Below are 56,151 nucleotides of genomic sequence, written 5' to 3'. Positions count from 1 at the left end.
CCGGGCCATCGGCGAGATCACCGCCCTGATCCCCGCAACGAAGGAGGCCGGCCAATGAGCAGCACCCACGAAGACCGGTTCGCGGTCGCCGCCCAGGCCTATTCCGACGCCTGGAACGCCCGCAAGGCGGACCGCAGGGCCTGCAATGGCGACCTGACGCAACTGAAGGCCGTGAACGCCAATCTGGACGGGCTGCACACCCAGATGCTGCGGGCCGCCAACGCCTGGCTGGGCGAGACCGGTCCGGACGTCGAGGCGGCGTTCAAGGCGGCGAAGGACGCCAAGGACACGGTGGACAAGGCGCGTCAGGACGAGGCGGACATCGTCACCCGACTGGGCGCATTCACGGACCTGCTGAGCAGCGTGACCACCCTGATTGACAAGGCGAAGACGGCGACCGAGGCCGCCTGAGCCGTCAGGCGGCGGGGACTTCCACCCGACGGGCCGAGATGATCTTCACCCGGGGCTCCAGCATCTGGCCACGCATGTAGTCGTCGCCCTCGGTCTCGGACTTGGGCGCGGCCAGCATGGCGCGGACCACGTCCATGCCCTCAATGACGCGGCCGAAGACGGCGAACCCCGGATCGTCGGGAGTGGTCTTGCCCGCGTCCAGAGAGGTCAGGTTGCCGACGACGATGAAGAAGTCGGCGGTCGCCGTGCCAGGCTCGCTCTGGGCCATGGAGAGGGCGCCGTCGGTGTGGGTCAGGCCCGTCTGGCTGGTCGGCTCATGGGCGACCGGGGGCAGGACGACGCTGCGCGCGCCGCTGGCCCCGCCCTGCACCAGACCGGCGTCCGGCCCAAGCTGCATGCCCCGGTAGAAGGTCAGGCCGTCGAGGCGGCGCTGATCGACGTAGCGCAGGAAATTGGCCGAAGTCTGGGGCGCGCGGGGATCGGTCTCGACGACGATGGTTCCCAGATCGGTGACGAGGGCGACGCGGACAGGCGCCTCGGCGGCGTCCTGGGCGATGGCGGGGACAGCGCCGAACAGAAGGGTCAGGCCGAGCAGGCAGGACAGCAGGGATCGCCGGATCATGGCTTGCTCCGTCGCGAGGTCAGCGCTTCTCGTATCGGCGCTGGGACCAGTAGCGGAAGCCCTGGTTGTGCACGAGCTTCCAGCCGTCGGCCTTCAGCCGCTTGCCGACCATGTGGTTGAAGTAGCCGTGGGCGAGGACCAGCACGTCCTCACCCGAGGACGCGCGGCCGATGAGCACCTGGGCGGCCTGTTCGGCGCGGGCCTCGGCCTCGACCCGGGTCTCCTGCCCTTCGTGGTGGTTGAAGGCGTGCCACCAGAAGCGGGCGACGGCGCCCCAGTATTTCGGCGGCAGCTTGAACCAGGAGGGGAAGTGCGGCGGCGGCAGCGGCGCCTCGATGAACAGGGCGTCGGTCAGGACCTCCTTGCCCGCGGCGGCGGCGGCGGCGGTTTCCTGCGCGCGCGGACGGGTGGAGGCGTAGATGGCGCCCGCGCCCTCGGCGGCGGCCAGAAGCTCGGGCGGCGGGGTCTGGCCGGCGCGCAGGCCGCCAACCTCATATTTCGCCCACCAGTCGCGGTACTGGTCCGACGTCAGCATGCATTTGCGCGACAGGGCCGGTTCGCCATGCCGCGTCAGGATGATGGCGCCCGGACGCACGGCCACCAGCGTCGCCCGCACGCGTTCAGCGGACGGGGCGGGCTCGGATTGCGCGGACGCGGGGGTGTCGACCAAGGATGAGTCTCTCGCGGCGAAGGGCATGATGTACGGACGTAAGCCTCTGGCGAACTGTCCTTATTCCTCCCCCAAGGCCTGTACATGGGTGACCGCCGAGCGGCCCTGCCCTTTTAGGTCGTAACCGCCCGCGCGCGCCGAGACAACCTTCCCGCAACAGCACGATCACGCGAGCGCGGATTCCGGGCTCCGACGCACTCGCGCCGGACGTCTTCCCCCGCTAAGGCGAAGGCATGACCGACGCCCTGATCCGTCCCGCCCGCGATGCTGATGCGCAAGCGCTTGCCGACCTGGGGCGCGAGACCTTCATAGACACCTTCGTGACCGGGTTCGGGATCCCCTACCCCGAGGCCGATCTGACGGCCTTCCTGGACGCCAGCTTCAACGCCGACACGATCCGCACCAAGCTGGCCGAGCCCGGCGCGGCCTGGTGGGTGGCCGAACGGGACGGCGAACTGCTGGCCTTCGCTAATACCGGGCCGAACACCCTGCCGCATCCCGACGGCAAGGCCAGCCACGCCGAACTGCGGCGGCTGTATGTGTCGAAGGCCGCGCAGGGGCTGGGCCTGGGCACCAAGCTGCTGGCTTTGTCGCTTGAGTGGATGGAGGCCAATACCGACGGCCCGCTGTGGATCGGCGTCTGGAGCGGCAATCTGAAGGCCCAGAAGCTGTACGCCGCCTACGGCTTCGAGAAGGCCGGCGAGTATCAGTATCCGGTCGGAAGCTGGCTGGACGACGAGTTCATTCTGCGACGCGGATAGACGCGGGCCGAACGGCATGGCTTGATCGCCGTTCAACCAAGGGGGATGGCGATGATCCGGATTTTTGCCCTGCTGGCGGCGCTCGCGTTCGCCGCGCCTGTCGCCGCGCAGGATGCGCCCCCCACTGCCGAGCAGATCGCCGCCGCCAAGGCGCATGCGGACGACGTCATCGCACGGAGCGACGCCGGGGCCTTCTTCGTCAACGTGACGACCACCGAAGTTCCGCAGGCCAAGCATACCGGAAGCGGCATGGTCTGCGTGTTCGCGACCGGCGATCAGCGAGACTCGATATCCTTCTACCCCGTCGTCGAGGGCGGGCCGCCGCATGGGGACGACGTCAGTTGCGCCTCGTGGTGGGAGACCACCTTCATCAGCATGTTCGCGACCCGTTACCCGCAGGCCTACCCGGCCGACGATATGATCTCGTCCGCCGTGGCTGACATTCATCGGAGCTGGCAGAATGTGGTCCCCGTCGAAGGGGAGTTCCCGGTTGTTTCGCTGCAGGGCCAGGAAGAGCCGCTGATCGCCGCTTTCGACGCCGAAATTCAGGGACAGACCCGCCGGACCGTGGTGGTCCTGCGCAACATCGACGGTTGGACGTTCAAGGCCCGGGCCACCGGTGACGCCCAGTCTCCCGAGGCGACCAAGATGGGCACACTCGCCTTCGCGGTGTCGATCCCCGGCGGCTGGGAGATCTTCCAGGCCGCGCGCTGACCGCTTTAGTTCGCGCACCTGTTCCCGGACCGGAAGACGGCCTAGTCTGCCCCCATGCTCCTGCCCTTCTTCACAGCTTTGCGCGACGCCAAGGTTCCGGTGTCGATGAAGGAATGGCTCCATCTGATGGAGGCCATGGACAAGGGCGTGGCCTCGGGCCGGGTGGATGATTTCTACCACCTGTCGCGCGCCGTTCTGGTCAAGGACGAGAAGCACTACGACCGGTTCGATCAGGTGTTTGGCAAGGTGTTCGCGGGCATCGAGACGGTGGGCGCGGGCGAGGACCTGACGACCAACCTGCCCGAGGACTGGCTGCGGCTGCTGAATGAGAAATTCCTCAGCGACGAGGAGAAGGCCGCCATCGAGGCCATGGGCGGGTTCGAGAAGCTGATGGAGACGCTGAAAGAGCGTCTGGAGGAACAGAAGGGTCGCCACGAGGGCGGCAGCAAATGGGTCGGGACCGGCGGCACCAGCCCCTTCGGGCATGGCGGCTACAATCCCGAGGGCGTGCGGATCGGCGGGCCGGGGAAGCACGGCCGGGCGGTGAAGGTCTGGGAGAAGCGCGAGTACCGGAACCTGGATGACCAGGTCGAACTGGGCACCCGCAACATCAAGGTGGCCCTGCGCCGCCTGCGCCGCTTCGCCCGGCAGGGAGCGGCGGACGAGCTGGACATGGACGCCACCATCGACGGCACGGCGCGTCAGGGCTGGCTGGACATCCACATGCGGCCCGAGCGGCGCAACACGATCAAGGTGCTGCTGTTCCTCGACATCGGCGGCTCGATGGATGCCCATGTGAAAATGTGCGAGGAGCTGTTCTCGGCGGCCAAGACCGAGTTCAAGCACCTGGAATTCTTCTACTTCCACAACTGCCTCTACGAGGGTGTGTGGAAGGACAACCGGCGTCGGCACACCGAGAAGATCGACACCTGGGACGTGCTGAACAAATACCCCGCCGACTGGCGCGCCATCTTCGTCGGCGACGCCACCATGAGCCCCTATGAGATCACCATGCCCGGCGGTTCGGTCGAGCACTGGAACGAGGAGGCCGGCGCGGTCTGGCTGAAGCGGGCCACGCAGCAGTGGGATAAGGTCGCTTGGCTGAACCCCTCGCCGGAGCGGTACTGGAACTACTCCGCCTCGGTCGGGCTGATCCGCGAGGTGATCGACGAGCGGATGTATCCGCTGACGCTGGAAGGGCTGGAAAAGGCGATGCGGGCGCTGGCCAAGTAGGCTAGCGTGACCGCGACACATCCGGAGGGTTCCCCATGCTGACCGCCGCCGTGCTTTCCGCCCTGATGCTGCAACAGGCCACGACCGGTCAGGTCGTCTGGTCCACGCCGGTGGAGCCCGCGCCGGTCGCCGCACCCGCGGAGGTCCCGACCATCCCCGACTGGGCGAAGACGGATCCGTTCGGCTACGAGCGGTCGGAGTGCAGTCCGCTGATCCGCAACGCCTCGGAATCGATGGACGCCTGCCAGAACCGGGTGCGCTTCGCCCTGGCCGCCAATCTGGGCGACGCCCTGCCCGCAGGCCTGCGGCCGACCGCCTCGGTGGACAACTGCCGCCAGGAGGCGGCGGGCGACCGCTACGGCATGCAGTGCGGCGCCCAGGCGCGCAGCGTGCCCGCCGGGCCAGACCTGCGCGACCGGACCTGCAACACCCGCCCCGTCCGCAATCGCGAGGGCGGCGGCATGACCTATCGCGAAGAGTGCACGGTCGGCGGCCAGGAGGTGCGGGAAGAAGGCCTGCGGATCAATCTGGGCGGCCGCTCGGACTGAGACGCCGTCAGGAGTCGCAAGCCGACACCAGCGTTATTTGAAAGCAGGATGATGGGCGGAGGAACCGCCCATGCTGATGCTGCTGATCGCCCTGCTGACCCAAGACCCGGCGACCGCGCCGACGCAGGCCCCCGCTCCGCCTCAGGGCCGAGTTCCGTTCAATGTGCAGCTGAATGGGTTGACCCGCCCCGCGCCTGCGGCGGTCGATAGTTGGGGCGGAGGAGCCGGGCTGGGCGCTGACCGATCCGGCGCGGTGGGAGCGGCTGCGCCGCGGGGCCAACGGCGACGAGGCCTGCCGCAGGGCGGCGCGCAACCGGTTGGCGGTGGCGCGGGCGTCGATGGCGGAGCGATCCGAGCCCGCCTCTCCGTCCCGGCCACAGGAAAACTGCCGAATGGTGACCCAGAGGTCCGAGAGCGGCTTCGGCCGCTCCTTAACCGGGGTCTTCGGCGACGAGGCCTCCGTCGAGCGGGCGCCGGAGGCCAACCAAGTGAACGGACCGAGCCCCGCGACGAGCCCTGCGACCGACCGATGAGCCATGAGAGGCAGAACCAGTGGATGGGCCGCTGCCGCGTGGCGACGCGCTGATCCTGACATGACGACGCCGCGCTCCCAAGGGAGCGCGGCGCGTGAGATGTGAGGCGAAAAAGGCCTAGTTGCGCTTGTCGCCGCGAAGGGTGTCCTTGAGGCCGCCGACGGCATTCTGGACCTTGCCTTCGACCTGGTCGGCCTTGCCTTCGGCTTTCAGCTTTTCGTCGCCGGTGACCTTGCCGGCGAATTCCTTGGCCTTGCCGCCGAGGTTCTTGGCGGCGCCTTCGATGCGATCCTGATCGGGCATTTCAGTCTCCTTGAGAGGGCGCCGGGGGAAGGCGGCGCTTCGGACAGGAGAACGAGGGCGGGAGACGAGTGTTCCCTTCCGCGTCAATGTGTTCGCGATCGTACGGGCGGTCAGCCCAATAAGTTGGACCGAAGTCTGAGCCCGGCTGGACTGCGTCTGATCGAGCCGATTTCGGTCTAGCGGCGCAGCCAGGCGGCGACCGCCCAGGCGTGGGCGTCGTGGCGCAGCTCGTTCAGGGCCGTGTGCGGATGCAGCCAGACCAGCTCATGATCGGCCTCGACCTTGGCGGAGGGATCTAGCGAGACCTGTTCGGCGATCCAGAAGCCGCCGCTGTTGTTCAGCGGTTCGCCGGTGGACTTGAGGAAATACTGCGAGGCCTCGGCGATGCGGGCGAAGGGGCGGACGGTCATGCCCGTCTCCTCGACGAACTCGCGGATGAGGGCCTGTTCCTCGGTCTCGTCGCCATCCACGGCCCCGCCGGGCAGGTCGTAGTAGCTGCCCTCGCCGCGGTCGACGCGGACGCAGGCCAGCTTGCCGTCATGGAAGACCAGGCCGAAGGCGGTGGGGCGCAGGACATAGTCCAGCCCTGATTGGGCGACGCCGAACTGCAGGGCGTTGGCCATGGTCAGAGGTCGAAGGCCAGACGGGCGCGCACGCCCTTGTGCGCCTGATCGAACTCGACCACCGAGCGCAGGCCCGAGGCCATGGCCGAGATGATCTTTCCGCCCAGACCGGTGCCCTTGGGCGAGCCGTCGCCCATGCCCGGACCGTCGTCCTCGACCGTCAGCAGGGCGCGGCCGTCGCTGTCGGTGCGCAGGATGACGCGGATCTCACCGCCCTGGCCGGGGGCGTAGGCGTACTTGACCGCATTGGTGACCAGTTCGGTGACCACCACGCCCAGGGAGACGGCCTGGTCGGTCGAGACGCGCAGGGGCTCGACCTCCAGCGTCAGGGTGGGCGAGCCCTTGTCCGGGCCCAGCGACTTGGACAGTTCGTCGATCAGGCCGCGCAGATACTCGTCCATCTCGACCGAGGACATGTCGCCCGAGGTGTAGAGGCGGCGGTGCACATGGGCGACGGCCTCGATGCGCGCCTGCGACTCGCGCAGGGCGTCGCGGGCGCCCTCGTCGGCGAGGTGGCGCAGTTGCAGGGACATGAAGCTGGACACCAGCTGCAGCGAGTTGCCCACCCGGTGATTGACCTCGCGCAGCATGGCCTCGGCGCGGTCGCGGGCCAGGCGGACCTGCTCTTGGGCCTCGAGGTGCTCGCGCTGCAGGCGACGACGCTGGATGGCGTCCTCGATGGCGTTGCGCAGCAGGGCGGTGAAGTCCTCGGACACGTCCTTGATGACGTAGTCGGCGGCGCCCGCGCGCAGGGCGGCGACGGCGATGCGGCCCTCCTGCGCCCCGGTGACATAGACCACCGGCGGCGGGTCGTTCAGGGTGATGATGTCCGGCAGCACGTCCAGACCTTCGCGGCCGGGCATGTAGTGATCCAGCGCGACAGCGTCGAAATGGCCCGCCTGGGCGGCGAGGACGTCCAGCCCCGCGTCCCCGTCAGGGGCGCAGGTGACGGCATAGCCGTGACGCCCGAGCTCCTTCTCGACCAACCGCGAAAGCCCGCGGTCGTCATCGATATAGAGCAGGCGGATGACCTCGCCTTCGGTCTTCACTCGATCTCCGGAGCCTGCATCACGGACAGGAACAGTCCGAGCTGGCGGATCGCCCCCGCGAAGCTTTCATAGTCGACCGGCTTGGTGATGTAGACATTACAGCCGAGATCGTAGCAGCGCTGGATTTCGACCTTGTCGTCCGTGGTGGTCAGCACGACCACCGGGGCGCGGCGCAGGCGCTCGTCGCCCTTCACCCGCTCCAGAATGTCCGTACCCGACATATCCGGGAGGTTCAGGTCCAGAAGGATCAGCAGCGGACCATTGGCGCGGACCTCGTCGCTGAACAGGAAGTCCAGGGCGGAGCCGCCGTCGGCGAAGTGCGCGATATCATTGGCGATATTGGCGCGCCGGATGTTCTTCTCGATCAGCTTGGCATGACCGAGGTCGTCCTCGATCATGACGATCTTGACGGAAGTGCTCATCAGAAATCTCCGGCGTCCGCGAGGATCAGGCGTGTGGGGAATTTGAGGATGAATGTCGAGCCCTTTCCGAGCTCTGAATCCACCGTGATGTCTCCGCCGAGGCGGCGAACGCTGTTGCGCACGAAGGCCAGCCCCAGCCCCTCGCCCGCCCGATCCTGACGACCCGAGCGGCGGAACAGCTCGAAGATGCGCTCATGGTCGCGGGGCGCGATGCCACGGCCGTTGTCGGCGATGCGATAGATCACCCAGTCATGGTCCGCCTCACCCGAGACCACGATCCGGCCGGGCCGGTCGTGGTCGAGATATTTGACCGCATTGTCGATAAGGTTGCCGAACACCTGCTCGATGGAGAGGCGGTCGCTGTCCAGACGCGGCAGGGACTCGACCACGATCTCGGCGTTCGCCTCGGCGGTCTGGTGATTCACGCTGTCGGCGATGCCCTGAACCATGGCCGTCATGTCCAGCAGTTCCGGCACCAGCGAGCGGCGGCCTTCGCGGGACAGCTTGAGGATGGCGTTGATCAGCCGGTCCATCTTCTCGGTCGAGGCGCGGATGAAACCGATGGCCTCGGGCATGTCCTCACGGACGGCCGTGACCACATCCGCATCCACCTTGCGATTGCTCTCGGCCTCGGTGATCGCCTTGTCGACCACCCTGCCCGCCTGCTCCAGTTCGGAGGTGTAGCCCATGACATTGACCAGCGGCGCGCGCAGATCGTGGCTGACGATATAGGCGAAGCGCTGGATTTCCTCATTGGCCCGGGTCAGGTCCGAGGTACGCTCGCGGACCTTGGCTTCCAGACTGGCGTTCATTCGGGCGACCGCATCGCGGGCTTCCTGGATTTCCATGACGTAGCGACGGATCAGCCATGCGCTGACGCCCGCAAATCCAAGGATCAGCAGCGCGCCGATAGCATTGGCCAGAACGGTGACCGTGCTGGACCATTCAGACTGACGGGTGCGGAATTGCATCCGCGTCTCCAGGATCTCATCGATGGCCGCCGCCTCGGCGCGGAAGCCGTCCATGGTCGCCTTGCCCTCATTGCTGCGGACGACGCCCAGGGCCTGTCCCAGACGACCGGTGCGGGCCATGTCGATGGTGCGCTGCAGTTCGGTGGCCTTGATCTCGGCCAGTTCGCGCAGATGGGCGACCCTGGGCTCGATGTCGGCGTCGCCGCGCGCGAAGGCCTCCAGATCATCCAGCATCACAGGCAGGTCTCGCGCCGCCTCCTGATTGATCTGCAGATATTCGGGGTTGCCGGTCAGCAGGTAGCCGCGCTGGCCCGTTTCGGTGTCGATCAGCCTGATCAGGACGGTCCGGGTCTGACGGCGCATCTGCTGGGCCGCGGTCACCTCTTCGTTAAAGTCCGCGGTGCGCTGGATCATCACGAAGGTGGCGACGTTGCTGCCTAGCAGCAGCAGGATGGCGAGCGCCAGCAGACCCGCGACGCGGCGACCCAGGGTCGGCGTGCGCAGGAAGTGGCCCAGGGCCTGAAGCGTATCTCGCCACGCCGAACTCATCGCACAGGAGCATTAGCGTCACCTTTCCCCCTGTCCAGTCGCGTCGTGGGAGAAACCCTCGCCGTGCTGAGGATTTAGGGTAAAGATTATCCGGTCTTGATCGGGGGAGAGGGACTCTAATGGTCTGGTGGTGGTGGATTATACCGGCGGTCGTGGGACTGCTCGGGCTGGTGTTGATGGTGAAGGGCCTCGGCGCCCTGTTTCGCGGCAAGGTCTTCGGCGGCCTGCTGGGCGGGGTCGGCGGAGCCGGCTTCATGGCCCTGGCGGCGACCGCGGCCCTTCTGGCGCTGGACGTCCAGACCTATTCCCGCCTGACCTATGAGCGTCCCGTCGCCACCATCACGACCCGCCAGCTCGGCCCGCAGTATTTCGAGGCCACCGTGATCCAGGCCGGCCAAGGCGAAAACCTGCCTGCGGCGACCAATCTCTATCCCCTGCACGGCGACGAGTGGCGGATCGAAGCCCAGGTCCTGAAGTGGAAGCCGTGGGCCAATGTGCTAGGCTTGGACACCCAATACCGGCTGGACCGCCTGTCGGGTCGCTATCAGTCGATCCAGCAGGAAATCAACGCCGAGCGCAGCGTCCATCCGTTGACGGTGACCAACACGGACAACGGCCTGCCCTGGCAGATCAGCACCTGGGACACGGCGCGGAAGTACCGCAAATACGTTGACGCTGTGGACACCCTGTACGGCGGCGCGGCCTATATGCCGATGGCCGACGGGGCGCGGTATGAGGTCTGGATCACCCAATCCGGCCTGATCGCCCGCCCGGTGAACGACGCCGCGCGCAACGCCTCGGCGGGCGGCTGGACCGAGGTCAACTGACCTAGACTGACCCGATGGTCCGCAGGCGGGCCTTGGGGTGGACCTCGTTCTGGCTCATGACGACGGTCTGGCCGCGGAAGCGTTCGATGATCGAGCGGACGTAAGGTCGAACCTGCGGGCCGGTGAGCAGGACCGCCGTCTCGCCCGCCATGGCGGCGCGTTCGAAAACGTCGCGGACAGCGCGGATGAAGTCCTGCAGGCGCGACGGGGCCATGGCCAGTTGCTTGTCCTCGCCGGGGCCGATCAGGCTTTCGGCGAAGGCCTGCTCCCACTCGGGCGACAGGGTCACGATGGGCAGGGCGCCGTCGTCGCCCTTGTGCTGCCAGCACAGCTGACGAGCCAGACGGGCGCGGACGTGTTCGACCAGGGTGGTGACCGAGCTGGTATGCGGCGCGGCCTCGGCCAGACCTTCCAGAATGGCGGCCAGATCGCGGATCGAGACCTTCTCGCGCAGCAGGGATTGGAGCACACGCTGGAGCGTGGTGACGGTGACGACCGAGGGAATCAGTTCGTCGACCAGCTTCTTCTCTTCCGCGCCCAGCTCCTTCAGCAGCTTCTGGACCTCGGCGTAGGAGAGCAGGTCGGCCATGTTCTCCTTGAGAATTTCTGTCAGGTGGGTGGTCAACACCGTCGAGGGGTCAACGATGGTGTAGCCGCGGAAGGTGGCCTCCTCGCGCAGGCTTTCGTCGATCCAGGTGGCGGGCAGGCCGAAGGCGGGCTCGCGCGTGTGCTCGCCGGGCAGCTCGACCTGACGACCGGCGGGGTCCATGGCCATCAACGAGCCCAGACGCACCTCGCCGGCCCCGGCCTCCATCTCCTTGATGCGGATCGCGTAGCCCTGGGTGCCGAGGCGCATGTTGTCGAGGATGCGGACCGACGGCATGACGAAGCCGTACTCCTGGGCCAGCGAACGGCGCAGGGCGCGGACCTGATCGGTCAGACGGCGGCCCTCCAGATCGTTGATCAGCGACAGCAGGGAATAGCCCAGCTCGATCTTGACCTCGTCGATGGTCAGGGCGGTGCCGATGGGCTCCTCGACATCCTCCTTGGGCCCGCTGGTGGTCTCGGCCAGTTCGGCCTCGGTCGGCTGGGGCTTGAGCCGGGCGCGGCCCAGACGCCAGGCCATGAAGCCCGCGCCCGCGGCCAGGGCCATGAAGGGGATGATCGGCATGCCGGGGATCAGGCCGATCAGGGCCGACGAACCGGCGACGACGCCCAGCGACACCGGGTTGGTCGCCAACTGGCTGACGAAGGCCTTGTCGGCAGTGCCCTCGACGCCCGCCTTCGACACCAGGAAGCCGGCGGCGATCGAGATGATGATGGCCGGGACCTGGGTCACCAGACCGTCGCCGATGGTCAGCTGGACATAGGTGTTGGCCGCGTCGCCGACCGGCATGCCGTGCGAAATGACGCCGATCAGGATGCCGCCGATCGCGTTGATGAAGGTGATGATCAGGCCCGCCACGGCGTCGCCGCGCACGAACTTTGACGCACCGTCCATGGCCCCGAAGAAGGTCGATTCCTGCTCCAGCTCCTTGCGGCGCAGCTTGGCCTGGTCCTCGGTGATCAGGCCCGCCGACAGGTCGGCGTCGATGGCCATCTGCTTGCCCGGCATGGAGTCCAGGGTGAAGCGGGCGGACACTTCGGCGATCCGGGTCGAGCCCTTGGTGATGACGACGAAGTTCACCACCAGAATGATGGCGAAGATGATCACCCCGATGATGAAATTGCCGCCCATCATCAGCTCGCCGAAGGCGGCGATGACCTGACCGGCGGAGGCGTGGCCCTCCTGACCATGGGTCAGGATGAGGCGTGTCGAGGCCAGGTTCAGGCCCAGACGGAACAGGGTCGAGACCAGCAGCACCGTCGGGAAGATGGCGAAGTCGAGCGGCCGCTTCATCATCACGGCCGTCATCAGGATCAGCACCGACGACACCAGCGAGAAGGCCAGCAGCAGATCCAGCAGGAATTTCGGGATCGGCAGGATCAGCAGCATGATCACGCCGATCACGCCGACGGCCATCATGACCTCGCCGCGCATCAGCCAGCCGCGCATGTCCATGGCGGTGGGACGGGCGTAGCCGTCCTTCATCATGATCGGGGCATCAGTCATGGCCGAGCGCCTTCAGGGCGAGGCGGGTCGCTTCGGCGACGACCGCCTCGTTCTGCTCCGAGGAGGAAGCGCGGTCAGCGTGATAGTAGACCGCGATCACGACGGGTTCGCCGGACGGCGGGGTCAGGACGCCGATATCATTGGTCGGGCCATAGCCGCCGGTGCCGGTCTTGTGCGCGACGGTCCAGCCGGCGGGAACGCCCGCCTTGATGCGGTTCGGACCGGTGGGCGTGTCGATCATCCAGCGGGTCAGCAGCGCCTTCGACGCCGGGCTCAGCGGCGTGTCGGCGTCCACGAGCAGACGGCGGATATTGGCCACGGACTGGAGCGGCGTGATGGTGTCCTTGTCGCCGTCCAGACGATTCATCTCGGGCTCGAGACGGTCCACGCGGGTGCTGTCGTCGCCGATGCCGCGATAGAAGGCGCGCAGCGCGTCGAGGCCGCCCATCTCGCGGATGAGGATGTTGGCCGCGGGATTGTCGCTGAGCTCGACCGTGCCCTGCATCAATTGCTCGATCGTCAGGGTCGAGCCGACGGCAGGCTCCGTCGTCGGAGCGTGGTTGAGCATGTCGGCGCGAGTGATCGGGACGGCGCGGTCCAGCCGCTCCTGCCCCGCCTGCACGCGCAGCAGGGTGGCGGCGGCGAGATACATCTTGAAGGTTGAGCAGTAGACGAACCGCTCGACGCCGCGCGATGCGAGCGTGCGGCCGGCGGCCGTGTCCAGCGCCGCGAAACCGATGCGACCGCCGTTGGCCGTTTCCAGCGCGGACAGGTCGAGGGCTTCGATCACAGCGGGATCAGACGCCCACGCCGACGGCTTCACCGCCGCTGTTTCAGCGGACGGCTGCGAACAACCCACGACGCCGATGGCGCCGAGGCCGGTCAGGACGCTTCTGCGGTCCGTTACCGTGGTCATGGATCAGGCTGCGTAGCCGGAGGCCGCGACACCCGACTGGGGCGCGGGGATCGACGTGCCCTCGTCGGCGTATTCGTTCAGCTTGTTGCGCAGGGTCCGGATCGAGATGCCCAGGATGTTCGCGGCGTGGGTGCGGTTGCCCAGGCAGTGCGACAGGGTGTCGAGGATCAGGGTCTTTTCCATCTGCGCGACGGTCTGGCCGACGTGCGAGCGGGTGACGACGTCAGCGGCGTGGGCCGCGCGGGCCGCCGGACCGGCGTCCGCCGGGGACGCGCCATAGGCGCCGGCGGTCAGGGGCTGGCCGTCCGGCAGGCGGATGGCCTCGACGTCGATCTTGGGACCGACCGCCAGCAGCACGGCGCGGTGCATGGCGTTTTCCAGCTCGCGGACGTTGCCGTTCCAGCGGTGGCTGGTCAGGGCGCGCTTGGCGTCCAGCGAGATCGGACGCACCGGCACGCCGTTGGCGGCGGCGTATTTCTTGACGAAGTGATCGGCCAGCACGGCGATGTCGCCCGGACGCTCGCGCAGGGCGGGCAGGCGCAGGTTCACGACGTTCAGGCGGTACAGCAGGTCTTCGCGGAAGCTGCCCTCGGCGACCGACTTGGCCAGGTCGCGGTTCGAGGTGGCGATGATGCGGATGTTGACCGGAACCGGCTTGGTCCCGCCGACGCGGTCGATGACCCGCTCTTGGATGGCGCGCAGCAGCTTGGCCTGCAGGCGGACGTCCATCTCGGAGATTTCGTCCAGCAGCAGGGTGCCGCCGTCGGCCTCCTCAAACTTGCCGATGCGGCGGGCCAGGGCGCCGGTGAAGGCCCCCTTCTCGTGACCGAACAGCTCGGACTCCAACAGATTGTCCGGTATGGCCGCGCAGTTGACGCTGATGAACGGACGCTCGGCGCGCTTGGACCCCGAGTGCAGGTAGCGGGCCATGACTTCCTTACCGACGCCGCTTTCGCCGGTGATCAGGATCGAGGCTTCCGAGCGGGCGACCTGGTCGGCCAGCTGGATGACATGCTTCATCGACGGGTCGGCCGAGATCATCGGGCGCTCGTCGTCGGCCACCGCCGACAGGACCGCCGCGATCAGGTCCGCTTCCGGCGGCAGGGGGATGAATTCCTTGGCCCCGGCGCGGATGGCGTTGGCGGCGTCCACCGCGTCGGCGTCGACGCCGCAGGCGACGACCGGGACATGGATCCGCTCGTTCTCATTGGCCGAGATCAGGGCGGCGATGTCGACGCGATAGTCGACCATCAGGAGGTCCGCGCCCTGGCCTCGTCGCAGTTGCTCCGTCGCCTGATCGCCGCGCTCGACGTGCTGGACCTTGGCGCCGTGCGCCATGGCCATCTTCACCGCCGTCGCCAGCTGTCCGCTGAGCCTGCCAACCACCAGAAGCCGCATGGGTCTTCTCCTCTAATCTCTACGCCCGCGTCGCCGATCAGGCGCCGCTGTCTTCCGTCTTGATGATTTCCGTCATGGTCACGCCCAGACGGTCTTCGACGACCACCACCTCGCCGCGGGCGACGAGACGGTTGTTGACGAAGATATCGATGGCCTCGCCGACCTTGCGGTCCAGCTCCAGCACGCTGCCGCGGTTCAGCTTCAGCAGCTGGGCCACGGACATGTGGGCCTTGCCCAGCACGGCGGAGATGTTGACGGGGACGTCGAAGACCGGCGCGAGGTCGTGCGCGGTCTTGTCGGTGTGCTCTTCGTGGGGCGCTAGTGCGGATGAGTCGGGGAACTCTTCCAGCGCCATGGAGTCGGTGGCCATCAGGACCTCCCGTTCAGGGTTTCAGCGTGCCCGGCCTCGGCGGCCAGGGCGGAATTCAGGGCCTCGAGCATGCGGCCGAAAGCGGCTTCGGGTTCGAAGTCGGCGCGCCCATCGGCCCATTCCAGACGGAAGGCGGCGGGCGGCAGGCCCGGCTCGTCGCGGAAGGCCAGCACGCCCGAGAAGCCGGCGTCGGCGGCCATCTGCTGCAGGCGCTCGCGGGTCTCGTCGTTCAGCTCGCCGGTGCGGATGACCAGACGGGGCGAGGCGTCGATCTCCTGCCCCAGAGCCTCCAGCGCGGCCTGCAACGGGGCGTGGGGGAAGCGATCCAGCGCCGCGGCGGAGACCACTCGGGCGGCGGCCATGGCCAGTTCCGCCGACTGCTCGCGGTGCGCCTGGGCGATCTGGGTCAGGGCGGGGGCGGCCGACGCCAAGGCCTGACCGATCGAGGACAGGGCCATGGCCTGGATGCTGGCCACCTCGGCCAGGGCCGTCTCGCGCGCCTCGAGCGCGGCCTGGGCAACGAGCGCCTCGACCTCGACCTGGCTCCACGCCCGTTTGACCGAACGCCACGAGGAATTCTGCACCACCTCGCCACCGGCGTCGAACTCGGTGTCGAAGAAGAAGGCTCTCTTTTCGGGTTGCGCGCTCATGTCAGTAGATCAACTCGTCGTCGCCGCCCTGGCCGACCAGCATGATCTCGCCCTTGGCGGCGAGGTCCTTGGCGACCTGAACCATGGCCATCTGGGCCTGATCGACGTCCTTCAGACGGACCGGCCCCATCGACTCCATGTCTTCGCGCATGATCTTCGACGCGCGCTCGGACATGTTGGAGAAGAACAGTTCGCGCAGGCTCTCGGAGGCGCCCTTCAGGGCCAGGCCCAGCGAGTCCTTCTCGACCGCGCGCAGCAGGGTCTGGATGCCGCCCGGGTCCAGCTTGGCCAGATCCTCGAAGACGAACATCAGGGCGCGGATGCGCTCGGCGGACTCGCGGTTGCGCTCCTCCAGCGCGCCGATGAAGCGGGCCTCGGTCTGACGGTCGAACGAGTTGAAGATGTCCGCCATCATCTCGTGGCTGTCGCGCTTGGACGTGCGGGCCAGGTTCGACATGAACTCGGTGCGCAGGGTCTGCTCGATCTTGTCGAGGATGTCGCGCTGCACCGGCTCCATGCGCAGCATGCGCTGGACGCATTCCAGGGCGAAGTCCTCGGGCAGGCTGGTCAGGACACGCGAGGCGTGGTCCGGCTTGATCTTGGACAGAACCACCGCGACCGTCTGCGGATATTCGTTCTTTAGGTAGTTGGCGAGGACGGCCTCGTTCACATTCCCCAGCTTGTCCCACATGGTCCGACCGGCGGGGCCGCGGATTTCCTCCATCAGGGCGTCGACGCGATCGCCCGGCATGAAGGAGGCCAGCAGTTTCTGGGTCTGCTCGTAGCTGCCCATGACGGCGCCCGAGCTGCTCATGCCCGAGACGAACTCGACCAGCAGCTCCTCGACCACCGAGGCGCTGACGGTGCCGAGCGAGGCCATGGCTTGGGAGATCTCCTTGATCTCCTCCTCGTCGAGCCCTTCCCACAGCTTGGTGTGGTCCTCGCCGAGCGACAGCAGGACGACGGCCGCCTTCTCGGGGCCGGTCAGTTTCCTGGCGTCCTCTACGGCCGGCTTCTTGGTGACCATACGGGCGCCGGACATCAGCCTTCGTGCACCCAGCTACGGATGATCGAGGTCGACTCTTCCGGATGGCGCTCGACGAAGTCGGCGACCTTCTTGACCGAGGAGGCCTTCACCTGACCCTCGATGCGGGCGATGTCGAGGCGCTGCTCCATCTCGGACGGGCCGCTCAGCTGGGCCAGACCGCCCGCGCCGCCGACGATGGTGGTCTGCAGCGAGGTGACCGGCGCGCCGCCCGGGCCCGCCAGCTGGGGCTGACCGGCAGCGGGGGCGCCGCCGCCCGTGGCCGTCTTCAGCAGGGGACGCAGGACAAAGAAGATCAGCAGGACGCCGGTGATCAGGAGCACCAGCAGCTCCACGCCCCGCATCATGTCGTCCTTGGTGAAGTTGAACAGCGAGGCGCCCGCCTCCTCGCCGCCGACGGCCAGCGGGTCGCGGTTGAACTGCACGTTCAGCACTTCGATCTTGTCGCCCCGAGCCTCGTCGATGCCGACGGCGGCGGCGACCAGCGACTTGATCTGGGCGATTTCCTCGGCGGTGCGAGGGGCATAGGTCGGCTCGCCGCCGTTGGCGCCCGGCGTCCACTTGCCGTCGACCGCGACCGAGACGGCCAGCTTCTTGATCTCGCCGGCTTCCTTCACCGTGGTCGTGGTGGTGTTGGAGATTTCGTAGTTGGTGGTCTCGGTGTTCTGGGTGTCGCGCGAGCCCTGCGGGGTCACGGCGGGAGCCTGACCGCCCGGAATGTTGTTGGTCGCCGTGGCGCCGCCGTCAGGCGCGCCTGAGGTGTCGGTGCTTTCCGTGCCGTTGGTCGAGGTCGAGCGGACGACCTGGCCATCCGGATCGAAGCGCTGTTCCTGGGTGGTCGAGCGGGCGTGGTCGATCTCGGCGGTGACCTGCACGCGCGCGCCGCCGACGCCGACGACGCCCTCGACGATGTCCTTGATGCGGGCCTGCAGTTGTCCCTCGGTCTGGCCGCGCGCCTCTTCCGCCGAGGCGGCGCTGAAGCCCTGATCGCTGGTCCCGGCGGCCAGGGTGCGGTTCGAGGTGTCGGTCAGGGTGACCTTCTCGGGCTTCATATTGGGCACCGAGGAGGCGACGACGTTGCGGATGGCCTGGACCTGGGCGCCGGTCAGCTGGCCGCCGGTCACGCCCACGACCACCGAGGCGGTAGGCTCGGCGGCCTGCGACTGGAACAGTTCGCGGCGCGGCAAGGCGATCATGACCCGCGCCGACTGGATGCCGCGCATGGTCTGGATGGTGCGGGCCAGCTCGCCCTCGAGGGCGCGCTTTTCGTTCAGGTTCTGCTGGAACTCGGTCTGGCCCAGCACCGACTGGTTGTCGAAGATCTCGTAGCCCACGCTGCCCGAGCTCACGAGCCCCTTGCCCGCCACCAGCATGCGGGCCTCGCCCACCTGGTCGCGGTTGACGAAGATGGTCGAGCCGTCGCCCTTGGAGGAGTATTTGATCCCGGCGCTGTCCAGCGCCGTGGTGACTTCCGAGGCTTCACGCAGGTCGAGGTTGGAATACAGCAGGGCGTCCGGCGCCTGGCCGATGCGCAGCATGACGGCGATCAGCACCGCCGCGACGCCGGCGGCGACGCCAAGCACCACGGCCAGCCGACCGATCCCGAACTTCTGCAACGCCGCCGTGAAGCCGCCCACGCGTCCCCGCCCCGATACTCACGGGACACTCATTCGACCCGCTGGGCAGAAAATGCCGGGCGCATGGTAAACGCCGCGTTAAGACCCGCGGATATCAGCGCTTCCTGCGCTGCCCCATGACGAAGCCGATGACCTTGGCGGCGGCTTCGAAGTGTTCGCGCGGGATGGTGTCGTCAATCTCGACGGCGGCGTAGAGGGCGCGGGCCAGGGGCACGTTCTCGACGATCGGCACATTGTGCTCGCGCGCGACCTCCCGGATGCGCAGGGCGACCGCGTCCACGCCCTTGGCCACGCAGACCGGGGCGGCGTCGCCCTCGTTCGGCTCATAGCGCAGGGCCACCGAATAGTGGGTCGGGTTGGTGATGACGACCGTGGCCTTGGGCACGTTCTGCATCATCCGCTGGCGGCTGCGCTGGGCGCGGATCTGCTTCAGCTTCGCCTTGACGTGCGGATCACCTTCGGACTGCTTGTAGTCTTCCTTGACCTCTTCCTTGGTCATCATCATCCGCTTGTTGAAGCGGAAGCGCTGCCACAGATAGTCGGCCCCGGCGGTGAAGCTGAGGAAGATCAGGGCCGCCGCCATCAGGGCGATGGCCATGTCGCGGGCCAGCGGCAGGATGGCCGCGGGCGGCATGGCCGCCATGTTCTCGAACTCGCGCACATGCGGCTTCATCACCATCCAGCAGATGAAGCTGACGGCCAGAAGCTTGAGGAAGGTCTTCAGAAACTGGACCAGACCGTCCGGGCCGAAGATGCGCTTGAAGCCCTCCAGCGGGCTGACCCGGTTCCATTGCGGCTTCAGCTTGTCGCCGGTGAACAGGATGCCCGACTGGGCCAGGTTGCCGCCCGCGCCGCCGATGATGGTGGCCAGCATGACCGCGCCTAGGAAGGGCGCGATGGCCCACAGGGCGCGCCCGCCGATCTCGACGCCCGCGCCCGCGTCCAGCCCGCCCAGCATGGCGTGGGGCGAGGCGATGAAGGGCAGCATCTGCTCGGCGATCTGGCTGGCGAACATGCCCCCGGCGGCGAGGATGACGGCGGCGGCGCCCAGCAGGGACAGGGCTGAACCGACGTCCGCCGACTTGGCGACGTCACCCTTCTTTCGCGCGTCCTCAAGTTTTCGGGGTGTCGCCTCTTCTGTTTTCGACTCGGGATCGGAGCCTTCAGCCACCGGCGCCTCCCGCGAAGATCTGGGCGAGGGCGCGGTAGCGGTCGATGAAGACCGTGCCGAGCACGCCGAGGCTTAAGGCGAAGATCGAGAGCCCCAGAATGACGCTGAGCGGGGCGGCGGCGAAGAAGACCTGGAACTGCGGCATGACGCGGCCGACCAGTCCCGAGGCGAGGTTGAAGATCAGGGCGAAGACCAGCAGCGGAGCCGACAGCTGGACCCCCAGCGCGAAGCTGTCGCCCAGCGTCCGGATGGCCAGGGTGGTGAAGTCACCGGTGACCAGCGGGCGGGCCGGAGCGATCAGTTCATACGAGCCGACCAGCCCGGCGATGAACAGGTGATGGGTGTTGGTCGCGAAGATCAGCGTCGTGCCCAGCAGCATCAGGAAAGCCGAGATGGTCGTGCCCGGCTGGGCCTGCATCGGGTTGGCGGTCTGGGCGAAGCTGAGAGTGGTCTGCAGCGAAACAATCTCGCCCGCCGTCGACAGGGCGGTCAGGAAGCTGCGCAGCAGGGCGCCGATCATCAGGCCGACGATGACCTCGCGGATGATCCAGCCGGCCATGCCGCCCAGGGTCGCCGGCAGGGCCGGAAGCGCGCCCGCCACCACCGGCCACAGGGCCAGGGTCACCACCAGGGCGAAGGACAGGCGGATGCGCGGCGGCACATAGCTTTCGCCCACGCCGGGCAGCATCAGCAACACCGCGCCGATCCGGGCGAAGATCAGCGCGCCCTGCCAGACCTGGTCTGATGTGGCGTAGGGCTCCACGCGCCGGTCACATGCCGGCGATGCGCGCGGCGATGGTCCGCATGAAGCCGCCCAGCAGGGCGCCCATCAGCGGCAGGAACAGCAGTAGCGAGACGAAGATGGCGATGATCTTGGGCGCATAGATCAGGGTCTGCTCCTGGATCTGCGTCAGGGCCTGGAACAGGCCGATGACCACGCCGACCACCAGACCGACCAGCAGGATGGGCGTGCACAGCTGGATCGTCAGCCACAGGGCGTCACGACCTACATCCAGAACTTCCGCGCCGTTCATGCCACGCTCCAGAGGCCGCAACACGCGCAGCCGAACTGGGCAAGAAATGCCGGGAGCGTGGTTAACAAGGCGTTAGTGATACGCGATTGGCGAGACGACAGCCGTGCGTGGTAGCTCTGCGGTATGGCAGCCACCCCCGCCCTCTCCGCCTCACTCGCGGCATTGCTCCAGTTATTGGGAGAGGAACTATCGACTGGTCACGCTCGACTTGAGACGGTGAACCGTCTCGTCGAGGAACTTTCGTCCATTCCCCCGGAGAGGATTTCGCGGGTGGCTGAAGCACTTCAGGGCAGCCCCTTCCTGTACGGCTACCTGCCATCGCAAATCATCCAGACTCCCCCGAGCCTGCCAGACAAGGTTTTCCGGTTCCTGAACCCGGCCATACCGGAGCGGAGACCGCGTCGCCGCGCGGAGTCGCTGGACCTCCTGAAACAGACGCCCCGGCTGGAGTACCTCTTCCTGTTCCACAGCGACGGCTATGTGCGCGAGGCGGCGGTCCAGAAGCTGGCGGCGACACCGTCGCCGTTCTTCGCCTCGGCGCTGGCCCTGCGCCTGAATGATTGGGTCCCACAGGTTCGTCGGGCGGCGGGACAGGCCATCGGTCGGATTTTCGGCGACGGCGACGCCCCGGTGCTGGCCGAAGCCGCCCTTTTCCTGCTCGCGCGCACACCGTTCTGGTCCCGCAATCCCGCTGCGGTTTCGGTTCTGTCCGACGCCCTCACCCGGTCTGACGTGGTTGAGGCGCTTCTGCTGCGGCTGGAGACGCGTCGCGACGGCTTGGCGCTGGACGCGCAGCGCGCCGCGATGATGAGCCCGGCCCTCGACGGCCACCTTCTGACTTTGGCGACGAAGGCCAACAATCCGGCCGCCCGGATGATCGCCTTCGACGCCTTGCTGCGGGGCGAAGTCCGGCGCCGGACCGGGTTCCGGCGGCAGTGGATCGACCGCGCGTTCAACCTGTACCGTCGCGTGCCCACCTTCGACCGCCGGAACATAGAGCGCCCTCTGCCCCTACGAGACCTGATCGGTCTGGCCGCGCAGGATCGGTCAGCTGCCGTGAGACGCATCGCGGGCGACGTACTGGTGACCAACCGCCGCGACCTGCCGGACATTGCGCCCTTGCTGGCGCAGTTGCGTCATGACCGTTCCGCCGCCGTCCGGCAGCGCATCGCCTTCATCGACCGTGATCTGGGGCTGGAAACTCTCGCCGCTTCGGGGTCTAAGACCCCATGACCAAGCAGAGCATCACCCAGGCCGACGCCGAAGCCGCTGTCCGCACCCTGATCGAATGGGCCGGGGACAATCCCGACCGCGAGGGCCTGCTGGAAACGCCAGCGCGCGTGGCCCGCAGCTATCGGGAGCTCTACGAGGGCTATGAGATCGATCCGCGCCAGTATCTGGAAAAGACCTTCGAGGAGGTCGGCGGCTACAATCAGATGGTCGTGCTGAAGGACATCCGCTTCGTCAGCGCCTGTGAGCACCACATGCTGCCGGTCGTCGGCGTGGCGCATGTCGGCTACCTGCCCACCGACCGGGTGGTCGGCATCTCCAAGCTGGCCCGGGTGGTGCGCGGCTTCGCGCGGCGCCTGCAGATCCAGGAGAAGATGACCTCCGAGATCGCCCTGGCCATCGAGGAAGTGCTGCGTCCGCAGGGCGTGGGCGTGGTCATCGAGGCCGAGCACAGCTGCATGACCCTGCGCGGGGTCAATGCGCCGGGCGCCAGTCTGACCACCAGCCACCTGAGCGGCGTGATGCGGGACGATCCGCGCACTCGCGAAGAGTTCCTGCGCCTGACCCGGAAATAGTCGAGCGGGAACGGCCCGGTCCTTGCGACTTATTGCTCGAAGGAGGCAGGTCTGATGCCCTGGACAGCGATTTCGACCCGAAATGAGACACTCCCCATCGTTCGGGGCGGGTGGCTCGACGCGTTGCGTTTCATTGTGGCCAGCCTGATCATCCTGCACCACTTCCAGATGTCAGCCCCCGTGCCGCTGGCGGAAGGCGTGCATCCCGTGTTCGAACGGGGCGGCTTCCTGCTGACCAACTTCTTCCTGATCGACAGCGGCTATGTGCTGATGCGGGTCTACGGGGCTTCGGTCGCCAAGGGCTCGATGTCGGCGGGCGACTTCTTCCTGAAGCGCTATCTGCGGGTCGTTCCCGCCCACCTGATCATGGGCCTGTCGCTGGTGGCGCTGGTCGTCGTCGGCGGCGCCTTCGGCTTCGCCCCCCGGGCGCCGGAGTGGTTCCGCTGGGACCAGCTGTGGGCCCAGCTGTCGCTGACCCAGGCCTATGGGGTGCACGGCGGCTACGGCTGGAACGCGCCCAGCTGGTCGATCTCGGCCCTGATCGGCTGCTATCTGGCCTTCCCGTGGATCCTGCGCGGACTGGTCAAGCTCGGGCCGTGGACCGTGCTGGTCACGGGCGTCGGGATGTACCTGGTGGCCAACCAGCTGACCTGGGCGCTGCTGGGCTATCCGGTCTATCAGATGCCGATGGGCTTCGGCTTCTTCCGCGCCCTGCCGCTGTTCTTCCTGGGCATGTCGCTGGCATGGTTCGCCCAGAAGGTCTGGATCGAACCCCGGCTGGCGGGTTGGGCCGGGATCGGTGCCGCCCTGCTGCTGGCCTTCGTCCAGTATTTCGACAAGCACGCCCTGATCTCGCTGGCCTGTATCTCGACCATCATCCTGGCCGCCGGCGCCACGCCGACGCCGCGCCCGTCGAAATTCATCGAGAAGGCCGCCCAGGTCTCGTTCTCGATGTTCATCACCAATGAGGTGGTGCGCATCGCCTGGTTCGGCGTGGCCAATGTGCTGATCGCCAGATACGCCCTGCCCTCGCCGGTGCAGTGGGGTCTGTGGTTCGCGGGCGTGGCGGCGGCCTTCGTCTTCGCCTTCCTGTTCCACAACCTCATCGACACCCCGATCCAGGACCGCATCCGCGGCTGGCTGAAGTCCCGCCGTCGCCCGGCGACCGAGGCCAAGCTGCAGCCGGTCGTCTCGATCGACGGCTGAGCGGGACGCTACATCCCCTCGATCAGGTGCAGGATGTTGCCGTCGGGGTCCTTGAGCCAGACCAGCTTGGCCGGTCCGGCCTCATGGATGTCGCCGTTCAGCGTCAGGCCCATGTCCGGATAGTGTTCGAAGACGACACCCTTTGAGCGCAGGTCGTCGACGACCTCGATCAGATCGCCCTTCATCTCCCAGGTCACCGCATTGGCGCGGTTGGTGCCGGCGAAGTCGGACACATAGACGGTCAGCTGGGTCTGGCCGGTGCGGAAGACCAGCACGCCGGTCTCCGCGCCGGACTCGATCAGGGTCAGGCCCAGCGTGTCCTCATAGAAGACGCGGGCGCGGTTCAGGTCGCTGACGGCGACGATGGCGGATGAGCTGCGGTCCTTGAGCATGGCGACCTCTCTCGTCCGGAAGCAGCGTACGAGGCCGCAAGCCGTTCCGTGTCAGCTGCGTTCAGCCGACAGACAACGTCAGATCGGCATCCGCATGATTTCCTGATAGGCGGAAATCACCTGATCGCGGACGGCCATGACCTGCTCCAGCGACGCCTCGGCGGAGCTGACGGCGGTGACCACGTCGATCAGGCTGCCCTGCCCCTGAACAGCCGAAGCCATCTGGGTTTCGGCGGCGCGCGAGGCTCCGGTCATGTCGCCCATGACGTTGGTCAGCATCTCGGCGAAGCCGGACTGCTGGGGCGCGGCCACGGGGGCGGTGGGCATGGCCCCGCCCTGGATCGCCGAATAAGCCTTGGCCGCCATCAACGGGTTCATGGATCAGCCCTTATTTCTTGATCAGGTCGAGGGTGCGCATCTCCATGGAGCGCGCCGTCTCGATGACGTTCAGGTTGGCTTCGTAGGCCCGCTGGGCCTCGCGCATGTCCATGGCCTCGACCAGGGTGTCGACGTTGGGCCGCAGGACATAGCCCTGAGCGTTCGCCGCCGGGTGCGAGGGATCGTATTCCGAGCGGAAATTGCCCTGGTCAGGCCGAACCTCGGCCAGGGTCACGCCGGTCGCGCCGTCAATCTCGCGCGCCTGGAAAACGGGGATCTGGCGGCGGTAGGGTTCGCCGCCCGGGGTCTGGGCCGTCGACTGCGCGTTGGCGATGTTCTCGGCGATGATGCGCATGCGCGACTGCTGCGCCTTGAGCGCGCTGGCCGCGACGGCCATGGCGCTGTTTCTGGGCGGGACGGGATCAGGCATCGGTCATTCCCCTGTCAGGATCAGCGGCCGGGCGCGCGGGCGGCCATGCGGAGCATCTGCATGGACTTCTGGTAGAAGCCGATGGCGGCATCGTAGGCCATGCGGCTCTCGGCCATCTTCAGCATCTGCTCCTCGACCACCACGGCATTGCCGTCGAGCGTGGTCTCGGAGTCCGGCGCCGACACTGTGTCGAAGCGCGGCTGCTGGCCCGCCGGGGCGATGTGCATGGCGCTGGTGCGGGTCATCTGCAGACCACCGCCGCTGCGCAGGGCGGCCGCGAAGTTCGACGGCTGGTTCAGGTCACGACCGACGTAGCCGGGCGTGTCGGCGTTGGCCACGTTCTGGGCGATGACACGCTGGCGCTCGTCCAGCCATGACAGGCGGCCCTTGATCTGGCCCAGCAGCGGAAGATCGGTGAAGCCCACGGGCGGCGCGTCTCCGGGCGAGGATCGCCCACGGTTCGATGGGCAGAAAATGCCGCCTGCATGGTTAACAAGACCTTATCTCAACACAGCGTTAACCATGATCGCCGAAGTGTTGCGCGTCGGAATCAGTCGCCGGCGGGGCCTGTCGCATGAACTTCCTCGATCTGCTCAGGGCCGTTTTCGCCCTGGCTTTCACCCTCGGCATCATCGGCCTGGCGGCCTGGGCGGCGCGTCGATACGCGCCCCAGCTGCTGGCCAAGCTCAGCGCCGAGCGGGGCGAACGCAGGATGCAGGTGGTCGAGACCCTGGTGCTGGACCCGGCCCGCAGGCTGGTTCTGGTCAAGGTCGACAACGAGGAGCGCCTGCTTCTGCTGGGCGAAGGGCGTGAGCTAATCGAGCCGCGCGGTCCGGAGGCGGGCAAGTGAGCCTACTGAAGAGCGTGTTCGGCCTGCCGACCCGCGCGGAGCTGAAGCGCGCGGCCCTGCTGTCGCTCCTGACCACCCTGCTCTGCCTGTGCTGGCCGCTGGCCGCGCTGGCCCAGGACGTCGCGTCCGGCGGCGCGGCGATCAACGTCGATCTGGGCACCGGCGCGGGCCTGACCGAACGGGTGGTCCAGTTGGTCGGCCTGATGACGGTCCTGTCGCTGGCGCCGTCCATCGTGATCATGACCACCAGCTTCGTGCGAATCGTCGTGGTGCTCTCCCTGCTGCGCACGGCGCTGGGCATGCAGCAGTCGCCGCCCAATGCGGTTCTGGTCTCCCTGGCCCTGTTCCTGAGCGCCATCGTCATGGCTCCGACCTGGCAGGACGCCTATGATTCGGGCATCCGCCCCCTGCTGGACCAGCAGATGGAGCTGCCTCAGGCCTTCGATGCGGCATCAGAACCTGTGAAGACTTTCATGCTGGGTCAGGTCGATCAGGACGACCTCGCCCTGTTCACCCGTCTGTCCAAGATCGAGGCCCCGCAGCAGGCCATCGACCTGCCCCTGCGGGTGGTCACTCCGGCCTTCATGATCAGCGAGCTGAAGCGGGCCTTCGAAATCGGATTTCTCCTTTTTGTTCCGTTCCTTGTGATCGATTTGGTGGTCGCCAGCGTGCTCATGTCCATGGGTATGATGATGCTGCCGCCGGTGGTGATTTCGCTGCCGTTCAAGCTGATCTTTTTCGTGCTCGTGGACGGCTGGAGACTGGTCGCCGGGAGCCTCGTAGAGAGCTTCCAGCGAGGGGCCGGCGGCGGATAAATCCCCACCCTGCGGGGGTTACAGCGCCGATGACGCTTGCCTTGCGGATAAAAAGCGGCGTTGATCCGTCCGTCATCGCCCCTGACTCGCGGGGCGAACTTAATCGGGAAACGACCCACAATGACCACTCAAGCCGAACTCATCGCCGCCGTCGCCAAGGACGCTGGTGTCAGCCAAGCCGACGCCGGCCGCGTCCTGGAAGCGATCGTGAAGAACATTCACAAGTCGCTGGTTGCTGGCGGCGACGTCCGCATCTCGAACCTCGGCGTGTTCGACACCGCTGCCCGCGCTGCCCGCGAAGGCCGCAACCCGGCCACCGGCGCGACCATCAAGATCGCCGCCTCGAAGGCTGTCCGCTTCCGCGTCTCGAAGCCGCTGAAGGACGCCGTCAACGGCTAAGTCATTCGGCGACCTTCGTCGCCGGACTGATCAGGAACGGGCGGGAGTCGCAGGGCGATTCCCGCCCGTTTTCTGTCTGAGCTCGGCCTTCATCTCATTGACCCAGCCGGCGAAGGTGTCGGCCGAGGCGCTGAGGGTGGAGAAGTCGGCGGGCGAGACCGTGCCGCTCGTGCCGTTCAGGCCCTCCAGCGCGATCGACAGAGCGACCTTCGAGCGGGCGGCGGGCACATAGGGGCGATAGTTGCGCGACAGGCGGGCCAGCGCGGCCCCGTCGCTGGCCAGCGAATAGCCGACCCCGGCGCGGATCAGACGCGCTTCCTCATCCTGGGTCAGGGCGCCGCCGTTGCGATAGCGTTCGCCCAGAGCGCCCTCATACAGGGCCGCGGCGCCGCCCCAGTTCTCCTGCTTCCAGAAGATCTCGGCCTTCACCGCCTTGGCGTCCGACGAGGCGTCGGTCCCCAGTACTTCCAGCGCATGGTCATAGCGGCCCAGGTTCATCAGGGCCCGCGCCTCAAGCGCCCGGCGCTCGGCGTTCAGCGCCGTCGGCAGCAGGGTGGTGCGCGAGTTCCACAGCGCCTGCAGCGCCTTCTCGGGCTGGCGATCCATCAGATAGATGGTGGCCAGATCGGTCGCGACCTGGGCCTTGGCGACGCCTTCAAGACGGCTGTCGACCTGGTGCTTCAGCAGTTCGGCGGCCTGATCCAGCAGGTCCACGTCGACCAGGCGGCGGGCCAGACGGCGGACCATCTCGTCGCCGTCGGCGCCGATGGGGGTCAGTTCGCGGAAATCGTAGAACAGGCCCAGCGCCTGCACCGGCTGCAGCCCGTCCGCGCCGCCCTCGAGGAACAGCATGCGGAAGGCGTTGGTCAGGTCCAGCGACAGGTCGGCGGCGCCCGGCAGGCGGCTCATGCGACCGCCCGAGCCCTTCAGGGCCGTCAGCGCCTCGCGGTACAGGCCCTGTGACAGGTACAGCTTGCCCAGTTGGCGGATGACGGCCAGTTCGGTGGCGTCCCCGCGCCAGCGCCAGCGCAGGGCTTCCAGCTCGCGCGCCGCCTCGTCGGGCTTCATCGCGCCGCGTTCCAGCGACAGGCGGATCAGGCCCAGCTTGGCGGGCACCGCGACATTGTCCAGCGGGGCGCGGCCGACGGCGCGGTACACGGCCAGCGCCCGGTCGGTCATGCCGTCCTGCTCGAACAGCCGGGCCTGTACATTGCGGGCGGCCAGTTGGTCGACGGCGGGGGCGTTCTGGCTGAAGGTATAGGCCAGCAGGGCGCGGGCGGCCTCGGGGTCGCCACTCTCCAGGGCGGCCTCGGCATGGGCGGCGCCGAAGCGGGCGCGCCAGATCGGCGGGAAATCATCGACCGCCCCGGCCCCAGCGGAGAAGGCCTGACGGGCGGCGGCCCAGTCGCCCTGTTTCGAGGCGATATAGCCGCGCCAGACGGCGGAGGCCGGATCGCCCGCGACGGCGGAGGAGGCAAAATCGCTCTGGGCCTCGTCGAGACGCCCGATGGAGGCGCGGGCCGCGCCGCGCAGGCCGCGCAGTTCGGGCTCGCCCGCCATGTTGGGGGCCTGAGCGACGATGGCGTTCATCACGCCGATGGCTTCGTAGGACAGGCCGGATCCGACCAGGAAACGGGCCAGGGCCATGCGCGCCTCGATGGGCGCGCGGGGATTGTCTCCGGCGGCCGCGGCCTCGGCGGCGGCGCCGTCCTGCAGTTCGCGATAGCGGGCGGAGAAGGTGGAGTGGCCGGTGCTCTCCCAGCCCTCGACGATCAGGCCGGGGTATTTGGCCTTGCCCGGCGCGCCCGGCTCGGCGCTGGCGCTCTCCAGCGTGGCGGAGGGCGGCGACAGGGTCAGGCCGCCCGGACGGGTCAGGGTGACCAGATCGCCGTCAGCCTTGATCGCGAGGTCGGAGACCAGGGTTTCGACCGCCAGACCGTGGGCGGTCGGCAGCAGGGTCATGTCCAGGCTCTGGCGGCTGTCCGCATAGCCCTTGCCGGGCGCCAGGGCGGTGACGGCGGCGAAGCGGTCGCCGGCCATGGGATCGGTCAGCCAGATGGCCCGGGTGGCGCCGGCCATGCGGGCGACCAGCGCGGGCGCGCCCGTGTCATCGCGATCCACGGTGACGCCGCCCGCCGAGGCGGCGGGGCCGCCGAGGCTGACCGTCCAGGTGGCGCCGTTCGAGACGGCCGAGACCCGCAGCGCGCGCGGGGCGGCGATGCGGACGGCGACGTGATCCGGACCCGCGGTCCAGTGCGCGCCCGTCACCGGGCCCAGCGCCTTGGCGCCGTCCATGTCGAGACGGGCGGGGGTGTCGAACACCACCCAGACCGCGTCGCCCCGGCGGAAGACGGCGGCGCCGACCGACTGGTCCCACTTGAAGTCGAGGCTGACCTTCTCCGGGCTGACGTGCGAGACCACCGGCACGGTGACCGCGCGGGCGGGCGCGACCGGCGTGGCGGGCGCCTCGGGGGCCTGGGCGTAGAGATTGACGAAGACCGCGCCATCGGCGGCGCCGGAGCGCACATCGGCGCCCTCGGCCAGGGTCAGGACCAGTTCGGTGCCCCCGCGCACGGCGCGGGTCTCGACCTTCTCGACGCCCTTGGGCGGATCGACGCGCAGGCGGGAGATGTCAGGAGCGGCGGTCGCGCCGATGCGGACGACGACCGTGCGGCCCTCGCGCCGGACCTGGGAGCGAGCGCCGATGACCCCGGCGAACTCCACCCGGGTGAAGGCCTCGTTGGCGCCGATGCGGATGGTGACGGGATCGAGAACCGCGCCGCCCGCCTCCTGGGCGTACAGCGGCGCCAGCGGGGCGAGCACGACCGCGCCGGCCGCGGCGGCCGCCACGGTCGACTTCAACAGGCGCTGGCTGGAACGGGCCCCGGACATACGCGCGCATACTCGCGCGACGGCTCTTTAAGCAGGGTTAACCGATAGTGACCGGACCCGCTCCCCCTTGGGCAATTTGCCCACCGCGACAAACAGCCCGGGTTGCGAGCATACTGACGCGAGCCGACATGCCGTCCATCAAGGAACCGGACACGCCATGAGCGACCCCGTCTATCCGCCGCTGAGCACCCTGAAGACCGGCCTGCGCTGCCGCTGCCCGCGCTGCGGCGAAGGTCCGCTGCTGCGCGGCTTCCTGAAGATCCGCGACAACTGCCCGAACTGCGGCCTGGACTACAGCTTCGCCGACCCGGCGGACGGCCCGGCCTTCTTCGGCATGAGCCTGGTCGGCATCGTCGGCATGGCCCTGTTCATGTGGTTCGAATTCAGCGTCCACCCGCCCGTCTGGGTCCATTTCGTGGTCACCATGCCCCTGCTGGTCGTGGGCTGTCTGGCCGTGCTGCGCCCGCTGAAGGGCTGGCTGGTCTCCGAGCAGTTCGTGCACAAGGCCGCCCCGCCCGAGTGGGAAAGCGTCGGCAAGCACGGCGACGGATCGAAATGGCGCTAGGCTTTCGGCAGACCGATCTCGAACACCGCCCCGCCCTCTGACGGCACCAGGTCCAGCGTGGCCTGATTGGCGGCCAGCAGAGCGCGGGCGATGGACAGGCCCAGCCCGGCCCCGCCTTCGCTGCGGCGGGTAGTGAAGAAGGGCTCGAAGATGCGTTGACGGTCGGCGGGGGTGATCCCCGGACCGTCATCGGTGATGGACAGGATCACGGTCTCGCCCGCGACCCGGGCGGCGACCCGCGCCGAGGTCGCCCCCGCCTGACGGGCGTTCTCCAGCATGGTCGAAACCACCACCTCCAGCGTCGCCTCGGGCGCGGCGACGGGCGGCAGGTCGTCGGGCAGCTCCAGCGTCACCGCCAGCTCGGGCGATCCGGCGTCGATGGCCTTCAGCAGGGACGGACGCAGGTCGACCGACAGGCCCGCCTCGGGCCGGGCCATGTCGGCGCGGGCGAGGTCCATCAGCCGGGTGACCAACGCCGACAAGCGCCGTCCGTCCGCCGCGATATTGCCGAGGAAGCGGCGACGCTCCTCCGGCTCCATGTCATCGTGATCCTGCAGCAGTTCGACCGCGCCATTGATGCCCGCCAGCGGCGTCTTGAACTCGTGGCTGACAGCGGCGGCGAAGTCGCGCAGGTAGCGGGAGCGGCGGTCGATGGCCTCGGCCATGACGCCGAAGTCCTCGTACAGGGTGCGGATCTCGATGGCGGCGGTCGAAGGCGGCGGCGGCACCTCCCCGCCCCCGGCGGTGACCTCGCGCGTAACCCGGCTGAGCCGCTCGATGGGCTTGGCGATGCCGCGCGAGACCAGCACAGCGAGGAAGGCGATGAAGCCCAGCACCCCGACAATGCCGAGCGCGATCTTGATGCGGTCCTGGTAGACGCCCTTGAACAGGGCGCGGGGCGAGCGTGAGACCAGGACCACCCCCTGGACCTGGCCGTTCACCACCACTGGGCGAGCATGGTGGATGCGCAGGCCCGACGCCCGGCTGACCCACTCCATCGAATAGCGCGGGTGATAGGCGTCGTTACGCCTCAGGACGGTGCCGATCCGCCCGGAGAGCGCCGCGCGGACCTCGGGGATGTCTCTCCAGCTGCCGCCGCGCCCGTAGCCGCTGACCACCACCCCGTTACGGTCGAGGAAGATGATCGAGGCCAGGGTGGTGCGGCTGGTCTCCTGCATGATGGCGTCCAGCCGATTACTGACCGCTACCGCATCCGGATCGGGCGCCCCGGCGGGCTTCACCGGCGGCCGGGCTGGCAGGACCGGGGTCGAGCCCAGATCGATGGTCGCCCCCTCGGGGTGATACCAGCCCGGCGTCTGACGCTGGGCGTCGGTCGGGACGGTCAGGGTCGAACCCGGCCACAGGGCCTCCGCCGTCGCCGTGAGGGCCGAAGTCTGGGCCATCAGTTCCGCCTCGGTCTGGCGAACGAGGGTGTTCTCATAGACACGCAGGAAGATGCCCGCGAAGCCCGGCAGCAGGGCCGCGAACAGCAGCACCGACAGCAGGATCGTGCGCAGCCGCAGGGCGGGCCAGTGACGCCGCACGAACAGGCGGAAGCGGCCGGGCTCGCCCGTCACGCCGCCGCGCCGAGGCAGGGTCCCAGCTGGTAGCCGAGGCCGGGGCGCGTCTCGACCACATCCCCGCCGCCCACCGCCGCGAACTTGCCGCGCAGGTTGCGGACGTGGCTGTCGATGGTCCGGTCGGTCATGGCGAAGCCGGGGCCGTGGACACGGTCGATGATGGCGTCACGGGTGAAGACCATGCGCGGCTGGGCGGCCAGCACCCGCACGATGGCGAACTCGGTCACCGTCAGCGGCACCTCGGCTCCGGCCCAGGCCGCGCGCCAGCCCTCGGCGTCCAGCGACAGCTTGCCGTGGGTCACCGCCCCGGCGGGCAGGGGCGCGGGCGTCCGCGCCGTGCGCCGCAGGATGGCGGCCACCCGGGCCACCACCTCACGCGGGCTGAACGGCTTGGTGACATAGTCGTCGGCGCCCAGTTCGATGCCCAGGATGCGGTCGAACTCGTCGTCGCGCGAGGACAGGAACAGCACCGGAGTGTCGCCCTTGGCCCTCAGGCGACGGCAGGCCTCGATCCCGTCCATGCGCGGCATGTTGATGTCCAGCACCACGAGATCGGAGGGATGGGCCTCCAGATCGGCGAGGGCCGCCTCCCCGTCCCCCGCCTCGCGCGTGGCCAGTCCCGCCTTACGTAGGGCGAAGGTCAGAAGATCACGGATGTGGGGGTCGTCGTCGACCACCAGGACGGTGCGCTGCATGATCGCCATGTTCAGACTCCGGGGACTGAGGTCAACGGGGAGGTTGTGGTCAGGTCCGGCGACGGCAGCGCCTCGGGCGGCGCTTCCGGGGCCGGCGGCGGCGGGGCCAGATGGCCATCCGGCAGCCGCTCGCCCGGCAGCGGCCGGAGCAACGGTGCCCGCGCCGCCAGCGCCTCGACCCGCGCCAGCCGCCGCGCCCGGCGCCAGTTCCAGCCACGCCAGTTCCCGCCGTCGCCCCGCGCCTGTTTCAGGACCTCCTGCCGGACGGAGGCCACGCGATCCTTCAGGACCGGATCGTCGGTCGCCTGCTCCAGCTCCACCAGCGAGACCAGGGCGGGCTCGCCGAGCCTGCGCAGATAGCCGAGATCGAGCACGGCGCCCGTACCGTCGATCTCGCGGGCATGACGCACATTCCAGGACGCGGCGATCGCGCCGGTGTCGATCAGGCTCAGCCCGGCCAGCACCGTCAGCACCAGCCTGACATTGGCGTCGATCAGCCAGTGGCCGCCCTTGTCCCGCAGCAGGCGCCAGCAGATCAGCAGCAGGCCGATACCGACCATCACCATCCAGACCATGGCCACAAGCCGGAAACGGGTCAGGGCATAGCCCTCAATATAGTCCGCTGTGCGCAGAATGGACGAGGCGACCAGCACCATGTTCTGCCCAACCCACAGCACCACCAGCGTGCGAACCAGCGGCCGTTGCGCCGTCTCCGATCCGGGACGCAGGGCGACCAGCACGAACAGCCCGGCCAGCAGGGCGGTCGCGATCAGGGGATACGCCCCCCGGTGCGCATAGGCCGCCAGCGTCAGGTCACCCGGCAGGGGCGCGCCGCTCCACAGGAAAGCGACGTCCAGCCCGTTCTGCAGGGCGAACAGGGCGTTGAAGACGATCAATGACAGGATCACCGAGGCGGTGCTTACGCCCGGCAGGGCGCGCTGACCCAGCGACGGCAGGGCCAGCAGCTTGCGATGCCAACGGGGCCGCAGGGTGGTCCAGACCATCACCGCCACCACGATGCAGCCCATCAGCCGCAGCACCGTCTGGACCGAGGGCGCCGGGACGCGGGCGGCGTCCAGTGCATCCGAGATCAGCGGATTGGCGCTGGCGAACAGCAGTAGGAAGACCAGACCGCCGACCACCGGAAGGGCGGCGACCTTGAGCACCGCCAGCGGAGAGATGCGAGCCGGCCGACGTCGCTTCAGTCGCGACAGACGCACCAGATCCAGGATCGGCCCGACCAACGAGACCACCCCATGCACGAACAGCCGCTGAACCCAGCGCCAGGCTGGCTCACCGGACTGCACCCGCGCGGACAGGGCCGCCACGGTCAGGGACAGGCCGAACATCAGCCAGGGCAGCGGACCGGGCCGCTCGACCATCACTCCGGCGAAGCCCATCGCCGCCAGCAGGGCCAGCAAAGCCCTGCGGTCGCGCGCCAGACCACGCCGCGCGAGCAGCACCCCGACAACCCACGCTCCGGCGAAGCCGCCCAGAACGGAGCCCCACGGGAAGAACTGGAACAGCAGGGCGTCGGCCAGAAGGGCCAGAAGCACCGCGACACCCGCCTTCAGCCAGAACGACGCGCGGGAAAATGGATGGCGACCGAACATGGGGCTCCTCTCGTTTGAGGTCTCCCTTGTCGCGCGCGCCCGTCCAGTGGTGCGGGGCGCCCGGGGGAGCTTCGGCGCAGGCGGCATGCAGAACCTGTGCAGGCGTGGTTCCCACTTGGGGTTGAGTGCGCGCATGGCACGTCGAGATCAGCTGCAAGATTTACAGGTCTGGAATCCTCGATACGTCCGCTTTTGACGCATCGGCATTGTAGGATTTATTTCCCACCCATACCGGGTGGATTAGTCCAAGGAGGGACCTTTGCGAAAACCCATTCCCATCCTCGCTTGTGGCGCGATCCTGCTTGCGGGACCGACCATGACGCTGGACGTCCAGGCTCTGTCGTACGGCGCCGACGGGCGGCTCACGACGACCGTGACGACCCGGGTGACCGGCAGCGTCGCGTCCGGCGACGACACTTACCGCGGGTCCGAGAGCGGACGCATCTGAACGTCCGGCGTCGTCCGGCGCGGTCTCCGCGCCGGACGTTCGGGCCGCCCCAACGGCAGCACCGTCGCGATCACGCTGCCCACCGGGGTCGGCACAACATAGGTGTAGCCGTTCGTCCGGGTGGCGGTCCCGCCGAACGTCGAGACGACCACATCGACGGCGCCCGCCGCATGGGCCGGCGTGGTCACGGTGACGCTGTTCGCGGTCAGGGAGCCGACAATGTTGGCCGACCAGCCGCCGTGGTCAAGGCGGGCAGCCAGCACCGCGCCGCCACCCGCGTCAAGCTGCGCAAGAGCCAGTTCCACGCCATCTGCCGTCGTCGCATCGAGCGGGACATCAGCGCCCCGCCCCTCGGCCTATCGAAGCAAGGCGGGCGGGCGCGCGACGGCAGAGGCCAGCGCTACGGCGATCAGTCCACCCGCCACGGCCAGGTTCTTGATCATGTCCTTGGTCATTTTGAAGATCCACCGGCATGCGAACCCTGAACACCCGGCTCGAACGAGTTGACGAAGCCCAGCAGCGCGTCTTCGAGCACCGGGACCACTCAGCCCTCTTCGATCAGCGGGAGGTCCGACGCGCCTGACGGAGCTCTTCGGCGGCGATGGCGAAGTCGGCCTGGAACTCCGGGTTCGCCTTCAACGCGGCGACGATCACGGCGCCGACGATGCGACCGGCCTCCACGTCGCTGGCGTAATGGACGCCGCAGATCATGCGGCTTTCACCATAGGCGATGCCCCGCGCCAGGATGGCGTCTGCGCGGTCGGGCGCCATCTCCGCCAGCACCAGCGCCCAGGCCCAGCCCAGGGCCGTGTGGCCTGACGGATAGGACCCGCTCTGTCCCAGCCAGGGCTCGGGCGGGAAGCAGGTGCCCGCCGGTTCGACGACGAACGGACGCTGGCGGAAGTAGCCGCGCTTGGCGGGCGTCTGGATGGTCTCCAGATCCCCCAGCATGCGGCCCAGAAGCAGGGTCAGGGTCGGCATCTGTTCCGGGACGAATTCGATGCCCAGAGCCTCGTTGAAGATGCGCGGCGCCGAGGGGGTCTCGATCTCGTTGTCAGCGGCGGCCTGCGCCCAGCGCGGCGTGCCCTTCAGGGCGCGGGTGGCGCGGTATTGGACGGTGTCGTCCTGCTCGCGCAGCGAGCCTGGCGCGGGCGGCGGCGGCAGGAAGTTGGCGGCGTTGGGGGCGGCGTCCTTGTCCAGATAGCCGTGGGGGTGGTCCCGGAAGCCGATCCAGAAGGTCGGGGCCTCCGCCGAAGCCGTGGCGGCCGGTCGCCCGGTCGTGGCGCAGCTGGTGAGAGCAAGGGCAAGGGCGGCGCCGGCCAGAAGGCGGGCGGAGAAGGAAACAGGCATGGAGACTCTGGGCACTGTGAAGATCAGGCGAGCTGGGCGCCCGGACGGCCGCTCTCGACCACCCAGGTGTTCAGCGTGGACAGGGCGGCGCGCGGATCGCGGGGGTCGCTGATCTGCTGGTAGCGGGTGGTCATCAGGTCAGGCGTGACGTCGATGGAGATGTAGCCCCGCACCCGGCTGTCGAAGAATTTGATGTGCGGATTGGCGTGCATGGCGCCCATCAGCCCGTCATAGGGCGGACCGCCGGAAGTGATGGAGGTGCCGACGAACTCGGTCGCCACCACGGGCGAGGTCTCGTCCTCGCTGTTGAGCAGGACGTCGTTGGTCCAGAACGAGTGATAGTCGCCCGCCAGCACCACGGGGTTCTTCGGCTTCAGCGTTTGCAAGGCGCGGGTCATGCGGTCGCGCGCGGCGGGGAAGCCGTCCCAGGTGTCGGTCCAGTAGCGGGTCTCATCGCCGCGGTTCTCGAAGCGGAGCCCGGCCATGACCAGATTCTGGCCTAGGATGTTCCAGCGCGCGTCCGTGCGCGCCAGACCGTCGTAGAGCCAGGTCTCCTGATCGAAGCCCAGAAAGGTGCGGGAGGGATCGAGGCGGTCGCTGCACTGGCTGTTGGGAACGATCTGCCCCCTGGCGCCGCCCTCGACGGTGCAGGCGCCGCGCGAGCGGTACTGCCGCCCGTCCAGCATGTAGAACTCGGCCAGTTGGCCATAGCGGATGCGCTTGTAGATCGGCATCTGCAGCATGGCGTCGACGCGCGTGCGGCGGATCGGCATGGCCTCGTAGAAGGCTTGGTAGGCCGAAGCGCGGCGCTGGACGAAGCTGACCGTCTCGGCGTCCTTGTTCGGCCAGATCCCGGAGTAGTTGTCCAGCACCTCATGGTCATCCCAGGTGACCAGACAGGCGGCGGCGGCATGAAGGCGCTGCAGGTCGGCGTCGGTCCGGTGCAGGGCGTAGCGGTTTCGGTAGCCGGCCAGGGTGGTGGCTTCCTCGAAGCCGTAGTTGCGGACGTTGGACGCCGCGCGCTCGCCGGTGCGGCTGTACTCGTAGATGTAGTCGCCCAGGAACAGGGTCAGGTCCGGCGCCTCGTCGGCCATGTGGCCATAGGCGCTGAAATGGCCGACTTCCCAGTTCGAGCAGGAGGCGACGCCGAGGCGCAGCCGGTCGACATGGGCGTTCGGGGCCGGGGCGGTGCGAGCCGTGCCGACCGGGCTCTGCTGGCCGGCGGCGGTGAAGCGATACCAGTAGGGACGGCCCGGGCGCAGGCCCTGCACCTCGACATGGACCGCATGGGCGCTGGAGGCGTCGGCGGTGGCGCTGCCGCCTGCGGCGATGTGGGTGAAGGTCTCGTCGGCCGAAACCTCCCACAGCAGGTCAACCGGACCGGACATTCCGCCGAAGCCGTCCGGCGCGATCGGGTCGGCGGCGAGCCGGGTCCAGATGACGAAGCCGTCGGGCCAGGGATCGCCGGCGGCGACGCCGAGCGGGAACAGATAGGCGCCGCCCGCATGGGCGCGACCGAACTGCAGCACCACCGGCGCGGCCGCCAGACCGCCGATCAGGGCGCGGCGGTTCAGGGAGGGGATCAGCAGAGACATCGGCGGCGTCCGGAGCATCGGGAGAAGAAGGCCGGCGGGCCGGAAAACCGGCCCGCCGGATCAGGCGACGGGGATCAGAAGTCCATCGACAGGCGCATGCCGACCGTGCGGCCCTGGTTGGGCGAGCTGGTCGGGCGGGCGCCGCCGTTGAAGTTGTTGCGCGTCTCTTCGTACTCGGTGTTGAAGAGGTTCTGCGCATAAAGGCTGACGCGCCAGTTGGCGTCCGACGGCCCCATGCTGAAGTTGGCGTTCCACAGCCAGTAGCCCGGCAGGACCGAGGCCGAGGCGGCGTTGTAGATGCCGTCACGCTGGTTGTAGTTGGTCTCCGCGCGCCAGTCGAAGCCGGCCATCGACCAGTCATAGGCGACCGAACCGCCGTAGTTGAACTTCGGGAACTGCAGGGGTTCGCCCGAGCGGTCGTTGGAGATGATGATGTCCCACGGACCGTCGACGGGGTTGGCGGCGTTGGTGGCCGCGGCGTCGATGGCGAAATACTCGGTGTATTTGCCCTTCTTGTAGCCGAAATTCTGGCTGATCGTCAGGCCTTCGATCGGGGTCCACAGCAGCTCGATCTCGCCGCCGTAGATCTCGGACTTGGGCACATTGGTGATCTTGCCGAGCTGGCCCGTCTCACGGCTGTATTCCGTGCCCTGGATCTGCTGGTTCTCATAGTCATAGAAGAAGACCGCGCCGTTGACCCGCAGGGTGTTGTCGAACAGGTCCGACTTGATTCCGGCCTCATAGGCGATGACGACTTCCGGCTTGAACGGGGTCTGCGACTGGCCGTTGTAGGTGGTGAAGCCGCCCGACTTCACCCCGCGCGCCACGCCGGCGTAGAACAGGGCGTTGTCGGCCAGGTCGTATTCCAGACCGAAGCGGCCGGTCCATTCCGACAGCGAGGTGTCGTAGGTCATCTCCGGGCCGACCGGCAGGTTCAGGCGGCGCGTGCCCGTAGTCGTCAGGGTGCGCTCCTCGTTCTCGTAGCGCAGGCCGGCGATCAGGCTCAGACGATCCGTCAGGGCGAAGCTGTTGTGGGTGAAGACGCCCATGGCCTCGACCGACTGGTCATAGGGGGTGTTGATCAGTTCGCGGTTGGCGCCGCGGAACTCGGTGTAGAAGCCGCCGTCGATGCTCTCGTCCGCATAGTGGGCGCCGACCATCCAGTCCAGGCGACCGATCTGGTTCGACAGGCGGACTTCCTGCGAGAAGGCCGTCAGATCGTTATAGAAATAGACGTCCGATTCCGCCGCCGGCGTGCCGTCCCAGTCATTGTATTCCGAGCGGCTGAAGGTCTGGTACGCCGTGATGGTGTTCAGCGTGGCCCAGCCCAGGTCGGCCTCGACGCGAGCGCTCAGATCCAGACCGTCATTGTCGCGGCCCGGCTTGGAGCCCAGGGCGCGGCCCGAGACGGCGGCCATCGCCGGCGACAGCTGCCAGCCGGTGATGCGGCGAGCGGTGTCCGCCGGATAGGTCACACTGCCGTCGAAGACCGGATAGGCGCTGCGCAGGCGAAAGCCGAGGCCGTCCGACTGGTCCATCATATAGGTGGCCGACAGATCGACCGTGACGTCCGGCGTCGCATCCCAGGTCAGGCGGCCGCGCACGGCGGTCTTGTCGCGATCACCGAGGCGCTCGCCGGTGGTGCGATGGTACTGCCAGGCGCCGCCCTGTTCGGTGACGGCGGCCAGACGACCCAGCAGGCCGGGCGCGATCTGGCCCGAGACATAGCCTTCGACCTTGTAGCGGTCATAGGAGCCGTACTCGGCCGTAAAGCCCGAGCGCAGGTCGGCGGTCGGGGCGTTGGTGATGATGTTCACCGCGCCGCCGGTGGTGTTGCGCCCGTACAGGGTGCCCTGCGGACCCCGCAGCACTTCCATCCGGGCGATGTCGAACAGCGCGCCCTGGGTGGTGACGGTGTAGGGATGAGCGACTTCATCGACATAGATGCCGACGGTCGAGGCGTTGTTCGAGGAGTATTCGCGCGTGCCGATGCCGCGGATGCGGAAGCTGGGCTGGCCGCTGCCGAACTGGCTGTCGACTTCCATGTTCGGCACGACATTCTCGATGTCGTTGACGACGTTGACGCCCTTCTCGTCCAGCTCCTCGCCGCCGATCACGCTCAGGGCGATGCCGACGTCCTGGCTGTTCTGGGCGCGGCGCTGGGCGGTGACCACGACGTCGTCGAGGGTCGAGGCCTGATGCGCGGCTTGCTGTTCGGAAGCGGTCTGGGCCGCGGCGGGCAACGCCGCCAAGGCCAGGATGGCGCTGGAGGCGCCGAGGAGGAGACGTTTCATTTTTTGACCATCCATCGGGCGACGCGCGGGGTGCCCCCACCCTCGCGAGCCGAAGTGTTTTGGGATGTTGTCGAGCGCCCATTCAGCCCGTCGAGGGTCGAGGCGATCCCTGCCCGGGGGAGGAGCGGGAGGCCGCCGTCGCGACGAAGAAAAACAAACGTTCGACAACGATCCGCCACTAGGGCGACCAAGCTATGCTTTTGTGACGCCCGCCCGAAGTCTTTTTGTCAGTTGTTTTGGCGCTTTATGACGCCGCTCGGAAAACGATTGTTTTACCGAGACTTCCGCGCAACGAGCCGGTTCGCCGCCACCTTGAGCTCCGCCGGCTCGATCGGAACGCCGGTGCTCAACGCGGTCATGGCCGCCCCCTTGTACCAGAGGGCGAACCGGGTCGCCGCCAGCCGGGTCAGGTCGAACTCGGAGGGCCAGATGCCGGCCTGGTTGTAGTAGGTGCCGCCCCCCTCCGGGCCGCGCAGCAACATGGCGAGATCCCGCAGGGACGCATCTCGCCGGGCTTCGACGCAGACGCTGGAGATCAGGCGCGCATAGCGGACATAGAAACCCTCGCCGTCCGGACCGATGGAGGCGAGCGGCGCCATCCGGGCCGCCCACCGGTCCAGATCGACCAGAGCCGGATCGCCGTCAGGCTTCTGTCCCGCAAGGTAGCGGGGCATATCCCGGAACACGGCATGCCAGACCGCGTCGAGAATGAAGCGACGCATGTCGGGCCAGTGATAGGCGAGGGTCGAGGTCGAGGTCCCGGCCACCGCGCTGACCGAGCGATTGGTGATCGCGGTCAGACCGCTGGCGAGGATCTGATCCGCGGCGATATCCAGCAGCTTCCATCGCATGGACTCCGGCTCCACGCCGCCGGTCGGCGCCTGGGGCAGGACCAGGCGGTTGCGGTACCAGAGCGTCGCGCTCGGCGCGACCTCGGGCAGTCCCAGCATCCGGTCGATCATCCCGCCCAGCCCCTCGGCCGCGATCGCCTGATAGTCCGGTCGCTCCATCAGCGCGCCGGCGTAGAACTGCTCGATGTCCAGGATCGCAACCAGCGAGGTGGAAAAATCAGCTGTTCGATCATCGGTTGCGAGATGGGCGCGCCAGGCTTCAACCTTCAGCGCGTGCCAGCGCCGCATCAGGTCCCGCCGCTCCTCCCCGTGTTCTGGGTCAAGCGTGAGCGTCTCCCAGATGCGCACGAAGCCGGCGCCGTCGGCGGCCCGTAGCCGCAGGTAGTGCTGCACCAGCGCCAGAAGGCTGTCCCGACCGAGAGGAAGCCCCTCCGCGGTTCGGAAGAAGTCCGCATGGAAGGCCTCGTCGCGGCGCAGGGCCTCCTCACCAACAGCCTGGATCAGACCGGCCTTGGCCCCAAACAGGTTCACGATCACGGTGGTGCTCCGACCTATGGCCTGGGCGAGCTCCCGCAGGGTCAGACTGGACAGGCCATGGCTCGCCGCATGGGTGATCGCGGCGTCCACGACCTGATGGGCGTCTGCGGCACGACTGTTCGCCTGGGGAATGGGCATGGTTTCCAATGCCGGGCGGACGGCGTCATGTCGAGAAGCCGGCCTGGAAGCGATCAAGCGAACGTTCGACGAATGCCGCCGCGTCACCACCGAGGACCAGCCGGCTTCCGGTCACTCACACCAGCCCCTGGTCGATTCTGCGCCAGAAGCGGGCGTCGACATCGGATCGGCAGGCCGCACGGCGGAACAGACCAGCCCACCGACCGCGCCACCGGAGCCGCCGACAGAGCAGTCACTGAACGCCGCCGACCGGCAAAGGCCCGCTCCGAATTGGGCTACGAGCCCATCGTGTCGATACAGGCGGGGCTACGCCTGATGGGCGCCCCACCCCAATGAGGCCAATCGGGTCGACCTAGCCGATGAGACCACGGATGCGCTGGAAATATCGGGACCACCTAAGACCCGCTCAACTCGAACCCACAATCATTGACGCTCGAAAATCTGACCACTTAAGCCGACCACTTAAGAGCTGCTCAACCTGGCCCTAAACCATTTAAGATCCGCTCAGTCTCGCACAGACGTTGGAGACCCAACAAAATCGGGACCGCTCCGCCCCCCCCCTCATGTTGAGGGACAGTCACTGCTATCCAGTACACGCTCTAGGTAACCGGCAATCCCGCTACACCCAAGGGCTTCGACAGCAACGGCCCTGCGCTGTCATCCAGCAGATCGCCAACAAACGCGGCGCTGTGTTGCCCGCGATCAGGGCGCTTGACGGACATCAGGCATAATGAAGCTTTGCTTTGGATTGACTTGCGGCTTCGCCCGATGAACGGTGTTCAGGCAACGGGAGGTTGCCATGACGCTTCAGCGAACATTTCTCACTGCCGCCTTGGCGGGGTGTGCCCTCAGTGCAAACGCGCAGGATGCACAGACTTTTTTGTACGACGCTAACGGACGGCTCACAGTCGCGACAACAGCGAGAAGTGTCGGCGACGCTCATGTTGCGTATTACGTGCTCGATGATGCGGATAATCGACTGGCAAATGGCGCGATGCCCGTCAGCCCTCCGGCCGCCGACTCGCTGTTCTGGCCCTACACCTTGGTGCCGACCCAAAAGCTGACCTCAGCCAATGGCCAGTTCACAATGACGCTGGAGACTAGTGGCGATCTCGTCATACGCAACAATGCTGGCACGATGATTTGGAACAGCTGCACTGGTCAGGGAGGCTCCAGCATGGTCCGGGTGGGATCGACGGGCCAGTTGACCATCTACGGCCTGCAGTTGGCTCCAATCTGGACAGCGGGTCCAACCGGCAACTCCGGTGCCGTGCTTTCTCTGCAAAACTCCGGCGTCGCTGTGCTCAAAACGACCGGCGGATCGACCCTCTGGACCTCGGGAATGCCATGCGCCTGAACACCGTTCTCGGCGCCGCTATCGGAGCGGGCCTTTCTTTCATGCCCATGACTGCTGCCGCGCAAGTGCAGCCCATTCCCCCGGAAACCTACACTCTTGACCCCAGAGGGGTGGACCTCGTCGCCGGAACCTTTGTGCACAGCACAACCGAAGTGGTGATCGGGCAGCCTGAAGCAGGGGGCATCGCGTATGGGCGAACCTTCACCGGTACAGGGTGGCGCGACAATCTGATCGGCGGGATCTCAGTCGCCGGCAGCGACATGACGATCTCAGTCGGACCGATCTCCGAACAATTCATTTATAACGGCAGCGCTTGGAAATCGAAGTTCAACAACGGATCCACCGTAGCTTTTGGGGTCGGCTACTTCATCGTAACGGATGCCCGTGGAAACATGGCGCGCTTCGATCATCTCGGCGCGAACCCCTACTCCGCCGACACCGCCCTAGTGACATGGATGACATCGCCAGATGGTTCTAGGACCGACTACGCCTACAACTCCGGCGAGCGATGTCTGGAGCCAAGCCCGGGCGGACAGTGCGGGCTCATGGGTCTCGAATTCCGCCTTGCGTCGGTGCGGACAAATCGCGGCTATATGGTCAAGTACGCCTATGCCTCAAACGACCCGCAGAGCCCTGCCTGGACACGCCCCATCAATGTGACGGGCATAAATCTGGCCGTGGACTGGTGCGATCCGACGTCAGACGCCTGCTCCAACTTCAGCCAGAATTGGCCCAGCGTGACCTATGGCGGCTTCAGCGGCGGCAACCCTTCAACGGTTGAAGACCAGGCTGGAAGAGTGACGACTTACGGTTATTCATCGGCTGGCGACGCCAACTTGATCAGCACGATCTCACTGCCGGGAGCCGCCACGCCGGACATCACAATCGTATACAATACGGATCAACTCGTCAGCACTGTCACCGACGCCTCCGGAACTTGGACGTACGGCTACTCAATCTCGGGCACGACACTCACGACCACGACACAGGGCCCATTGTCCCAAGGCAACGTTGTCACTGTTGATCTGACTATCGGTCGCGCGACAACGATTAGAGACGCCCTCACCAACCAGACCTCGTACCAGTACGATGCAGACCGGCGGATAACACGGATTACAAGACCTGAGGGCGACTACACCAACTTCACGTACGACGCTCGATCCAATCTGACCAGCTCGGTTTCGATCCCGAAACCCGGCGCAATGCTGCAAGCGCTGACCTCCACAGCGACCTTCCCTTCGGATTGCGCCGAGCCTGTCCCCGTTCCGGCTACAATTTGCAACCGTCCGATCTCCACGACCGCCCCGAACGGCGGCACAACGGACTATTCTTGGGATGCTGAAACCGGCCAGCTATTGAGCGTGACTGCACCACGACCATCACCCGGCGCTGCTCGTCCTCAGACGCGCTATGCCTACGTCGGTCTAGAAGCCTATTTCCATAACGGTCCCACGACTTTCGCCAGCGGCGGAGAGATTTCCCTCCAGGTCGAAAGCTCCGCCTGCGCCGTTGGTGAGGAGACGCAGACGCCGGCCTGCGGCGGGTCACAAAATGAGCTTGTCGAGACCGTCGGCTATGTAACGTCATTGACGCCCCACAATCTCTTGCCCGTTAGCCTCAAACAGGGATCCCGCCAGACCCCGGAAATGGCGGAAGTTCAACGGACCTGGACAGCTGTAGGGCGCCCGGAGACAGTCAACGGCCCCCTCCCTGGAGCGGCGGACACGACGATCTATCTGTATGCGCCTCAGGACCCCTCTCAGATGATCGGCATCATTGGCCCGGATCCGGACGGGATGGGGGCGGGCCTAAACCGCGCAAGCCGCTATACCTATGATGGCCGAGGCTTGTTGACCGCAGTCGAGACCGGGACGGCGGCCAGCGGGGAATGGGCGAACTTCACTCCCTTGCTACGAACAGAGACCACGTACGATCCCGCCGCCTTCCACAGACCCGTCCAGACCCGCGAAGTCACCCCGACGGGAGCGATCGCGACCGTTCAACAAGTCTCCTATGACGCGGCGGGGCGCAGGAGCTGCATCGCCACCCGGATGAACCCGGACACCTTCGGCACCCTGCCTTTATCGGCCTGCACCGCGGAAGATGCTGGTGCCTTCGGCTCCGACCGCATCGTTAAGTTGAGTTACGATGCGGTTGGTCGCGTCGTCGGATCGACGTCGGGATACACCACGGCTGACTCTCAGTCTGAACTGCTCACCTACTCCGCCAATGGCCAGACCACATCTCTCACGGATGGCAAAGGCAACACCTCGATCATGGAGTATGATGGCTTCGACCGCCTGTCCCGGCTCCGATTCCCGAACGCAACCTGCTGCGGGACATCTGCGACCGATTTTGAAGAGTACACCTTCGACGCTTGGGGGCGACCTTACAGCATGAGAAATCGCGCCGGAGCCGTAACCTACTTCGGCTACGATGGATTGAACCGGCTCACCTTCGTTAATGCGCCCGTCGGCACCCCCGACGTTACGACCTTGTATGACAATCTGGGGCGCACGACCTACAGGACGGATGGGGTGAACTCAGTGACGCGCGCTCTGGATCCTCTCTCCAGGCTTGTCAGCGAAGCCTCCCCCCAAACAGGGGCCATGTCGTATCAGTACGACGCGGGCGGAAGGATGGTGCGCATGACCTGGCCGGACGCTTTCTACGCCGAATACCAGCACAACCTGTACGCCGAGGTCACATCCATTCGTGTGAACGGAGCGACCTCCGGTGCCGGGGTTATAGCGACCTACTCGTGGAGCGACCTAGGGCGCCCACTTTCTGTTCAACGCGCAGACGGGGCCGGGGTCGGGACAGCCTACAGCTATGATGCCTGGGCGCGGCTCTCGAGCCTTTCCCACAACGCTGCCGGATCAAGCAACGACCTCGCGCTCCAGTTTGCATACAATCCCGCCGGTCAGATCGTGACACGAACCGTATCAAACGGCGCATACGTCTCCACTCCGAACGCCAGCGTCAATTACGGGATCAATGGCCGCAACCAAGTGACCTCCGTTGCGGGCCAAGCCGTCACCTATGATTTGAACGGGAACACGACCGAGCTGCCAGGCGCGACATACACATATGATGCGTTGAACCGCCTTGCGTCCACGACCGCCGCCGGCGGTACGTTGATGAACACATACGACCCCTTCGGCCGGATGGCCCTCGTCGACAATGGTTCGGTTAAGAGCCGTCTCCAATACTCCGGGCCGCAACTGGTCGCGGAATACAATGAGCTCGGTCAGATCAGCGCGCGGCACATTCCCGGATTGGGCTTGAATGATATTGTGACGAGCTACACCGGTAGCGGCACCGGCACCCCGACCTGGCTGCTCCCTGACGAACGAGGTTCAAATATCGGCAGTTCTTCCGCCGACGGCCTTGTCACCTCGATCAACCGGTTCAACGAGTACGGCATTCCGGCATCAGGCAACACAGGGCGCTTCCAGTTTACCGGCCAAGCCTTCTTCAACGGGGCCGCTTCACAGGATTTCAGGGCTCGGGCCTACCTGTCCCAACTGGGCCGTTTCACCCAAGCAGACCCGACCGGATATGCGGCGGGAACAAATCTCTACGCATACGGCTCGCTGGATCCGATCAACAGGATCGATCCCTTCGGGTTAGAAGACATCGAGGTGGGCTGCCTACGAGAGATACTCTGGACGGTAAAAGCTGGCAGCTTTCTAGACCTGAAATGGATTCAGGAGGTTCCTGCACGCTGCCTCATCAGCGTTCCCGGTCTTTGGGCAGACTTCCAACCCCGCTACGACCAGTTGTTCGAGACAGTCGGCCAAGCAGCTTGCGAAGCCGCCGCCTCCAGATTGGGTGACAAGGCAGTCTACAGTACCTTAAGTGCAGGCGCGGCACCGGGGTGGGGCCTTTCTGACGCCGTAACCATGATCGCCCGTGTAAATGAAACTGGAGGAATCACGGTGACCTTGAATGAATATGTCGCCGAATATCATGGATTTTACATGTCGGCAGGAGGATCGGTTGGTTTGATTTACAACGACCAAGGAGGTCTTGGCGGGGCCACATTCTCTGATATTCGCGATTTTATTCACGGCAGAGCCAGTTTTTCACCTAGCCTTGGAGCAGAATTCACCAACAACTCCTTCGGTGGAAATATAAGTACAGGCGTTCCGGTCTCCATATACAAGATCAACAGCGAAGCCTCGCGGGAGCTTTCACGTGTTAAACTCTGCTGAGCCAGCCGTTCTCGCCATCTCGGTTCTCCTAATTTCGTTTGGCGCTTTTGGTGGCTCGTCAGTCGTGAGGTTCGCTTGGAAACCCCACGTACCGGTCGAGACAGCAACCGCGTGGTTGGTTCTCTTCGGAGCCTACGCCTTCATCGGGGTGGTCTGGAGTGATCCGAGGACTTGGGCGATGCTGGGAGCGGCAATGGCGCTGACCTTTATTCTCATCTTCGTTCGCGACCGGCGCGCAGGACCTCGGGAACCGCGTTGATTGGTGCCCGACGGAGGCTGCATCGGCTATATGCCCCCGGGCACAAAGCTCGGCCCTATAGAGGCCGCTGCCGCACGGGACGTTAGGGTGGTGAATTAACCTGGGCGGGCGTGGCGGCAGTTAGGTAGCGCAGCGAGACCCGTCGATCCGAGTTGCGCTTGACGAGGTCGACATAGGCTTCGATCGCCTTTGCGCCATCTCCAGAAAGACGTGAAGCGCTGGACAACGACCATCGCGGGGGTAAGGAGTCGTGGGCTGTCCGACATGCAGCCGCCTCATTTCCCGCCACCGTCTCCAGCGCCAACGCCCGCAAAGCCTCGGTCACCCGCACCGAAGCCTGGGTCCGCGAGACAACGAACGCCAAGGCCCCAACCTGCGAAATAGGGTTGTGAGAAGTCGGTGCGGCCAGAACGCCCGATACGGGGTCGGAGACGCCTTCAATCCCCACTAGCCGGGCGGATCCCAGACAATCTCAACCTGGCATTCCAAGGCGCGGATTGCCGCAGCAAGACGCTCAGCAGGCGCTTCAACAAGCCGGGGGTGGACGGACGCTCGCGCCATTCCAACTTCTTCAGCGCATTGGGCATGTGGACGAAGTCGAGTTCAGCCTCCGCCCAAGTACGAATGTGGAGAGCATGGCTCCTCGCCCATTTAGTGCAATCCCGGCACCCCGCGCTCCTGCTCAATAAGCGTGAGCAGTTCCCGGATTTGTCTCTCGACGGCGTCCACCTTTAGCGTTCGAAGATGCGTCTGACGTCCTGCCGCTGAAAGCATGGCGTCGAGCACAGCATCCGAGTGTCGCATTAGCTCAACCAGGTTCTCGCCACTTGGTCCGTTTCGAGCCTCAAACCAGTTCTTCACCGCCCGCTCGTTGGCATTGGTGATGCGGCTCACGATCTTGCGCGACGATAACGTCGAACCCCATTCGTGATGCAGGGCGTCGGCGATGAGCTTGGGGAAGGCGTCCATCATACACCTCACGCACCGGAAACTGTTTTCCGGTTTTGGACCGAAGTTTTCAGGCCAACTTCGGAAAAGACTTTCACCGCCACCGTCCTTACGCCCGTTGGCTGACCGCATCATGACTGTGCGGATAGTTGGCGTGCGATATGGACCGAGGACGCGTTCAGCACGAAGGCGAAAAGAAGCGCGTCATGCGCGCTGCGCAGTACGTGCGCATGTCCACCGAGCACCAGAAATACTCGACAGAGAACCAGGCTGAAGCGATCGCCGCCTATGCCGCCCGCCGCGACTTCGAGATTGTTAGGACCTACGAGGATGCCGGCAAAAGCGGCCTGCGGTTGGATGGCAGGGCGGGACTTCAAAAGCTGATCTCGGATGTGAAGAACGACGTGGCCGACTTCGAGGCCATCCTCGTCTATGACATCAGCCGCTGGGGACGGTTCCAGGACTCCGACGAGAGCGCCTACTACGAGTTCATCTGCCGCGAAGCCGGCATTGCGGTCCACTACTGCGCGGAGCAGTTCGAGAACGACGGCAGTCTGAGCGCGACCGTCATCAAGAGCATGAAGCGCGCGATGGCTGGCGAGTACAGCCGTGAGCTTTCCGCCAAGGTCTTCGCTGGCCAGTGCCGCCTGATTACCCTCGGCTACCGTCAAGGCGGACCTGCGGGGTATGGCCTGCGTCGCCAGTTGGTGGACGAGCACGGCGTGCCTAAGGCGATCCTGTCTCGCGGGGAGCACAAGAGTTTCCAGACAGACCGCGTCGTCCTGACGCCAGGCCCTCCCGAAGAGGTGGAAGTTGTCCGGCGCCTCTATCGTCTCTTCGTGCTCCAGCAGCGATCAGAAACGGAGATCGCGGCGCAGCTGAATGCCGAGGGATTGGTGACCGATCGCGGTCAGCCGTGGACGCGGGCGACGGTCCATCAGGTTCTCACCAATGAGAAGTATATCGGCAACAACGTCTTCAACCGATCATCATTCAAACTGAAGACCAAGCGGGTGATCAACACCCCGGATATGTGGGTTCGCAGGAACGGCGCCTTTCCCGGGATCGTCGAGGCCGACTTCTTCGAAGCCGCCCAGCGGATCATCCGGGCGAGGTCCGCTCGCTTCACGGACGATGAGCTGCTGGCCAAACTGGCCCAGGTCCTTCAGAGCAAAGGCGCGCTGTCCGGGGTGATCATCGACGAGTTCGAGGACATGCCATCGAGCTCGGTCTACCGGCATCGGTTCGGCAGCCTGCTGCAAGCCTATCAGCTGATCGGATATTCGCCCGGCCGGGACTACCGCTACATCGAGGCGAACCGCGCGATCCGGGCGATGCACCCGGACATCATGGCAGCCGTTCTGGCGGGCTTCAGCGACATCGACGATGTCGTGGCGTCGGAAGAGGACGGGCTCGTCACCATCAACGGCGAGTTCACCGCGTCGATCGTGATCGCTCGCTGTCAGGAAACGCCAGCGGGCGGACTGAGGTGGAAGATCCGGCTCGACCAGGGCTTGCGCCCAGACATCACGATCGCAGTACGCATGCAGCCCGGAAACACCGACATCCGGGACTACTACCTCCTCCCGTGGCTCGAGTACGGCGCAGACCCCAGCCTCCGCCTGGCACCGGAAAACGGCGTCCTGCTCGATACCTTCAGGTTCGACACCTTGGATGCCTTCTACGACCTCGCCCGACGCACGGAGCTCGCCGCAGCATGACCGACGTTCCTGAAATCAGAATGATCCCGGTGAACTCGATCACCGTCCTCAACCCTCGGGCCCGCAACAAGCGGGTGTTTCAGGAGCTGGTCACGAGCATCGAACGGCTGGGCCTGAAGAAGCCCATCACGGTCAGCCAGCGGCCTGGCCGCGCCCGCTACGATCTCGCCTGCGGGCAAGGACGCTTGGAGGCCTTCATCGCGCTCGGGCAAGAGAACATTCCGGCTGTAGTTATCGACGCGTCCGAGGACGAGTGCTTCGTCATGAGCCTCGTGGAAAACCTAGCTCGTCGGCAGCACACGCCTCTCGAACTCGTGCGCGCGATCGGCGCGCTTCGTGAGCGTGGCTACACGATCACCGAGGTCGCGGCGAAGGTCGATTTCAGCCACGAGTACGTCAGCGCCATCTGCTACCTGCTCGAAAACGGCGAAGAGAAGCTGATTTCGGCAGTCGAACGCGGCGTGATCCCTCACACCATCGCGATGGAGATCGCTCGGGCCAAGGACGGCGATGTCCAGCAGGCGCTCGCTCAAGCCTACGAAGAGAAGTCGATCCCCGGCAATCAGGTGCTGGCGATCCGCAAGATCATCGAGCAGCGGAACAGCAGCGGTAAGGGCATCCACCACGCCCGGCATTGGTCGGGCCGGGTGCAAAGGCCTGCCACGCCGGACAATCTCATACGGTCTCTCCAGCGCGAGACGGAACGCCAACGGTCGTTCGTGAGGCGCGCCTCCATAACCCAGTCGCGCCTGCGGTTCGTCGTGAACGCCTTCCGGCACCTTCTGGCCGACGATCGCTTCACCCTACTGATGAAGGCTGAGGGCATACACAGCCTGCCGACGGCGCTGGCCGCGCGGATAGGGCCGGAGACCTGAAATGGACCGGGTCAAAGTCGCCTTCGAACCGACGATCCGGCTTCTCGCGCTGGATCAGATCCTACCCTCGAAAATGCTCTCGGCGGCTGTGATCGAGTCTGCCAAGTACAAGCGCATCGCTGCCTCGTTGGCTGAGGTAGGCCTAGTCGAACCGTTGGTGATCGGGCCGATGAAGGTGGGCGACGCCTATCCGCTCCTGGACGGCCATGTGCGGCTGAGCATCCTGAAGGAGCAGGGCGTAGAGAATGCACGCTGTCTGGTTTCTTCCGACGACGAAGGGTTCACCTACAACAAGCGGGTCAACCGGCTGGCCACGATCCAGGAGCACTACATGATCGTCCGCGCCATTGAGCGCGGGGTGTCCGAAGACAAGCTGGCTAAGGCCCTCAACGCGGACATCGCCGCGATCCGCCGTAGACGTCACCTGCTCAACGGCATCAACGACGACGTCGCCGAACTCCTGAAGGACAAGCCGGTCGGTATCCACGCCTTCCAGAAGCTACGCCAGATGAAGCCGATCCGGCAGCTGGAGGTCGCGGAGCTGATGGTGTCCGCGAACAACTACAGCGCCAGCTATGCCCGGGCGCTACTCATGACCACAAAGCCCGCTGATCTGGTGAAGCCGGAGTCCAAGGTGAAAGCCGGTCTGAATGGCGAGCAGATCGAGAAGCTGGAGCGCGAGCTTACTGCGGTGTCCCACGATTATCGCGAGCTGGAGACATCCTTTGGCGATGATACCCTCGTGCTGGTCATCGCCGCAGGCTTTCTGGAGCGCATCCTCGGCCGGCCTACAATCGAGGCCTATCTGACGGATGCGCACCCCGAGATGCTGCAAACATTCAGGTCTGTCGTGGCTGCCGCTTCGCTCGACCAAACGGCACAGGCGGCCTGACGAAGTGGATATGGGGACCGGGACCCAATAAGCGCCGGGACCGTCGGAGAAGCCGTCGTGTGGGGCGGATCAAGGACGGTGGCGGGAATGACGGCGATCCCGTTCGGAGCCCGCCAGGCTGGCCGACATCTGGTCCGCCGAAGCCGACGGCCGGAGATCGAGCGCGAGCGCCGCTCTCTCCGGCTGGCGGCAACTTTAAGGACGCGGTGAACGGAGCCGCTCCTCCGGCCGATCGAGTCCGCACAGCCCGGGCTTTCAAGCATGCGCAGTCGGTTCGCGGCTGCAGAGCTCCTCACGGGAATGCTTGCATGCGGAAGATAAAAGGTCTTTCCTCTCAACCGTTGCGGGAGGGGGCTCATTGCGACGATCTACTGATCTTGATCCGGCAGGCCAACGCGTTCTGCTCAGCAACGACCTCGGCGACTATGCCGTGCTCGACCGGCCGACCCATGAGGCGACCCTCGCCGGCAATATCGATCCGTCCCACCCCCGGTACCGCGATCTTGAAGCTCGGAGCTTGCTGGAAGACCTCCCGCTCAGCCAACGCCATGACCTGGAAAAAGCGGCTTACGCTACACGGAAGGCGTTCGCTCTTGAGGGGCCATCCCTCCACATTTTCGTGGTGACCCTACGCTGCGACCATAGTTGCCAGTACTGCCAAGTGTCCCGAGCGGCGGTTAACGCGCAGGGCTTCGATATGTCGCCCCGCAATGCGGCCGACGCGGTGGAGCGCGTGTTTGAGTCGCCATCGGACAATCTGACCATCGAATTTCAAGGTGGGGAGCCGGCGCTCCGGTTCGACTTGGTGCGGGAGATTGTCGGACTCGCCTTGGCTCGGAATAGCGAGGCGCAGAAGCGACTGACGTTCTCGATGGTGTCGACGCTGCACCATCTGACAGACGCGGACTTGGAATTCTGCCGGGACCACAATATCCGCTTGTCGACGTCAATCGACGGCCCGGCCGACCTGCATGACGGCCATCGCCCCAATCCGACGCGTGACAGTTGGGCCCGAACGATAGCGGCGCTGCGCCGAGCCCAGGCGATCATGGGAGAGGACGCTGTCAGTGCGCTGCCAACCCTGACGCGGCGGGCTCTCGCAGACCCGCGGCGGCTGATCGACCACTATCGAGACCTCGGTTTCCCGTCGATTTTTCTGCGGCCCATCAGCCCCTACGGGTTTGCCCGGAAAACGCGTCGGGCGATCGGTTATGAGATGGGCGAGTTCCTGACCTTCTACGAACAGGCGCTGGATTACATTCTGGAGCTGAACACTAGCGGGGAGCCGTTCGAGGAAACCTACGCCTCAATCTTGCTTCGCCACATCCTGACGCCTTTCCATTCCGGCTACGTCGATCTGCGTTCCCCGGCCGGAGCAGGGTTGGGCGTGCTGGTCTACAACTACGATGGCCAGGTCTATCCGGCTGATGAGGCCCGCATGGCGGCCGAAACCGGCGACACGCGCTTCTCAATGGGGCACGTCAGCAGACCATTCTCCGAACTTATGAGCTCACCTGCGATGCAGTGGCTGGCGGCCGGCTCCGTCGCCGAGGTCCTTCCCGGCTGTTCGACCTGCGCGTTTGTCCCGTTCTGCGGCGCTGACCCGGTTTATCACGCTACTGTCCAAGGAGATCCGATCGGAGATCGGGAGACGAGCGACTTCTGCCTCAAACACAAGTCGCTGTTCACGCTGCTGTTCAATCGGCTGGCGGATGCTGACCAAGACACCCTCTCAACCTTCACAGCCTGGGCGTTCCGCAAGCCCCGTGGGGGCCTCGTGCGGCCGGGGCACGTCGATCGATGAGTTTGCCGCTGCATACCCATGCGACCGTGATGGGCGTCGAGGCGGTCGGCCTGTACAAGGTGCTCACCCGGGACGAGGCGGCCGCCTCCGCCTTGCCTGCCGCGGCCATCCTCGTTTGGGAATGCGCGCTGGATGGGTTTGCAGGCGTGGTCTCAGAACACCCCCTTCTCCACGCCGACGGCATTTCCATTAGCGCCGCCCGTGACGCCCGAGTGATCCAGCCCGGGGACGTGGTCCGACTGCGACCTGGATCTTCGATGGTCTCGGTGCTGTATCGGCGAGGGTCAGGCGCCAACACCCTGTTCGTGACCGAACGATGCAACAGCCGCTGTCTGATGTGCTCGCAGCCGCCCCGCGACGAGGACGACAGCTGGCGAATAGACGAGCTCTTGGCGCTCATCCCGCTCGTCGATCCTGACGAGGTTCAGCTCGGCGTCAGCGGCGGAGAGCCGACCCTGCTCGGGGCCGACCTTGGATTGCTGATCGACGCCTGTTCATCATCCCTTCCCGAAACGTCCTTGCACATTCTGACGAATGGCCGGGCCTTTCGTGACCCGTCCCTCGCGCGCGAACTCGCAGGCCGGCACCGGGACCGAATGACCTGGGCGGTCCCGCTGTATGCCGATCACGCCCAGCTCCACGACGTTGTGGTGGATGCCGAAGGCGCCTTCGACGAGACCCTCCAAGGGCTTTACGAGATCGGACGCCTCGGCGCTCAGGTAGAGATACGGGTCGTGCTCCACCGCATGACCGTAGACCGTCTGCCGGAACTGGCGTCCTTCATTTACCGTCGCCTTCCGTTCGTCAGTCATGTCGCCCTGATGGGCCTGGAGCCGATGGGGTTCGCCAAGATGAACCGGGACCGGCTCTGGATAGACCCAGTCGACTACGTTGAGCCCCTCGCCGAAGCCGTATTCCATCTCGCGCATCGGGGCCTGCCGGTATCGATCTACAACCTTCCCCTCTGCGTTCTGCCTGACACCCTCTGGCCCTACGCGCGTCAGTCGATCTCCGACTGGAAGAACATGTTCGTTCCCGAATGTGACGGGTGCGAGCTGACGGCCTCATGCAGCGGCTTTTTTGCTTCTGCCGGGCCTGCCTGGCGCAGCCGCGCCATACATCCCCTCAAAGCCTTGGAGGCGGTCGCATGAGCTGGTCTACGGTCCTTTCGTTGCTCCTCGGGAGCGCCAATCCCTTCGCCGCCGGCGAACCCGCGCTCGTTGTCACTCCTACTGATCCGGGTTTCGACAAAGACCCTGCCGAGGCCAGCCGGACCGTAGCGTACTGGCGCGACCCTGCTCAGAAGGACCGGCTTCTTCAGCTGGCCCAACACCGCAGCCACTCCAGCCATCGTAGCCACAGCTCGCACCGGTCTCATTACTCAGGAAGCGGCGGATATCGTGCGCCGCGGGCAGCCCCCGCGCCGAGGATCTACACCCCGCCTCCGCCCCCGGTTCGCTCCTCGCCTTCGCCGGCTCCGGCGCCACAGCCGGTTCGCCCGTTCGTCTCGCCTTCCACCTCGGTACCGAGCGACTCCGTCGGAAGCCGCGCTTTCACTCAGGCAGAAATCCGAGACATCGTCCGCCGCGTGCAGAGCGCCCTGACCATTCGGGGCTACGATACCCGCGGTGTTGATGGACAACTCGGTCCGAACACCCAGTCAGCCTTGCGGCGCTTCCAAACTGCGCGCGGCCTTCGGGTGACAGGTTATCTTGATCTCGAAACCTTGGATGCTCTGGACGTCACCGGCGCTACGCCCTCGCTCGGGGCTCTGGCCGCTCCGGCACCAGCGTCAGCGCCTGAGGTCGCTGCGCCGGCTGTCACGCCTGTGTTGCCCGCGTCCCCCCTGTGGCTTGACCAACCCACACCAGCAGATCTCCGGCGGCTTCGTCCCCGCACCGCGCCACGGTCACGAGAAGGATGGGCTATGGTCAAATGTCAGGTGCTTGAGGATGGCACCCTGGGTAGCTGTGAGGCCTTGTCAGAGACACCGCCCGGTTACCGCTATGGCCAAGCCGCAGTGCGCGCCTCTGCGCTCTACCGAATGTCGGTGGAAGGCGCTTATCGAGCGTATATCGGCCGCGAAATCGAGCTGACGATCAACTGGGCAGCCGAATAGTCGGGGGCGAAGCACTTCATGGCGGAAGCTGGGATACCGCTAGCTTTTGGTCTCAGAGTAACCGCCGCAGATCGGGGGTAATTCGCTGCCTTAGGTTCTCCGAAATGCCTGACAGCAGGAGAACATCGACCCCGCAATCCAAAAGCTCTTGGAAGCTCACCGAGACCCAGCCCAGATCCCAGGCGTCGAAATCTTCGTGACCGGGCGAGATTTCGACGGCGAGATCGATGTCAGAATCCGGCCCGTCTTCGCCTCGTGCGACCGAGCCGAAGACGTAAACGGCTATCACGCCCCGCACACGCAGCTCATCCTCCAGTTCCTGCGCCGCCGACTGGAGTTTCTCAAAGCGACCGAACCCACACCTGATGGTCATGCGGCACGCGCCCGGTGTTCAGACCTTAAGGCGCTCAAAACGCGCTCAAGCTCACATCGCAGATAGAACCCCCGACCAAGCCCCGGCTCGATTGGGTAGGTCTCGACAAGGCACCATAGGCCGCGAGGCTCGACCTCAAGCCTCGCCGCCGCTTCGCGCGTACTCATCCATTGGCTGCCAAAA

55 protein-coding genes (2 of these 55 running past the window's edge) are annotated in these 56,151 nt (G+C 66.4%); 22 read left to right on the top strand and 33 right to left on the bottom strand.

Translation table 11 applies throughout. The annotated features are described in order from the left end of the window. Window positions 1-58, top strand: the 3' end of a protein-coding gene (locus ACTIEF_RS08090) for a hypothetical protein (protein ID WP_439471621.1). It extends 914 nt beyond the left edge of the window; only the last 58 of its 972 coding nucleotides appear in the window; its start codon lies off the left edge, out of view; the stop codon is at window positions 56-58. After that, on the top strand, window positions 55-411 hold the full coding sequence (locus ACTIEF_RS08085; RefSeq protein ID WP_439471620.1) for a hypothetical protein: 357 nt from the start codon (window positions 55-57) through the stop codon (window positions 409-411). The genes ACTIEF_RS08090 and ACTIEF_RS08085 overlap by 4 nt, the downstream gene beginning before the upstream one ends. A 4-nt stretch (window positions 412-415) precedes the next feature. On the opposite strand, the gene ACTIEF_RS08080 is transcribed toward ACTIEF_RS08085, so the two are convergent. Then, a complete protein-coding gene (locus tag ACTIEF_RS08080) occupies window positions 416-1,033 on the bottom strand; it encodes a peptidylprolyl isomerase (RefSeq protein ID WP_439471619.1) in 618 nt (205 codons plus the stop codon). A gap of 19 nt (window positions 1,034-1,052) precedes the next feature. Further along, complete coding sequence (locus tag ACTIEF_RS08075) at window positions 1,053-1,703, bottom strand: histidine phosphatase family protein (RefSeq protein ID WP_439471618.1); 651 nt, start codon at window positions 1,701-1,703, stop codon at window positions 1,053-1,055. Between the two features lie 233 nt (window positions 1,704-1,936). Between ACTIEF_RS08075 and ACTIEF_RS08070 the strand changes: the two genes are divergently transcribed. Genes ACTIEF_RS08070 through ACTIEF_RS08055 form a run of 4 tightly spaced genes read left to right on the top strand, consistent with a single transcriptional unit; the run spans window position 1,937 to window position 4,959 of the window. Then, window positions 1,937-2,464 (top strand): GNAT family N-acetyltransferase, encoded by a 528-nt coding sequence (locus ACTIEF_RS08070; RefSeq protein ID WP_439471617.1) that lies wholly within the window; start codon window positions 1,937-1,939, stop codon window positions 2,462-2,464. 45 nt (window positions 2,465-2,509) lie between these two features. Next, window positions 2,510-3,178 (top strand): hypothetical protein, encoded by a 669-nt coding sequence (locus ACTIEF_RS08065; RefSeq protein ID WP_439471616.1) that lies wholly within the window; start codon window positions 2,510-2,512, stop codon window positions 3,176-3,178. 54 nt (window positions 3,179-3,232) lie between these two features. Next, window positions 3,233-4,411, top strand: coding sequence for a vWA domain-containing protein (locus ACTIEF_RS08060; RefSeq protein ID WP_439471615.1), 1,179 nt, complete (start codon window positions 3,233-3,235; stop codon window positions 4,409-4,411). Window positions 4,412-4,446: 35 nt separating this feature from the next. Next, entirely contained in the window at window positions 4,447-4,959 is a 513-nt protein-coding gene (locus tag ACTIEF_RS08055; protein ID WP_439471614.1) for a hypothetical protein, read from the top strand. 650 nt (window positions 4,960-5,609) lie between these two features. On the opposite strand, the gene ACTIEF_RS08050 is transcribed toward ACTIEF_RS08055, so the two are convergent. The 5 genes from ACTIEF_RS08050 to ACTIEF_RS08030 form a co-directional block, all read right to left on the bottom strand. Beyond that, complete coding sequence (locus ACTIEF_RS08050) at window positions 5,610-5,795, bottom strand: CsbD family protein (RefSeq protein WP_439471613.1); 186 nt, start codon at window positions 5,793-5,795, stop codon at window positions 5,610-5,612. 176 nt (window positions 5,796-5,971) lie between these two features. After that, window positions 5,972-6,418, bottom strand: coding sequence for an NUDIX domain-containing protein (locus ACTIEF_RS08045; RefSeq protein ID WP_439471612.1), 447 nt, complete (start codon window positions 6,416-6,418; stop codon window positions 5,972-5,974). 2 nt (window positions 6,419-6,420) lie between these two features. After that, the gene (locus tag ACTIEF_RS08040) at window positions 6,421-7,467 is read right to left on the bottom strand and encodes a sensor histidine kinase (RefSeq protein WP_439471611.1); all 1,047 of its coding nucleotides are present in this window, start codon (window positions 7,465-7,467) and stop codon (window positions 6,421-6,423) included. After that, window positions 7,464-7,889 (bottom strand): response regulator, encoded by a 426-nt coding sequence (locus ACTIEF_RS08035; protein WP_439471610.1) that lies wholly within the window; start codon window positions 7,887-7,889, stop codon window positions 7,464-7,466. The genes ACTIEF_RS08040 and ACTIEF_RS08035 overlap by 4 nt, the downstream gene beginning before the upstream one ends. Further along, complete coding sequence (locus tag ACTIEF_RS08030) at window positions 7,889-9,409, bottom strand: sensor histidine kinase (RefSeq protein WP_439471609.1); 1,521 nt, start codon at window positions 9,407-9,409, stop codon at window positions 7,889-7,891. Before ACTIEF_RS08030 ends, ACTIEF_RS08035 begins: the two co-directional genes overlap by 1 nt. A gap of 119 nt (window positions 9,410-9,528) precedes the next feature. Here ACTIEF_RS08030 and ACTIEF_RS08025 point away from each other — a divergent pair, with 119 nt between their 5' ends. Then, complete coding sequence (locus ACTIEF_RS08025; protein WP_439471608.1) at window positions 9,529-10,236, top strand: hypothetical protein; 708 nt, start codon at window positions 9,529-9,531, stop codon at window positions 10,234-10,236. 1 nt (window position 10,237) lies between these two features. Here ACTIEF_RS08025 and flhA read toward each other — a convergent pair whose 3' ends face one another. From flhA to fliQ, 10 genes are all read right to left on the bottom strand, one after another. Beyond that, a complete protein-coding gene (flhA, locus tag ACTIEF_RS08020) occupies window positions 10,238-12,331 on the bottom strand; it encodes a flagellar biosynthesis protein FlhA (protein ID WP_439471908.1) in 2,094 nt (697 codons plus the stop codon). Between the two features lie 10 nt (window positions 12,332-12,341). Continuing rightward, on the bottom strand, window positions 12,342-13,265 hold the full coding sequence (gene bla / locus ACTIEF_RS08015; RefSeq protein WP_439471607.1) for a class A beta-lactamase: 924 nt from the start codon (window positions 13,263-13,265) through the stop codon (window positions 12,342-12,344). Between the two features lie 3 nt (window positions 13,266-13,268). Further along, on the bottom strand, window positions 13,269-14,663 hold the full coding sequence (flbD, locus tag ACTIEF_RS08010; RefSeq protein ID WP_439471606.1) for a sigma-54-dependent transcriptional regulator FlbD: 1,395 nt from the start codon (window positions 14,661-14,663) through the stop codon (window positions 13,269-13,271). A 37-nt stretch (window positions 14,664-14,700) separates the two neighbouring features. Next, complete coding sequence (fliN, locus tag ACTIEF_RS08005) at window positions 14,701-15,033, bottom strand: flagellar motor switch protein FliN (protein ID WP_439471605.1); 333 nt, start codon at window positions 15,031-15,033, stop codon at window positions 14,701-14,703. Continuing rightward, on the bottom strand, window positions 15,033-15,683 hold the full coding sequence (locus ACTIEF_RS08000) for a flagellar assembly protein FlbE (protein ID WP_439471604.1): 651 nt from the start codon (window positions 15,681-15,683) through the stop codon (window positions 15,033-15,035). Before ACTIEF_RS08000 ends, fliN begins: the two co-directional genes overlap by 1 nt. Before the next feature lies 1 nt (window position 15,684). Next, entirely contained in the window at window positions 15,685-16,710 is a 1,026-nt protein-coding gene (gene fliG / locus ACTIEF_RS07995) for a flagellar motor switch protein FliG (protein WP_439471907.1), read from the bottom strand. Between the two features lie 14 nt (window positions 16,711-16,724). After that, complete coding sequence (gene fliF, locus ACTIEF_RS07990) at window positions 16,725-18,365, bottom strand: flagellar basal-body MS-ring/collar protein FliF (RefSeq protein WP_439471603.1); 1,641 nt, start codon at window positions 18,363-18,365, stop codon at window positions 16,725-16,727. A gap of 94 nt (window positions 18,366-18,459) precedes the next feature. Then, on the bottom strand, window positions 18,460-19,536 hold the full coding sequence (gene flhB / locus ACTIEF_RS07985) for a flagellar biosynthesis protein FlhB (RefSeq protein WP_439471602.1): 1,077 nt from the start codon (window positions 19,534-19,536) through the stop codon (window positions 18,460-18,462). Further along, window positions 19,529-20,299, bottom strand: coding sequence for a flagellar biosynthetic protein FliR (gene fliR / locus ACTIEF_RS07980; protein ID WP_439471601.1), 771 nt, complete (start codon window positions 20,297-20,299; stop codon window positions 19,529-19,531). The genes flhB and fliR overlap by 8 nt, the downstream gene beginning before the upstream one ends. 7 nt (window positions 20,300-20,306) lie before the next feature. After that, the gene (gene fliQ, locus ACTIEF_RS07975) at window positions 20,307-20,570 is read right to left on the bottom strand and encodes a flagellar biosynthesis protein FliQ (RefSeq protein WP_439471600.1); all 264 of its coding nucleotides are present in this window, start codon (window positions 20,568-20,570) and stop codon (window positions 20,307-20,309) included. Window positions 20,571-20,693: 123 nt separating this feature from the next. Here fliQ and ACTIEF_RS07970 point away from each other — a divergent pair, with 123 nt between their 5' ends. The 3 genes from ACTIEF_RS07970 (at window position 20,694) to ACTIEF_RS07960 (ending at window position 23,581) form a co-directional block, all read left to right on the top strand. Continuing rightward, the gene (locus ACTIEF_RS07970; protein WP_439471599.1) at window positions 20,694-21,803 is read left to right on the top strand and encodes a hypothetical protein; all 1,110 of its coding nucleotides are present in this window, start codon (window positions 20,694-20,696) and stop codon (window positions 21,801-21,803) included. After that, window positions 21,800-22,375 (top strand): GTP cyclohydrolase I FolE, encoded by a 576-nt coding sequence (folE, locus tag ACTIEF_RS07965; protein WP_439471598.1) that lies wholly within the window; start codon window positions 21,800-21,802, stop codon window positions 22,373-22,375. The genes ACTIEF_RS07970 and folE overlap by 4 nt, the downstream gene beginning before the upstream one ends. A 123-nt stretch (window positions 22,376-22,498) precedes the next feature. Then, on the top strand, window positions 22,499-23,581 hold the full coding sequence (locus ACTIEF_RS07960) for an acyltransferase family protein (protein ID WP_439471597.1): 1,083 nt from the start codon (window positions 22,499-22,501) through the stop codon (window positions 23,579-23,581). Window positions 23,582-23,589: 8 nt separating this feature from the next. Here the strand turns inward: ACTIEF_RS07960 and ACTIEF_RS07955 are convergent, their stop codons facing one another. From ACTIEF_RS07955 to flgB, 4 genes are all read right to left on the bottom strand, one after another. After that, entirely contained in the window at window positions 23,590-23,973 is a 384-nt protein-coding gene (locus ACTIEF_RS07955; protein WP_439471596.1) for a VOC family protein, read from the bottom strand. Between the two features lie 78 nt (window positions 23,974-24,051). Beyond that, complete coding sequence (locus tag ACTIEF_RS07950) at window positions 24,052-24,351, bottom strand: flagellar hook-basal body complex protein FliE (protein WP_439471595.1); 300 nt, start codon at window positions 24,349-24,351, stop codon at window positions 24,052-24,054. 10 nt (window positions 24,352-24,361) lie between these two features. Next, complete coding sequence (flgC, locus tag ACTIEF_RS07945; protein ID WP_439471594.1) at window positions 24,362-24,781, bottom strand: flagellar basal body rod protein FlgC; 420 nt, start codon at window positions 24,779-24,781, stop codon at window positions 24,362-24,364. 20 nt (window positions 24,782-24,801) lie between these two features. Continuing rightward, window positions 24,802-25,206, bottom strand: a complete 405-nt coding sequence (flgB, locus tag ACTIEF_RS07940; protein ID WP_439471593.1) for a flagellar basal body rod protein FlgB — start codon at window positions 25,204-25,206, stop codon at window positions 24,802-24,804. Between the two features lie 149 nt (window positions 25,207-25,355). Here flgB and ACTIEF_RS07935 point away from each other — a divergent pair, with 149 nt between their 5' ends. The 3 genes from ACTIEF_RS07935 to ACTIEF_RS07925 all read left to right on the top strand — a co-directional run bounded on the left by ACTIEF_RS07935 (window position 25,356) and on the right by ACTIEF_RS07925 (window position 26,845). After that, window positions 25,356-25,631 (top strand): flagellar biosynthetic protein FliO, encoded by a 276-nt coding sequence (locus ACTIEF_RS07935; RefSeq protein WP_439471592.1) that lies wholly within the window; start codon window positions 25,356-25,358, stop codon window positions 25,629-25,631. After that, on the top strand, window positions 25,628-26,446 hold the full coding sequence (gene fliP / locus ACTIEF_RS07930; protein ID WP_439471591.1) for a flagellar type III secretion system pore protein FliP: 819 nt from the start codon (window positions 25,628-25,630) through the stop codon (window positions 26,444-26,446). The genes ACTIEF_RS07935 and fliP overlap by 4 nt, the downstream gene beginning before the upstream one ends. Before the next feature lie 120 nt (window positions 26,447-26,566). Beyond that, a complete protein-coding gene (locus ACTIEF_RS07925; RefSeq protein WP_439471590.1) occupies window positions 26,567-26,845 on the top strand; it encodes an HU family DNA-binding protein in 279 nt (92 codons plus the stop codon). Window positions 26,846-26,875: 30 nt separating this feature from the next. Here ACTIEF_RS07925 and ACTIEF_RS07920 read toward each other — a convergent pair whose 3' ends face one another. Next, window positions 26,876-29,737, bottom strand: a complete 2,862-nt coding sequence (locus tag ACTIEF_RS07920) for a tetratricopeptide repeat protein (protein WP_439471589.1) — start codon at window positions 29,735-29,737, stop codon at window positions 26,876-26,878. 157 nt (window positions 29,738-29,894) lie between these two features. Here ACTIEF_RS07920 and ACTIEF_RS07915 point away from each other — a divergent pair, with 157 nt between their 5' ends. After that, complete coding sequence (locus ACTIEF_RS07915) at window positions 29,895-30,302, top strand: DUF983 domain-containing protein (protein ID WP_439471588.1); 408 nt, start codon at window positions 29,895-29,897, stop codon at window positions 30,300-30,302. On the opposite strand, the gene ACTIEF_RS07910 is transcribed toward ACTIEF_RS07915, so the two are convergent. From ACTIEF_RS07910 to ACTIEF_RS07875, 8 genes are all read right to left on the bottom strand, one after another. Next, a complete protein-coding gene (locus tag ACTIEF_RS07910) occupies window positions 30,299-31,879 on the bottom strand; it encodes a HAMP domain-containing sensor histidine kinase (protein WP_439471587.1) in 1,581 nt (526 codons plus the stop codon). The two genes, ACTIEF_RS07915 and ACTIEF_RS07910, sit on opposite strands and share 4 nt — an antisense overlap. Beyond that, entirely contained in the window at window positions 31,876-32,586 is a 711-nt protein-coding gene (locus tag ACTIEF_RS07905) for a response regulator (RefSeq protein WP_439471586.1), read from the bottom strand. Before ACTIEF_RS07905 ends, ACTIEF_RS07910 begins: the two co-directional genes overlap by 4 nt. Window positions 32,587-32,588: 2 nt before the next feature. Beyond that, window positions 32,589-34,190, bottom strand: coding sequence for a DUF4153 domain-containing protein (locus tag ACTIEF_RS07900; RefSeq protein ID WP_439471585.1), 1,602 nt, complete (start codon window positions 34,188-34,190; stop codon window positions 32,589-32,591). Window positions 34,191-34,607: 417 nt separating this feature from the next. Continuing rightward, a complete protein-coding gene (locus ACTIEF_RS07895; protein WP_439471584.1) occupies window positions 34,608-34,943 on the bottom strand; it encodes a hypothetical protein in 336 nt (111 codons plus the stop codon). Window positions 34,944-35,196: 253 nt separating this feature from the next. Next, entirely contained in the window at window positions 35,197-35,988 is a 792-nt protein-coding gene (locus ACTIEF_RS07890; protein WP_439471583.1) for an acid phosphatase, read from the bottom strand. Window positions 35,989-36,011: 23 nt separating this feature from the next. Next, complete coding sequence (locus ACTIEF_RS07885; protein ID WP_439471582.1) at window positions 36,012-37,583, bottom strand: alkaline phosphatase D family protein; 1,572 nt, start codon at window positions 37,581-37,583, stop codon at window positions 36,012-36,014. A 74-nt stretch (window positions 37,584-37,657) separates the two neighbouring features. After that, on the bottom strand, window positions 37,658-39,877 hold the full coding sequence (locus tag ACTIEF_RS07880) for a TonB-dependent receptor (RefSeq protein WP_439471581.1): 2,220 nt from the start codon (window positions 39,875-39,877) through the stop codon (window positions 37,658-37,660). Window positions 39,878-40,149: 272 nt separating this feature from the next. Further along, a complete protein-coding gene (locus tag ACTIEF_RS07875) occupies window positions 40,150-41,403 on the bottom strand; it encodes a TetR/AcrR family transcriptional regulator (RefSeq protein ID WP_439471580.1) in 1,254 nt (417 codons plus the stop codon). 799 nt (window positions 41,404-42,202) lie between these two features. Between ACTIEF_RS07875 and ACTIEF_RS07870 the strand changes: the two genes are divergently transcribed. Both ACTIEF_RS07870 and ACTIEF_RS07865 read left to right on the top strand, forming a co-directional pair. After that, entirely contained in the window at window positions 42,203-42,760 is a 558-nt protein-coding gene (locus ACTIEF_RS07870; RefSeq protein WP_439471579.1) for a hypothetical protein, read from the top strand. Beyond that, window positions 42,751-46,977: an RHS repeat domain-containing protein gene (locus tag ACTIEF_RS07865; protein WP_439471578.1), complete on the top strand. Its 4,227-nt coding sequence runs from the start codon at window positions 42,751-42,753 to the stop codon at window positions 46,975-46,977. Before ACTIEF_RS07870 ends, ACTIEF_RS07865 begins: the two co-directional genes overlap by 10 nt. A gap of 910 nt (window positions 46,978-47,887) precedes the next feature. On the opposite strand, the gene ACTIEF_RS07860 is transcribed toward ACTIEF_RS07865, so the two are convergent. Next, the gene (locus tag ACTIEF_RS07860; protein WP_439471577.1) at window positions 47,888-48,205 is read right to left on the bottom strand and encodes a hypothetical protein; all 318 of its coding nucleotides are present in this window, start codon (window positions 48,203-48,205) and stop codon (window positions 47,888-47,890) included. A gap of 185 nt (window positions 48,206-48,390) precedes the next feature. On the opposite strand from ACTIEF_RS07860, the gene ACTIEF_RS07855 reads away from it, so the two are divergent. The 6 genes from ACTIEF_RS07855 to hxsA all read left to right on the top strand — a co-directional run bounded on the left by ACTIEF_RS07855 (window position 48,391) and on the right by hxsA (window position 55,595). Further along, complete coding sequence (locus tag ACTIEF_RS07855; protein ID WP_439471576.1) at window positions 48,391-49,905, top strand: recombinase family protein; 1,515 nt, start codon at window positions 48,391-48,393, stop codon at window positions 49,903-49,905. Beyond that, the gene (locus ACTIEF_RS07850) at window positions 49,902-50,780 is read left to right on the top strand and encodes a plasmid partitioning protein RepB C-terminal domain-containing protein (RefSeq protein WP_439471575.1); all 879 of its coding nucleotides are present in this window, start codon (window positions 49,902-49,904) and stop codon (window positions 50,778-50,780) included. Before ACTIEF_RS07855 ends, ACTIEF_RS07850 begins: the two co-directional genes overlap by 4 nt. Before the next feature lies 1 nt (window position 50,781). Beyond that, a complete protein-coding gene (locus tag ACTIEF_RS07845; RefSeq protein WP_439471574.1) occupies window positions 50,782-51,672 on the top strand; it encodes a plasmid partitioning protein RepB C-terminal domain-containing protein in 891 nt (296 codons plus the stop codon). Between the two features lie 358 nt (window positions 51,673-52,030). Beyond that, window positions 52,031-53,476, top strand: a complete 1,446-nt coding sequence (gene hxsB, locus ACTIEF_RS07840) for a His-Xaa-Ser system radical SAM maturase HxsB (RefSeq protein ID WP_439471573.1) — start codon at window positions 52,031-52,033, stop codon at window positions 53,474-53,476. Continuing rightward, complete coding sequence (hxsC, locus tag ACTIEF_RS07835; protein ID WP_439471572.1) at window positions 53,473-54,627, top strand: His-Xaa-Ser system radical SAM maturase HxsC; 1,155 nt, start codon at window positions 53,473-53,475, stop codon at window positions 54,625-54,627. The genes hxsB and hxsC overlap by 4 nt, the downstream gene beginning before the upstream one ends. Next, complete coding sequence (hxsA, locus tag ACTIEF_RS07830) at window positions 54,543-55,595, top strand: His-Xaa-Ser repeat protein HxsA (protein ID WP_439471571.1); 1,053 nt, start codon at window positions 54,543-54,545, stop codon at window positions 55,593-55,595. The genes hxsC and hxsA overlap by 85 nt, the downstream gene beginning before the upstream one ends. Window positions 55,596-55,647: 52 nt before the next feature. Here hxsA and ACTIEF_RS07825 read toward each other — a convergent pair whose 3' ends face one another. Together ACTIEF_RS07825 and ACTIEF_RS07820 are read right to left on the bottom strand one after the other, a co-directional pair. Continuing rightward, window positions 55,648-55,968 (bottom strand): nucleotidyltransferase family protein, encoded by a 321-nt coding sequence (locus tag ACTIEF_RS07825; protein WP_439471570.1) that lies wholly within the window; start codon window positions 55,966-55,968, stop codon window positions 55,648-55,650. Next, a protein-coding gene (locus tag ACTIEF_RS07820; RefSeq protein ID WP_439471569.1) for a hypothetical protein crosses the window boundary here: on the bottom strand, window positions 55,965-56,151 show its final stretch. Its footprint extends 245 nt past the window's final position; 187 of the gene's 432 nt are visible here — the last part of the coding sequence; its start codon lies off the right edge, out of view; its stop codon occupies window positions 55,965-55,967. The genes ACTIEF_RS07825 and ACTIEF_RS07820 overlap by 4 nt, the downstream gene beginning before the upstream one ends.

The sequence above is a fragment of the Brevundimonas sp. genome (assembly GCF_051858995.1).
Lineage (GTDB): Bacteria > Pseudomonadota > Alphaproteobacteria > Caulobacterales > Caulobacteraceae > Brevundimonas.
The sequence above is the reverse complement of the archived record's forward strand: the minus strand, read 5'-3'. Positions and strand labels throughout refer to the sequence as shown.

Excerpts from the sequence above, each read along its gene's own strand:
- ACTIEF_RS08085 (WP_439471620.1), top strand. The coding sequence starts at position 55 with ATGAGCAGCACCCACGAAGACCGGTTCGCGGTCGCCGCCCAGGCCTAT.
- ACTIEF_RS08080 (WP_439471619.1), bottom strand. The coding sequence starts at position 1,033 with ATGATCCGGCGATCCCTGCTGTCCTGCCTGCTCGGCCTGACCCTTCTG.
- ACTIEF_RS08070 (WP_439471617.1), top strand. The coding sequence starts at position 1,937 with ATGACCGACGCCCTGATCCGTCCCGCCCGCGATGCTGATGCGCAAGCG.
- ACTIEF_RS08065 (WP_439471616.1), top strand. The coding sequence starts at position 2,510 with ATGGCGATGATCCGGATTTTTGCCCTGCTGGCGGCGCTCGCGTTCGCC.
- ACTIEF_RS08060 (WP_439471615.1), top strand. The coding sequence starts at position 3,233 with ATGCTCCTGCCCTTCTTCACAGCTTTGCGCGACGCCAAGGTTCCGGTG.
- ACTIEF_RS08055 (WP_439471614.1), top strand. The coding sequence starts at position 4,447 with ATGCTGACCGCCGCCGTGCTTTCCGCCCTGATGCTGCAACAGGCCACG.
- ACTIEF_RS08050 (WP_439471613.1), bottom strand. The coding sequence starts at position 5,795 with ATGCCCGATCAGGATCGCATCGAAGGCGCCGCCAAGAACCTCGGCGGC.
- ACTIEF_RS08045 (WP_439471612.1), bottom strand. The coding sequence starts at position 6,418 with ATGGCCAACGCCCTGCAGTTCGGCGTCGCCCAATCAGGGCTGGACTAT.
- ACTIEF_RS08035 (WP_439471610.1), bottom strand. The coding sequence starts at position 7,889 with ATGAGCACTTCCGTCAAGATCGTCATGATCGAGGACGACCTCGGTCAT.
- ACTIEF_RS08030 (WP_439471609.1), bottom strand. The coding sequence starts at position 9,409 with ATGAGTTCGGCGTGGCGAGATACGCTTCAGGCCCTGGGCCACTTCCTG.
- ACTIEF_RS08025 (WP_439471608.1), top strand. The coding sequence starts at position 9,529 with ATGGTCTGGTGGTGGTGGATTATACCGGCGGTCGTGGGACTGCTCGGG.
- flhA (WP_439471908.1), bottom strand. The coding sequence starts at position 12,331 with ATGATGAAGGACGGCTACGCCCGTCCCACCGCCATGGACATGCGCGGC.
- bla (WP_439471607.1), bottom strand. The coding sequence starts at position 13,265 with ATGACCACGGTAACGGACCGCAGAAGCGTCCTGACCGGCCTCGGCGCC.
- flbD (WP_439471606.1), bottom strand. The coding sequence starts at position 14,663 with ATGCGGCTTCTGGTGGTTGGCAGGCTCAGCGGACAGCTGGCGACGGCG.
- fliN (WP_439471605.1), bottom strand. The coding sequence starts at position 15,033 with ATGGCCACCGACTCCATGGCGCTGGAAGAGTTCCCCGACTCATCCGCA.
- ACTIEF_RS08000 (WP_439471604.1), bottom strand. The coding sequence starts at position 15,683 with ATGAGCGCGCAACCCGAAAAGAGAGCCTTCTTCTTCGACACCGAGTTC.
- fliG (WP_439471907.1), bottom strand. The coding sequence starts at position 16,710 with ATGGTCACCAAGAAGCCGGCCGTAGAGGACGCCAGGAAACTGACCGGC.
- fliQ (WP_439471600.1), bottom strand. The coding sequence starts at position 20,570 with ATGAACGGCGCGGAAGTTCTGGATGTAGGTCGTGACGCCCTGTGGCTG.
- ACTIEF_RS07970 (WP_439471599.1), top strand. The coding sequence starts at position 20,694 with ATGGCAGCCACCCCCGCCCTCTCCGCCTCACTCGCGGCATTGCTCCAG.
- folE (WP_439471598.1), top strand. The coding sequence starts at position 21,800 with ATGACCAAGCAGAGCATCACCCAGGCCGACGCCGAAGCCGCTGTCCGC.
- ACTIEF_RS07955 (WP_439471596.1), bottom strand. The coding sequence starts at position 23,973 with ATGCTCAAGGACCGCAGCTCATCCGCCATCGTCGCCGTCAGCGACCTG.
- ACTIEF_RS07950 (WP_439471595.1), bottom strand. The coding sequence starts at position 24,351 with ATGAACCCGTTGATGGCGGCCAAGGCTTATTCGGCGATCCAGGGCGGG.
- flgC (WP_439471594.1), bottom strand. The coding sequence starts at position 24,781 with ATGCCTGATCCCGTCCCGCCCAGAAACAGCGCCATGGCCGTCGCGGCC.
- ACTIEF_RS07935 (WP_439471592.1), top strand. The coding sequence starts at position 25,356 with ATGAACTTCCTCGATCTGCTCAGGGCCGTTTTCGCCCTGGCTTTCACC.
- ACTIEF_RS07925 (WP_439471590.1), top strand. The coding sequence starts at position 26,567 with ATGACCACTCAAGCCGAACTCATCGCCGCCGTCGCCAAGGACGCTGGT.
- ACTIEF_RS07920 (WP_439471589.1), bottom strand. The coding sequence starts at position 29,737 with ATGTCCGGGGCCCGTTCCAGCCAGCGCCTGTTGAAGTCGACCGTGGCG.
- ACTIEF_RS07915 (WP_439471588.1), top strand. The coding sequence starts at position 29,895 with ATGAGCGACCCCGTCTATCCGCCGCTGAGCACCCTGAAGACCGGCCTG.
- ACTIEF_RS07905 (WP_439471586.1), bottom strand. The coding sequence starts at position 32,586 with ATGGCGATCATGCAGCGCACCGTCCTGGTGGTCGACGACGACCCCCAC.
- ACTIEF_RS07900 (WP_439471585.1), bottom strand. The coding sequence starts at position 34,190 with ATGTTCGGTCGCCATCCATTTTCCCGCGCGTCGTTCTGGCTGAAGGCG.
- ACTIEF_RS07890 (WP_439471583.1), bottom strand. The coding sequence starts at position 35,988 with ATGCCTGTTTCCTTCTCCGCCCGCCTTCTGGCCGGCGCCGCCCTTGCC.
- ACTIEF_RS07885 (WP_439471582.1), bottom strand. The coding sequence starts at position 37,583 with ATGTCTCTGCTGATCCCCTCCCTGAACCGCCGCGCCCTGATCGGCGGT.
- ACTIEF_RS07880 (WP_439471581.1), bottom strand. The coding sequence starts at position 39,877 with ATGAAACGTCTCCTCCTCGGCGCCTCCAGCGCCATCCTGGCCTTGGCG.
- ACTIEF_RS07875 (WP_439471580.1), bottom strand. The coding sequence starts at position 41,403 with ATGCCCATTCCCCAGGCGAACAGTCGTGCCGCAGACGCCCATCAGGTC.
- ACTIEF_RS07870 (WP_439471579.1), top strand. The coding sequence starts at position 42,203 with ATGACGCTTCAGCGAACATTTCTCACTGCCGCCTTGGCGGGGTGTGCC.
- ACTIEF_RS07865 (WP_439471578.1), top strand. The coding sequence starts at position 42,751 with ATGCGCCTGAACACCGTTCTCGGCGCCGCTATCGGAGCGGGCCTTTCT.
- ACTIEF_RS07860 (WP_439471577.1), bottom strand. The coding sequence starts at position 48,205 with ATGGACGCCTTCCCCAAGCTCATCGCCGACGCCCTGCATCACGAATGG.
- ACTIEF_RS07855 (WP_439471576.1), top strand. The coding sequence starts at position 48,391 with ATGCGCGCTGCGCAGTACGTGCGCATGTCCACCGAGCACCAGAAATAC.
- ACTIEF_RS07850 (WP_439471575.1), top strand. The coding sequence starts at position 49,902 with ATGACCGACGTTCCTGAAATCAGAATGATCCCGGTGAACTCGATCACC.
- ACTIEF_RS07845 (WP_439471574.1), top strand. The coding sequence starts at position 50,782 with ATGGACCGGGTCAAAGTCGCCTTCGAACCGACGATCCGGCTTCTCGCG.
- hxsC (WP_439471572.1), top strand. The coding sequence starts at position 53,473 with ATGAGTTTGCCGCTGCATACCCATGCGACCGTGATGGGCGTCGAGGCG.
- hxsA (WP_439471571.1), top strand. The coding sequence starts at position 54,543 with ATGCAGCGGCTTTTTTGCTTCTGCCGGGCCTGCCTGGCGCAGCCGCGC.
- ACTIEF_RS07825 (WP_439471570.1), bottom strand. The coding sequence starts at position 55,968 with ATGACCATCAGGTGTGGGTTCGGTCGCTTTGAGAAACTCCAGTCGGCG.